The following is a 55,713-nucleotide window of genomic DNA, read 5'->3' on the forward strand; positions in this document are numbered from 1 at the left end:
TGGGGCTGGGTGGGCCTGCGGCGTCCGATGCCGGACCCTCGACCACGAGCACCGTGACGGCGGCCGCCGCCCCGACGAGGAGGGTCGCGCCCGCCGCGAGCACGAAGGCCAGCACCCATCGCGCCGCCCGCGGATGCCGGACGTGCTGCGCGGGGATCGGCGGGGCAGCGGTGGCGTCGGTGGTGGCGTCCGTCGTCCGGGCACTCCGGTTCGCCTCGTCGCGCCGTGCTCGATACGCGCGGCGAGACTCCGGGTGCCCGTGGGGCTCGGGGTCCGTCACGTTGCCCATTGTCTCTCCCGCGAGCGTGCCGGGTCGAATGCGTCGGCATCCGGTGTCTGGATGGTTTCGAATGCCACCCTTTCACGGTTGACACTAAATCGAATCTATGTTCCCCTGGTGACATGAGATGGCAAGGTCAGGAGCTGGGCGTCCCCGACGCTGCGGCGCTCCCCGGCCTCGAGCAGCTCAACGGCCTCGTGCAGTCGGTGACGACGCCCGACTTCGCGGGGGTCACGTTCCACGAGGTGCTCGCGAAGACCGCGCTCAACCGTGTGCCGGGGGCATCGGCGATGCCGTTCGACTGGACGGTCAACCCCTATCGGGGATGCAGTCATGCATGCGTCTACTGCCTACACCCCGACACGCTCGTGCTGACAGGGGATGGACGGCAGCAGGCGATCGGCTCGCTGATGATGGGCGACGACATCATCGGGACCGAGGTTCGAGGCGACTACCGCCGGTATGTTCGCACGACGGTCCTGGCGAAGTGGACCACCCGCAAAGGCGCCTATCGCGTCACGCTCGCTGACGGCACCGTGCTCATTGCGAGTGGCGATCACCGATTCCTCAGCGATCGCGGGTGGAAGCACGTCGCAGGCTCCACCAGCGGCTCAGGCCGCCGCCCCCACCTGACGGCGAACAACAGGCTCATGGGATTCGGGCTCGGGCGCGCAGGCGAGGACAGCGTCGGCACGGCCGTCAAGACGGTCGCCGACCTTCGGGTCATCAGTGTCGAGGATCTCGGTGAGGACATCGAGCTGGTCGACATCACGACCGGGACGGGCGACTTCGTCGCCAACGGCGTCATCAGCCACAACTGCTTCGCCCGCGGAACGCACGAGTATCTCGAGCTCGACGCGGGGCGCGACTTCGACACCCAGGTGATCGTCAAGATCAACGTCGCCGAGGTGCTGCGGCGCGAGCTCGCCCGGGGGTCGTGGACGCGCGAGCCGGTCATGCTCGGCACCAACACCGACCCGTACCAGCGTGCCGAGGGGCGCTACCGGCTCATGCCCGGCATCGTCTCGGCGCTCACGGACTCGGGCACGCCGTTCTCGATCCTGACGAAGGGGACGCTGCTGCGGCGCGATCTGCCGATGCTGCAGGATGCCGCATCCACCGTGCCCGTCTCGATCGCGATGTCGATCGCGGTGTTCGACGACGCGCTCCAGCATCTGATCGAGCCGGGCACGCCGACCGCGTCGGCGCGACTCGAGACGGTGCGCGCGGCCGCCGAGGCCGGATTCCGGGTGACGGTGTTCCTCATGCCGATCCTCCCCCATCTCACCGACTCGATCGCCGCGATCGATCATGCGCTCACGCGGATCAAGGCGGCGGGCGCATCGCGGGTGGTCTACGGCGCGCTGCACCTGCGACCGGGAGCCAAGCAGTGGTTCATGCGGTGGCTCGAGGAGCAGCATCCCGAGCTCGTCTCGTCATACCTCGGGCTGTATCCCGGGGTGTCTGCCACCGCTCCCAAGGCGTATCGCTCATGGCTCGGCAAACGGGTGCGTCCGCTCATGCGGGTACATGGCCTCGACGGTCACGACGAGGACGACCACCCGCGCGGTACGCCGGTCGCCGGCCTCGCGGCACGGTCGGATCAGCGGGCGGCGAGCGTCGTGACGACCTCGCGCGGACGCGCGGTGGCCGGGGCTTTGGCGCGGGATGATCGCGTCGGCAGCGGGGAAGCGCCGGCGATGCTGTTCTGATCGAGGGTTCGGGCGCCGGGCTTGGCGACCGCGAGCATGTCGATCACGGCGTCGAGGACGGGGTCTGCCTCGAGCACGCGATTGTGGCCGAAGCTCCGCGTGACGAGGGTGTGCGCACCCGGGTTCGCGGATGCGATGCGCGAGACCTCGCCGAGCGGCACGAGCCGATCGCGCTCATCGTGCACGGCGAGCAGCGGGATGCCGGCCGGCAGCGGTCGCCGCACGGGTGAGAGCCGGGCGAACGGATCGGCCTCGCCGGCGAAGTAGCGTTCTGCGAACCGCGTGCGAAGTGCGGCCGCGGTGGCGTCTCCGTAGTCGAGCATGGCCTGGAACTGGATCAGCAGCGTGTCGGCGTCGGCGGGCGCGGCCACCGTGACGACCCGGTCGATCACGACCCCGTCGGCCGCCGCGATGAGCGTCGCGAGCCCGCCGAACGAGTGCCCGATCGCCGCGTGCAGACGGCCGTACCGGCGCTGCAGGGCTCCGAAGGCCTCGATCCAGTCGATGAGGTATGTGCCGTTCCCCGGAGTCTCGCCGTGGCCGGGCGCATCGAACGCGACGACGCGATGCCCTTCGGCGACGAGCTCGCGCACCAGGACCGCGAACTGACTCGCACGTCCGTTCCAGCCGTGTGCGAGTGCGACCACGGTGTCGCCGCGGCCCCACTCGTAGACGACGACATCCACGCCGGTTCGTGCGAGCCCTGGGATGTGGACGGTCGAGCGGCGCGCCTGCGCCATTGTCGGCTGCTCTCGCAGGCCGACGGGGCGCGGTGCGGCGACGCGGGCGAACAGCGGAAGCGCGATGGCGGCGCCCGCACGAGGCGACAGCGCGCCGACGTTCCGGACGACGGCGCCTACCGCCGAGAGTGCGAGGTTCACGGCTTCTCCGATCCATGGCATCCAGGTATACGAACGATCGTACGTATGAATACGAACGATCGTACGGTAACCTCGGGGCGTGGCACAAGCGCAGCAGGACGGACGCCGGATCCGCGGCGACGAGTCGCGGCGTGTGATCCTCGCGCACGCGATCGACACGGCATCCGTCGATGGGCTCGACGGGCTCACGATCGGACGCCTCGCCGATGCCGCCGGGCACAGCAAGAGCGGCGTCGCCACGCTTTTCGGGTCGAAGGAGCAGCTGCAGCTCGCGACGGTGGCCGCGGCCCGCGAGGTCTTCGTCGAGCGCGTCATCGCTCCGGCGCGGGCGTCATCCGACCGCGGGCTGGAGCGTGTGTGCGCGCTCATCTCGGCGTGGCTCGCGTACTCCGACGAGCGCGTCTTCCGCGGTGGCTGCTTCTTCGCCGCGGCATCCGTCGAGCTCGATGCCAAGCCGGGGCCGGTGCGCGATGCGGTCGTGGCCGCAACGCAGTCCTGGGAGGACTACCTGACGCTGTCGATCCAGCGCGCGATCGATGCGGGCGAGCTGCCGCTGCTCGATGACGCGGCCCAGCTCACGTTCGAGGTCGTCTCGTTCCTCGAGGCCGCCAACACCCGGTCGCTCCTGCACGCGAGCATCGAGCCGTACGCCCGCGCCGCGACGGCGCTGCGATCGCGGCTGCTCGCGCTCGGCGGCGACCCCGGCCGCGTGTCGGGCATCGTCGCAGTCGCGGCCGCCTGACCCCTCCGCCCAGCTCGACCGTCGGGGTTTCCCACCGCCTCGATAGCCGTCCGCCCCCGGCACCCACGCACCGGCATCCTGTTTCAAACCGACCGGCGACGCCACAATGAGTGGAGGAGGCCCTTCATGGCACGGTTCCTGATCTCGGCGATGCCGTTCTCGGGCCACGTCGCGCCCATGCGCGCGGTGGCGGCGGCGCTGGTCGGGCGCGGGCACGACGTGAGGTTCTACAGCGGAGCCGCTTTCCGCGACGCGATCGAGTCGACCGGTGCGCGGTTCGTGCCCTGGCAGGCGGCACCCGACTTCGACGAGAACGACCTGCAGCCGACCTTCCCACGGCTCGTCGGCAAGAAAGGGTTCGGCCAGCTCCTGATCAACGTGGAGGACGTGTTCATCAACACCTCCCCCGCCCAGGTCGAGGACCTCCGCGCCGAGGCCGAGCGCGAGACGTGGGATGCGATCGTCGGCGACGAGATGTCGATCGGCACGGCCCTTTTCGCCGAGCTCACGGCCTGCCCCTGGGCCACCGTCGCGATCGTGCCCCTCAACCTGGTGGGATCTCAAGGCCCGCCGAGCGGGATGGGGATCGTGCCCGGCCGCAATCCGCTCACAAAGGCGAGGGATGCTGCACTCCGCGCGGCCGTGCCGCTCATCTCACGGTCGTTGAGCGCTGCGATCGGCCGCGCGCGGCAGTCCGTGGAGCTGGCGCCGACCCGACTCACCATGGACAAGCTCGTATTCTCGCCGCAGCTGGTCGTCGCCAGCGGCGCCCCGGCGCTCGATTACGAGCGCACCGATCGGCCGGAATCGCTCCACTTCGTCGGCGAGCTTCGGACGCCGGGTGCATCCGCAGCGGAAGACCTGCCGTCGTGGTGGAGCGAGCTCGAGGGCAGGCGGGTCGTCCACGTCACCCAGGGCACGCAGAACATCGACCCCGAGGATCTCATCCGTCCGGCGCTCGAAGCCCTCGCCGACGAGGATGTGCTCGTCGTGGTCACAACGGGTGCGCGCGGGCACGACGAGCTGCCGTTCCCGGTGCCGCCGAATGCGCGGGTGGCCGGCTTCCTGCCGCACGCCGAGCTGCTGCCGCGCGTCGATGCGGTCATCACCAACGGAGGCTGGGGCGGCACCCTCGCGGCGCTCGCCCACGGCATCCCCCTCGTCATCGCCGGAGGCGACCTCGACAAGCCCGAGATCGCCGCGCGCGTCGCGTGGGCGGGAGCGGGCGTGAACCTGCGCACCGGAACGCCGTCGGTGACCGAGGTCGCGGACGGCTACCGTCACGTCGTCACCCACCCGGCGATTCGGGATGCCGCCGCCCGCGTCGGCGCGCAACTGCGATCGCTCGGCGGTGCCCCGCGCGCGGCTGAGCTGCTCGAGACGCTCACGTGAGTGGGGACCGGACCGCTCCGGTGCTCGCCTGATCGTTACGGCAGAGCGCTGCGGATCGCGGCTGCGTAGGCGACGTAACCCGCCGCGTTCGGGTGGAAGCTGTTGGTGCTGCTGAGCCACCGCCAGTCATTGATCCACGGACTCGAACTGCCGATGCCACGGCCCGCGAACGCGGGTTCGACATCGACGAACGTCGCGCCGTTCGCCGTGGCGACCTGCTCGATCACGTCGTTGAGGGCAGAGGTCTCCAGGTTCACCTCGTCGGCCCACGCGTACTTCGGGTTCACTCCCGACGCGTTGAGCCAGAACAGCCGCGGGTAGCCGGTCACCATCACGGTGGCATTCGGCGCCCGAAGCTTGACCGCGGTGATGACCCCGGCCAGGTTCGCCCGGAAGCCCTCGGACTGCGCGAGCGCCGCACCGGCGTCGATCTCGGACCGGCAGCTCGAGCTCGGAAGCACGAAGCAGTTCTGCATCACATCCGCGAAGCCCACATCGTTGCCGCCCACCGTCACCGTCACCGTCTTCAGGGTGGTCGAAAGCGACGCGGCCTGCGACGTCACGGCGGCGGTGTCTGCACCCGAGCAGGCCAGGAATGAAACGAGCTGCTTATCGGTGTCGGATCCCAGCAGGCTCGGATAGCTCTTCGAGCTGCGGTAGCACGTGTTGTCGAGGTAGCTGCCCGCGCCCACGCCCGAGGCGAAGGAGTCGCCGATCGCCCCCCAGGCCGCTTCGGTTGTCCCACCACCACCGCCACCGCCGCCGCCACCCTTGCCGCCGCCGTTGCCGCCCTTCCCAGCGAGCACGCTGATGCCGGCAGCCGAGGCCGGTGGTGCGGCGATGGTCGCCGCCACGACGATCCCGCCGGCGAGAAGAAGCCCCGCGACGGCGAGGGCGATCTGCCGGCGGCGGCGCGGCGAAGCACCTGCGGCCGACATGGCACCTGCGAATCCGGACATCGGAACCTCCCCGTTCCATCGATGACACGCTGCGCGAACGACGGTCTCCCCAGACATCCCTTCGCCGCGGCGGTCCCCACCGTCGCGTCGCGTTCTCCCCGGTTCGTGCGCTGGTGTCAGGTATAGCACCGGCATCCCGCCGCGGATAGACGGTGCGCGAAAAAGCGCGGGCTCCGCCGGGCCGAAGCCCGAAGCGGAGCCCGCGATCGACTGACCGGGTCAGCTCACCGGGTTGACCTGACGGCCCGTGATCTCCTCGAGGACGTCGTCGCCGATGCGCGCCTCTTCGAAGGGCGCGTCGATCTCGGCACGGTCGAGCATCTCGGTCATGCGGCGGCGGCGCTGACGCGTGATCAGCGTGACGACGGTTCCCGATCGGCCAGCGCGGCCGGTGCGGCCGGAGCGGTGCAGGTACGTCTTGTACTCATCGGGCGCATCGGCCTGGACCACGAGATCGATGTCGTCGACGTGGATGCCGCGCGCGGCGACATCGGTCGCCACGAGCACCTGCACCCGGCCCGACGTCAGCTTCTCGAGGTTGCGCGTGCGCTTGGCCTGGTTGAGGTCGCCGTGGAGTGCGACCGCGTGGATGCCGGCATCGTCGAACTGCTCGGCGAGCATCTCGGCGTAGGCGCGCGTGCGGGCGAACACGAGGGTCTTGCCGTCACGGTCGACGAGCGTGTTGAGGATCTCGGCCTTGTCACGGTGCTCGATCACGAGCACGCGGTGCTCGATGGTGCCCGAATCCTGGTCTTCGCCGGCGACCTCGTAAACGGCCGGCTCGACGAGGAACTCGTCGACGAGGGCTGCGACCTCACGGTCGAGCGTCGCCGAGAACAGCAGCTTCTGCGAGCCGTCGGCGGTGTGGCGGAGGATGCGCTGCACGGGCTCGAGGAATCCGAGCTCGCACATGTGATCGGCCTCGTCGAGCACGGCGATGCGCACGTTCGAGAGGTCGAGCTTGCCCTGGTTCACGAGGTCCTCGATGCGACCCGGGGTGCCGATGATGATGTCGACGCCCTTGCGGAGCGCGCCGACCTGGCGGCCCTGCGGCACGCCGCCGTAGATCTGCGTGGTGAAGAGGCCGACGCTGCGCGCGATCGGCTGGATCGTGCGGTCGATCTGCAGGGCCAGCTCGCGCGTCGGCGCGAGGATGAGCGCCTGCGGGGCACGAGCGAACTCACGGCGCTTGCCGGCCTGTCCACGCAGGGTGCTCTCGACGAGCGGTGCGCCGAAGGCGATGGTCTTGCCCGAACCGGTGCGGCCGCGCGCGAGCACGTCCTTGCCCTCGAGGATCGGACCGATGGTCGCCGCCTGGATCGCGAACGGGCTCTGAGCACCCAGGTCGGCGAGCACGCGCACGATGTTGTCGCCGAGACCCAGGTCACCGAACGAGACCTCGGTGACATCCTCGGCCTGGATGGCTTCGGCCTGCAGGCGCTCGTGGACGACGTCGACGTGCTGTTCGTACGCCTTGTCGCGCGCCGGAGCGGTCTTCGTGCCGTTCCAGTCGGAACGGCCCCCGCCCTCGGTGCGACGCGGGCGGTCATCGTACGAGCGCGCCGGACGGTCGTCGCGGCGGGGACGGTCGTCGTACGAACGAGCCGGACGGTCGTCGCGGCGCGGACGGTCATCGTACGAACGAGCCGGACGCTCGTTCGGGCGATACGAGGGACGCGCGTCGCCGAACGAACGGCGGTCGTCGCGGTTCACGCGGTCGAGGCGCTCGGTGCGGGGGCGCTGAGCGTCATCGCGACGGGGACGGTCGTCGTACGAGCGGGGCTGGCGGTCACCGGTCGGACGAGCGGGACGGTCACCGTAGGAACGGGCCTGACGGTCATCGTACGAGCGAGCCGGACGATCGCCGGTCGGACGAGCGGGACGATCCCCGTACGAGCGCGCCCGGCGGGCGTCATACGAACGGGCCGGGCGGTCGTCGCGACGCGGCCGGTCATCGTTCGACCGAGCGGGGCGATCGCCGTACGAACGGGCCGGACGGTCATCGTACGAACGAGCCGGACGATCCCCACCCGAACGCGCGGGACGATCGCCGTACGAACGAGCCGGACGGTCATCGTACGAGCGAGCCGGGCGGTCATCGTACGAGCGAGCCGGGCGGTCATCGTACGAGCGAGCCGGGCGGTCATCGCGACGAGGGCGGTCATCGCGCGCGTGGGTGCGGATGCCGCGAGCCTCGTCGCGGCCGGCCTTCTCCTGCGCGTTCCAGCGGCGCTTGGGGGCGGCGGCCTCGGTGGCCTGCTCGGCACGGTATCCGCGGTGGCCGGCGCTCTTCGAGCCGGCCTTGCCGGCCGACGACTCGCCGGGACGGCGCTTGCGGTCCTGGTAGCTCGTCTGGGCAGCGTAGCGGGGTTCGAAGTTCTTGGCGGGACGACCGCCTGCGGGCTTCTTGCTCTTGGGCATGGGTGTTGTCCTTCTGGGTTGTTCTCGTGAGAACAGCGCTCCACACATCGCACACAGGCGACAGCCGCAACCGCGGCACGGAGGGACCCGGACTCTCGTCGGCCGGGGGCCATTCAACTGATGGTCGTCGAGACGGAAAGCGTCTCCACCATCGGCCCCTTGGACTCACAAACCCAACCGCGCGACGCGCGGTGTCCAGAGCCGACCTTCCCACCCTAGCGAATCGACCTGTGAGCCGCCCGGACGGCCTGCGGCCCGAGAATGGAGGCATGGCAGAACCCGAGGCCCACCCCATCACCGTCGCGATCGAACGCCGCATCGACCCGTCCCGCACCGCCGAGGCCACGAGTTGGATGCAGGCCGGCACCGACCTGGCGACCGGATTCGCTGGATTCCTCGGCTCGGGGTGGGTCCGCGCGGGCGAGGCGAGCGACCTCTGGTACATGCTGTACCGCTTCCGCGACATCCCGACCCTCGAGGCGTGGGAGCAGTCCGGGCAGCGTGAGTGGTGGCTCGACTCGGGTCGCGCATTCGCAAGCGAGGTGCGCGTCGAGCGACGCACGGGCATCGAGGGATGGTTCGACGCGGCGTTCGCCACGCACGTCGAGTCTCGAGCGGGGACGGATGCCGCGACACCCACGGGTCCGATCCAGCAGCCGATTCCAGCCGCTCCGCCGCGGTGGAAGCAGGCCGTCACGATCTGGCTCGGCTTCTTCCCCACCAATCTGCTGGCCTCGTGGCTGCTGGGCTTCGTGCCCGGCTTCACCGAGTGGCCGCTCGTGCTGCGGGTTCTGCTGGCCACCCTCGCGCTCACCCCCGTCATGACGTATCTCGTGCTGCCCTGGGTGACACGGATGCTGCGCCCCTGGCTTCAGCGGCGCGCCTGACGCGCGGCATCTGTCCCGCGGGTTGGCGCGGATCTACACTGACGCCATGACCTCGCAGGCCCCATCCTCGAACCCGCAGCCCTCGGACTTCCCGACCGAGCGGCGAACCGAGTCCGAGGCGGTGTACGCGGCCCTCGGCGCGGGCGTCGTCGGCGCCGTCTACGGCTTCTTCGTGGCCCTGCTCGCCACGAGACTGACCATCGGCGGCGACGACCCGTTCGCCGTGTGGGCGGCGATCGGTTCTGCGGTGGTCGCCGCCGTCGCCTCGACGTTCGAATACTGGCGCGCACGCAACCGCCCCGGGCAGGAATGGCGTCGCGAACTGGCCTCGTGGAAGTTCACGGTCAACACGATCTCGGTCGTGGTCGTCCACACCGCGCTGGCCTTCGTGTCGACCTACGCCCTCTACCGCGTGCTCGCGCTCGGCTTCATCGGGCTGCCGGTGATCACGTTCTGGGCTGTCGTGCTGATGGCGGTCACCCTGGGCCTCACGACGTGGGTCGTGTACCTGTCGGTCTCGCGGATGACGACGCAGCGCATGTCGTCGCTGCTCATGGCGTTCATCGTGATCGGCACGCTGACGGCCATGGTCACGACCCCCGACCCCGAGTGGTGGAAGGTGCACTTCAGCTGGCTGGGAACGTTCGACGAGCTGTCGAGCTGGGTCTTCAACGGCACCCTGATCGCCGCCGGCCTGCTGGTGACGACGTTCGCGGTCTACATCGCGAATGATCTGCGCGAACTCACCGCGGCCGGCGTGCTGACGAATCCGCGCGGCCCGCGGATCGTGTCGGTGCTCTTCGCGGTGATGGGCATCATGCTCGCGTGCGTCGGGATCTTCCCGGTCGATGTCAGCATGCCGCTGCACAACCTGTCGGCATCGGGCATGGCCGTGATGTTCCTGGTGCTGTTGATCGGAGGGCCGAAATTCCTCGCCGGGATGCCGCGCACCTACTTCGTATCGTCGTGGGCGTTCCTCGGCGCGACGATCGCGTCGCTCGTGCTGTTCGTGGTGCAGTACTTCTCGCTGACGGCGTTCGAGATCCTCGTCTTCGCGCTGATCTTCGGCTGGATCGCGGTGTTCATCCGCTTCCTCGGAGTGGCCGGCGCCGCGCGCGAGTGACCTCCGCTCAGGAGCGGGTCGCCATCAGAGTCTCCCCGAGCGCGACGACGAACCGATCGGCATCCGCGTCCGAGAACGGCAGCGGCGGCCGCACCTTGAGGGTGTGATTGCGGGGGCCCGATGCCGCGATCAGCACACGCCGATCCCGCATGCCGTTGACGATGTCGAGCGCCCGGGCCTCGTCGGGCCGGCCCGCGTCGTCGACGATGTCGATGCCCCAGTAGAGTCCTGCGCCGCGCACGGCGCCGACCTCGGGTGCGTCGAGGGCGCGCACCGCAGCACCGAGTCTCGACCCGATACCGGCGGCGTTCGCGACCAGCTCTTCGTCCGCGATCACATCGAGCACGGCCTGCGCCGCGGCGACTGAGACGGGGGTCCCGCCGAAGGTGTTGAAGTAGCGCTGGCGTGCGCCGAAGCCGTCGATGACGGCATCCCGCGCCGCGAATCCGGCGATCGGCATGCCGTTGCCTGCCGGCTTGCCGAAGGTGATCGCGTCGGGGACGATGCCATGGCGCTCGAAGCCCCACATGCCGTGGCCGAGGCGTCCGAAGCCGGCCTGCACCTCGTCGGCGACGAAGAGGCCGCCCGCCGCGCGCACGAGGCCTGCGACCGGCTGCAAGAACGACCCCTCCGACTGCACGCCGTCGCTCGAGAAGACGGTGTCGACGAAGAGTGCGGCGAGCCCGATGCCCGCCGCGTCGAGCGAAGCGATCGCGTCGCGCACGCCGTTGACGAAGGCGGCCGGGTCGTCCACCGGCGACGGGACCAGCCGCACCCACGGCTCGACGGCATCGGCGCCCACCAGCGAGGGCGAGAGTGACGCGGTCGCGATCGTGACGCCGTGATAGGCGTACGCGGTCACGATCGCGCCGGTATGGCCCGTCACATCGCGCGCGACACGCAGAGCGAGGTCGTTCGCCTCCGATCCGGTGCAGGTCAGCATGACGTGGCCGATCTCGGCCGGCAGCGTCGCAAGCAGCCGCTCGGAGTAGTCGACGACGGCGGGGTGCAGGTAACGGGTGTGCGTGTTGACGAGGCTCGCCTGCGCGGCGATCGCCGCCGAGACCCTCGGGTGTGCGTGGCCGACCGACGGGACGTTGTTGTACGCGTCGAGGAACTCCTCGCCGGCCGCGGTGTACAGCTTCGTCCCGGCGCCGCGGACGAACTCGACCGGCTCGCGATAGAAGAGCCGATACGCGCCACCCATCGCGCGGTCGCGGCGCGCGATGAGAGCACGCGTGCGCGCGTCGAGGCCCTCCGCGTGCTCGGGGCGGAAGTAGGTGCTCGGACCCACGGGACGATCGGTCATCGCCACTCCTTCGGTGCTTCGGCGGCCTGGCCGGGCGGTGCGCTCGCGACCGCGATCAGGTCGCGCAGCGTCGACGCGAACCATTCCTCGTCATCGCGCGTCGGCGTCGTCGCGGGCGCCGCGCGACGGGATGCCGCCACGAGCACGCGCTGTGCGAGTCGCGCACGCGCGACGGCAGGGACGAGCGCGATCTCGGCGCTCGTGAGGCCCGCCTCTTCGGCATACCCGGCGGTGACGGATACCGCGGCATCCCACCCCGCCATGGTCGACGCGGCAGCCGACTCGGCGGCGGCGTAAGCGGCGGCGATCCCGACGTCGAGCACGCGCGGGGCGTGCGCGGCGTCGCCGAAGTCGATGATCCCCGAGACGAAGCCGGGGTCGTCGGGAGAGACGAGGATGTTGCCGCCGTTGAGGTCGTTGTGCGAGAGCTGCTCGGGCAGCTCGGCCATCGATTCGACCAGGCCGGCGTGCGCGTCGAGCACGTGCTCGACGAGTGCGCGCGCGATCGGGTCGACGACGAGCCCTGCCGCGGGGGCGAGGGCTGCGAGATCGCGGAGGTCCCACGGCACGCGTCTCAGCGCGACGGGGTGGGTCACCCCCGCGAGCGCGCGGCTCAACCGACCCGCGGTTCGCCCGATTCTGCGGCGAGCTGCGGCATCGGGGCGAGCGTCGACGGCTGCGACCCCGGCGAGGTGCTGCATGAGGCGAGCCGTGCGCGGGCCGCCGGCGAAGTCGACGGTCGCGAGGGCGCGCCCGTCGGGGGTCCGGATGCCGCGCGCGAGCGGCAGTGCGGCATCCCGCTCGAGCGCCTGCTCGACGAGGTCTGCCTCGAACGCGAACCAGTCCGCGCCGCGGCCGGGCTCGGCGACCTTGAGCACGGCGCGCGTGCCGTCGCCGAAGGCCACGAGGAAGGTCTCCTCCACGTCGGACGACACCCGCCGCACCGCAGTCGGGCGCCGCGCCCACTCGAGGCCGACGACGTCAGCCGCGTCGGCCTCGAGTTCGGCGGTCATGGGCTACTCGGAGCGCTCGTTGTGCTCGTCGGAGTTGTGCTCCGGCTCGCCGGACGCGTCGCCATCGGACTCCGCCTCGGGGTCGGCCTCGGGCTCAGGCTCGGCGTCCGCTTCCGCGACCTCGGCGTCGACCGGCTCGGCCTCAGCCTCCGGCTCGTCGACGGTCTCGGCGTCCGTCGGCTCGGCCGGCTCGATCTCGGTCTCGGCCTCCGTCGGCTCGGCCGGCTCGATCTCGGTCTCGGCCTGCGGCTCGATCTCGGCGTCTTCCTCCGCCACCTCGGCGGCGATCGCCTCGTCGGCGACCGCATCCCCGGGCTGGGCGTCCGAGGGCACCTCGATGTCGGGGCCCTCCTCGATCGCGGGCACGTCGACCTCTGCGAGCTCGGCTGCCGACGCGACGCCACCGGCTTCACGCGCACGGCGCGCGCGACGCGATTCGAAGACCGCCCCACCGGCAGTCGTTCCCGCCGCGGCGCCGACGAGCGCAGGCTCGGCGTCGGTGTCGGCATCCGTCATCCGGCCCTCGCCTCGACGAGCCGCACGACGCTCCTTGGCACCCTCGACGAGGTTGTAGAGCGTGGGCAGCACGAGCAGCGTCAGCACGGTCGACGACACCAGGCCGCCGATCACGACGATCGCGAGCGGCTGCGAGATGAAGCCGCCCTGACCGGTGATGCCGAGGGCCATCGGCGTGAGCGCGAAGATCGTGGCGAGCGCCGTCATGAGGATCGGGCGCAGACGCCTCGAGCCGCCGGCGACCGTCGCATCGTGCGACGACAGCCCCTTCTCGCGGTACTGGTTCACGAGGTCGACGAGCACGATCGCGTTCGTGACGACGATGCCGATGAGCATCAGCACGCCGATGAGGGAGGCGACGCCGAGCGGCACCCCCGTGATGATCTGCAGCAGGATCGCCCCGGTCGCCGCGAACGGCACCGAGATGAGCAGCAGCAGCGGCTGGCGCAGTGACTTGAAGGTCGCGACCATCACGATGTAGACGATGAGGATCGCCGCGAGCATCGCGAGACCGAGCTGCGAGAACGCGTCCTGCTGCTGCGAGACGACACCCCCGAGCGACGCATCGGCCGACGAGGGCAGATCTGCGCCCTCGAGCGCCGTCGTCACCGAGGCGGACGCCGTCGCGAGGTCGTCGGTCGACGGGGTGACCGTGACCGTCGCGGTGCGCTGGCCGCCCTGCGTCGTGATCGAGGTGGGGCCTTCGCTCTGCTCGACGGTGGCGATGTCTTCGAGCGGGATGGGTCCGGCCGCGCTCGGCACCGTCAGCTGGCGCAGCTCGTCGAGCGACGCCGGCGTCTCGGACGCCGCGAGGTAGACCGTCAGCGCGGTGTCGTCGATCTCGACGGCGCCGATCGACTGCGGCTGCATCGTGCTCGAGACGAGCGCGCCGACGGCGACCTCGGACAGGCCCAGTTCCGCTGCGGCGTCGCGGTCGACGACCACGGCGATGTAGGGGAGGGATGCCGAGAGGTTGCTCGAGACCTGGCCGACGCCCTCTTCGCCCTCGACGGCGTCGACGACGGCATCCGTCGCCTGCTGCAGCGTCTCGGAGTCGGGAGCGGTGACGTCGATCTCGATGTCGCTCGATCCGAAGCCTCCGCCGGATCCGGCCACGGTGATCGTGCCCGCGTCGTCGAGATCGGCGACGGCTTCCTGAACCTCTTCGCGGAGTGCGACCTGATCGGCCGCCGGGTCGGTGGTGATGGAGTAGGTGATGCCGCTGCCGCCGCCGGAGAAGGCGTCGCGGAGAGCCGACCCGCTCGAGCCGATCGAGACCTGGACGGTCTCGATGCCGTCGATGCCGATGAGCACCTCTTCGACCTGCTCGGCTGCGGCGCTCTCGGCCGCGAGGCTCGGGGCCGCGCCGATCGACTGGGTCATCGTGAAGGTGTTCTGCCCCGAGTCGCCGAGGAAGTTCGTCTTCATGAACGGCGCGACCGCGATCGTGCCTGCGAGCACGAGGACGGCGAGGCCGAGCGTCACCCACGAGTGCTTGAGCGTCCAGCGCAGGATCGGCAGGTAGCTCTTCTGCAGGCGGCTGGGCGGTGCCGCCGGGTCCTCCGGATCGACCTGGGCGCCCTGCTCGTCGAGCAGCGGCTTTCCGGGGCGCAGGAACCAGTACGCCAGCACCGGCACGATCGTGAGCGCCACGAACAGCGACGCGGTCATCGCGATCGTGACGGTCATGGCGAACGGACGGAAGAGCTCGCCGGTCACATCACCGACGAACGCGATCGGAAGGAACACGGCGACGGTCGTGACGGTCGACGACGTGATCGCCGCGGCGACTTCGCGCACGCCGAGCAGGATCGAGGTCTTCTTGTCGGCATCCCCGACGTAGTGGCGCTTGATGTTCTCGATCACGACGATCGAGTCGTCAACGACGCGGCCGATCGCGATCGTGAGGGCGCCGAGGGTGAGGATGTTCAGCGAGTAGCCGAATGCCTGGATGCCGATGAAGGTGATCAGCACGCTCGTGGGGATCGAGATCGCCGTGACGAGGGTCGCCCGCACCGACAGCAGGAACACGAGGATCACCAGCACGGCGAAGAAGAGGCCGAGCAGGCCCTCCTTGGCGAGCGTGTCGATGGATTCCTGGATGTAGGGGGCCTGGTCGAAGACGACCGTGAACTCCGCGCCGTCGAGGGAGTCCTCGAGGTCGGGGAGCACGGCGAGCACGCCGCGCGAGACCTCCACCGTGTTGGCCGAGGGGAGCTTGGTGACCGCGATCGTGAGGGCGGGCTCGCCGTTCACCCGCGAGACCGTGGTGACCGGGTCGGCCTCCTGCGCGACGGCGGCGACATCGGCGATCGTGACCGCGCCCGCCGCCAGCTGCTCGGCGCTCGACGGCACGAGCGGGAGCGAAGCGATCTCGTCGACCGAGGTGACCTTCGACCCCGTCTGAACCGTGAGCGTCTCGTCGTTCTCGGTGATCTCGCCGCCGGGGAAGAGGACGCCGTTCTGGTCGAGCGCATCGCGGATCGCCTGCTGCGTGTAGCCTGCGGCGGCGAGGTCGCCCTGATCGGGCGTGATCGTGACGCGCTGGCCGACGCCGCCGACGATCTGGGCGGCGTTGACGCCGGGCACGTCTTCCAGCTCGGGGACGACCGACGCTTCGAGCTGCGCCTGGATCGCGGCCTCGTCGTCATAGCCGGTCACGGCGAGCTGGATCACCGGGAAGTCGTCGATGCTGGCGGAGATCACCGTCGGCTCCACGCCCTCGGGCAGCTGGCCCTGGATGCGGTTGATCGCCTGCGTCATCTTCTGCTCGGCGGTCGCGAGATCGGTGCCGTAGGTGAACGAGGCCTGCACGATCGAGGCGTTCGTGGTGCTCGTGGCGGTGCTCGACTCGAGACCGGGCACCCCCTGGATCGCGGTCTCGATCGGGGTCGAGACGTCGTTGTTGACGACCTCGGGCGACGCGCCCGGGTAGGTCGAGACGACGATGAGGGTGGGGAACTCGATCGAGGGGATGAGCTCCTGCTTGAGGTTCACGAGCGCGAGGCTGCCGAAGAGGGCGGCGACGATCGTGACGAGCGCGATGAGCGCGCGGTTCTTGAGACTCAGGACGGCGAGGTTCGACACGGATGCCTTCGCGGGAATGGTGCTGATGGGGTGCGCGCCGATCGGCGCACGGATACGGGAATGTATCCGAACAAGTATCGCACCCGGTTCACATGCCGCCGCCGGGTACGGCGATCCAGAGACCGAGCGCGAGTCCGACTCCCGCGGCGAGCACCGCGAGCCCCAGCGTGCCGAAGAGATTGGCCGCGGCATCCCGCCACCGCCGGCGCTCGGCGAGGAGCACCGTCTCGACCGACACCGTGCTGAAGGTCGTGTACCCGCCGAGGAGTCCGGTGCCGAGCACCACCGCGACCTCGGGCGCGACCGCCGCACCGAGCCCGGTGAGCAGTCCGAGCGCGAGCGAACCGGTCACGTTGATCACCAGAATCCCCCGCGGGAACCGTCCGGGGCGTGATGTCATCACGCGATCGAGCACGTAGCGAAGGCCCGCGCCCACTCCTCCGGCGAGCGCGACGAGCACGAGCAGTCCGGGGTTCACTCGGCCTCCTCCACGGGCTCGACTTCTCCGGGCACATCGGCGATGCGCCGCCCGATGACGAGCCCGACGAAGGCTCCGACGACACCCGCGGCGAGGGATGCCGCGGCGAGCGCGGCCGCCGACCACGGCGCAGCCGCCCATTGCGCGGTCTCGACGGCGAAGGCGCTGTACGTCGTGAAGCCGCCGAGCACGCCCGTGCCGAGGAAGGCCCGGAGTCGCGGCTGCCGGTCGTCGAGCCACCCGACGACGATCCCGAGAAGAAGCGAACCGACGGCGTTGACTGCGAAGGTCGCCCACGGCACGAGGCCCGGGTCGGTCACCGGGGCGATGATCGCCGCGCGGGCGAAGACCCCGACGGCTCCGCCGGCCACGACGAGCCCGAGCACGCGCGGGTCGACGGGCTGCGGCATCCCCTCACGCTAGCGGGTGGGCGTTCCGCACTTCGTCTCGCTTCGCTCGCTCAGTGACCGGATCCTCAGGGCTGATTCGCTCACTCAGTGACCCGCGATCCTCAGGGCTGATTCGCTCGCTCAGTGACCGGATCCTGAGGGCTGATTCGCTCACTCAGTGACCCGCGATCCTCCCGGTCGCTGAGCGAGCGCCAGCGAGACGAAGCGGCGCTCATCGACCCGACAGCAGCGCTCGGATCGCCGACTCGGGCGACACCGTGAGGTCCAGCAGCTGCCCGTCGCGGTACCGCGTGAACACGCGGGGGTCGATGTACGACCCGCGCGCCACGGCGGGCGTGTTCCCCAGTGCTTCGGCGGTCGACTTCACCGCCAGCACCTCGGCTCGCTTGCGGTCGGACTTCGTGTCGACCGTGCCGATCCGCGCGAGCGCCTCGGCGGCGAGGATCGTGCCGCGGAGGGTCCGGAAGTCCTTCGCCGTGAACTTCCCACCCGTGAGCGAGCGCACGTAGGCGTTGACCTCTGCGGGGGTGAGCGGCACGCGACGCCGCCCCCGGTCCCACGCGAGCAGCGCCGAGCGCGGACGCCCGGCGGCGAGGAGTTCGACGACCGCGGCGAGGTCGGCGTCCTCGATCTCGAGCAGCTGCCGCTTGCCGCTCTTGCCGGGGAACGAGAGCGAGATGACGGATGCCGCGACCGACGCGTCGCGCCGCTGCAGCGTCGTGAGCCCCCTGCTGCCGTGCGCGGCGAGATACCGCTCTGAGCCGATGCGGGGCGCAGCCATATCGAGGAGGCGGAACGACACCGCCAGCACCCGCTCGCGGTCGAGGTCGGGGCGGCGGAGCGACGTCGTCACACGCCCGCGCGCACGCGGCAGCGCCTCGGCGAGCGCGAGGGCCCGTGCGAACTTGCCGCGGTCGCGACCGCTGCTCCACTGCTGGTGGTAGACGTACTGCCGGCGCCCGGCGTCGTCGGTGCCAACGGCTTGGATGTGGCCGTCAGGACGCACGCTGATCCAGACGTCCTCCCAGGCCGGCGGGATCACGAGGTCGCGGATGCGGGTGACGTGGCGCTCGGCGACCGCCCCACCCTTGCCGTCGACGTAGCGGAACCCCGATCCCGCCCGCACGCGCCGGAAGCCCGGATCGTCGAACGGGCGCACGCGCGCGAGTTTCGGCATCCGTCGCTCAATGGTTTCGAGTGATCGAGGTCATGCCGAGACCGTATGCCGGGCAGTCGAAACTCTCACGGGGCTTGACAGTGCCCGTGCAGCACGTCTATCCGACGGTACGGCGAACCGATATCACCGGGTCCCGAGCGGCGTCAACCCCCTCCCCGCGGATTGCCAGGGGTGCCAATGTGAGTCTGTGCCCACGAGGCATCCGATGCGTCACCCCCACGCATCGACTAAGGAGAAGGAGAACCTCCATGAACCTCGCCCTCATCATCATCATCATCATCGCGGTCATCCTCGCCATCACCGGTGGCCTGGTCGAAGGACTGCAGTTCCTGCTGTGGGTCGCCCTGATCGTGGGTGTGATCGCGCTGATCGTGTTCTTGTTCCGCGCCATCAGCGGCAGCCGCCGCACCTGATGACGGCTCCCGGGCCTCCCCCCGGTGAGCACGGATGCCGCGGCCTATCAGGCCGCGGCATCCGTCTTTCTGTCTCCGAGCAGCCTCAGGCGGGCTCGACCCATACGGTCGTCGCGCCCGGCACCGATCCCGCCGGAGCGGGTCCGCTCGTGAGCACGACCGACGCCGCGGGCAGCTCGTAGGATTCCGCGCCGAAGTTGGCGATGATCCCCCAGCCGTTCGGCCGCACGATGTGCAGCACATCCTCGCGGCCGGTGTTGATCCACTCGAGCCCCTCGTCGGTCTGCAGCCGCTGCCGCAGCGCCAGCGCCTCGCGGTACAGCGAGAGGGTCGACGACTCGTCTCCCACCTGCAGTTCGACGGCGAACGCCGCGAACCACGCCGGCTGCGGCAGGTGCGGCGTGCCCCCGCCGAACCCCAGCGCCGTGCCGCCCGCGGTCCAGGGCAGCGGGACGCGGCATCCGTCTCTCCCGAGATCCGCACCGGGACTCCGGAAGAACGTCGGATCCTGGCGCTCGGAGTCGGGGATCTCGGCCACTTCGTGCAGGCCCAGCTCTTCGCCCTGGTAGAGGTACGCCGAGCCGGGAAGACCCAGCACGAAGAGGATGGCGGCCCGTGCCCGGCGGAGGCCCGCCGCGCGATCCAGAGCCGGCTGCGTGCCCCCCGACAGCAGCCATTCGTTGCCGTGCTTGCGCACGGGCCGCCCGTCAGGAGTGCGCTCGGCCGGAGGCAGCCCGTAGCGCGTGGCGTGGCGCACCACGTCGTGGTTCGACAGCACCCAGGTCGTAGACGAGCCCGACTCGGCGGCGAGCGCGAGGTTGCTCGTCACGATGCGGCGGAACTGCGCCGCATCGAAGTCGGCTTCGAGCAGGTCGAAGTTGAAGGCCTGGCCGAGGCTCTCGGCGCTGGCGTACAGCGGGATGCGGGCGGGGTCCACCCAGGCTTCGGCCACCGCCGTGCGCGGCGGGTCGTACGAGTCGAACACCGCGCGCCACTCCGCGTAGACCTCGTGCACGTCGTCGCGGTCGATCAGCGGGTGCTTCCCGTCGCGCGGCAGGGCATCGAGCTCGGCGCGCGAGGGCAGCGGCTCGGTCAGATCCTTCGTGAGCATGTGGGCGACGTCGATCCGGAAGCCGTCGACACCGCGGTCCGACCAGAACCGCAGCGTCTTGACGAAGTCCGCGCGCACCTCGTCGTTCGACCAGTTGAGATCGGGCTGCTCGACGGCGAAGTTGTGCAGATACCACTGGCCGTCGGCGACACGCTCCCACGCGGATCCGCCGAACACGGAGTCCCAGTCGGTCGGGGGCTCGGTGCCGTCGGGCCCCGTGCCCTCGCGGAAGATGTACCGGTCGCGGGCTGCCGAGCCGCGCCCTGCGGCGAGCGCCTCCTGGAACCAAGCGTGCTGGTCGGACGTGTGGTTCGGCACGATGTCGACGACGATGCGGATGCCGGCGGCATGCAGCGCGGCGAGCATCTCGTCGAAGTCGTCGAGCGTGCCGAGCCGCGGGTCGACGTCGCGGTAGTCGGCGACGTCGTAGCCGCCGTCGGCGAGCGCCGAGGGGTAGAACGGGCTCAGCCACACGGCGTCGATCCCGAGGTCGGCGAGATAGGGCACGCGCGACGTGATGCCCGGGATGTCGCCGATCCCGTCGCCGTCGAGGTCGGCGAAGCTGCGCGGGTACACCTGGTACACGACGGCCTGGCGCCACCACTCGGGGACGAGGATGTCGTGCTCTGCGGACGGGGAGACGGCGGAGTTCATGGCGGTGGTCACGGGGACCGGGTTCCTTTCGTTGGGAGACGGATGCCGCGGGCCTCAGCCCTTGACGGCACCCTGGGTCACGCCTTCCATGACCCATCGCTGGGTGAACAGATAGACGATGATGGCCGGCGCCATCGCCATGAGGTACGAGGCGAAGGCGACGTTGTAGTTGTTGCTGAACTGCGACTGGAAGAGCGAGTTCAGCACCGGGAGGGTCTGCAGCGCCGGGTCGGCGATGATCAGCGACGGCATCATGAAGTCGTTCCACGCGTACAGGAACGCGAAGATGCCGATCGTCGCGCTCATCGGTGCGAGCAGAGGAAAGATCATGTGCCAGAACGTCTGCCATGTGCTCGCACCGTCGATGCGCGCGCTCTCCTCGAGCTCGAACGGGATCGAGCGGAGGAATGCCGTGAACAGGAGCACGCTGAAGCTCAACTGGAACATGGTCGCGAGGATCACGACGCCGAAAGGATTGGCGAGCCCGAGCAGTCCCGTCATCTGCACCTGCGGCAGGGCGACGACCGGGAACGGGATGAACATCGCGGCGAGCAGGTAGAAGAACGAGTAGCGGAAGAACTTCCGATCCCAGTTGCGCACGATCGCGAACGACGCGAACGCGGCGAGGAAGATCGTCGCGACGACCGTGCCGGCGGTGACCAGCAGCGACATCGCCGCGCCCACCGGGAAGTTGGTGAGGTTCCACGCGGCGACGAAGCCCTCGACGCTGAAGGGCGCCGGCAGCGAGAACGCGTTGCCGTCGACTGCCTGCGCGCTCGTCTTGAACGCCATCATCACGGTGACGTAGAGCGGAAGCAGGACGGTGACCGCGCAGAGGATCAGGATGATCGTGCCGGACCAGTTGACCCGCTCCATCGTGAAGCGGCCCTTCGACGGCTTCGGGGCGACGCCCCGCAGAGATTCCGTGGCCTCGACCGATTCGAGGACCAGAGCTGGCTGAACAGACATCAGAGGGCGTTCCTTCCGCGCGTGATCGAGAGCTGGACGACGGCGATGACGACCGTGACGACGAAGAACACGGTCGCGTTGGCCATCTGGTAGGCGTAGTCGCCGGTGGTGAGACCCGAGACGACCGTCATCGCGATGCTGTAGGTCGAGGTTCCCGGCCCACCGCCGGTGAGGCCCTTGATGACGTCGTAAGCGCTCAGGAAGCCCTTGAAGCCGATGAGCACGTTGATCATGATGTAGCCGAACATGAGCGGGACGGTGATGCGGAGCAGCTGCTGCGCCTTGCTCGCCCCGTCGATGTCGGCCGCTTCGTAGACCTCGCCCGGGATCGACAGGATGCCGGCGATGTAGATCAGCAGCGCGCTCGGGATCGCCTGCCACGCCGTGACGATGACGATCGCCAGCCACGCCCAGTCGGGATTGGCCAGGATGCTCTCCTGGAGCCACGCGATGCCCGAGATGTTGCCGAGGACCGGGAGCGAGTTGGAGAACAGGAACTTGAAGACGAACGAGATGACGATGGCCGAGATCACCATCGGGATCACGAAGATCGCGCGCAGCGGCGTCTTCAGTCGGATCCGCGAGGTCAGCGCGACCGCGAGGAGCAGCGCGATGATGTTCACCGCGAGGACGGTGACGAGCGAGAAGCCGAACGTGAACAGGTAGCTCTGCACGACCAACGGGTCGCTGAAGAGGGCGACGTAGTTCCTGAACCCGACGAAGTCCCACTCGCCGAGCCCGATCGAGTTGGTGAAGCTGAAGAAGATGCCGATCACCGCCGGGACCGTGATGGCCAGCGTGAACAGGATCAGGGTGGGAACGAGGAACCAGTAGTAGATGGGCTCGACGCGTGTCCGAGGTCGCGCTTGACCGGGGCGTCGCTTGCCCTGCGTGACGATGTTCGTCGTGGTTGTCATGAGGGACTCCTTCGTGCCCTGATCACTGCTGACGGAAAGCGAGCCGCGCGTAGTCGGCGTCGATGGTGGCGAGGATGCGCTGCGCGTTGCTGCCGAGCATCATGGCCTGGGCGTAGTTCATGATCGGGATCGCCCGTGGGACGAGCTGCGTCGACCCCTGGTACATGTCGCCCGCATCGATGTACTTCTCGAGGCCCTTGATGCGCTCGTCCGACACCGGCGGGGCATCCTCGGTGGGGAGGAACCCGAGCTGGGCCTCGTTGTACTCCTGGATGATCTCCGGCCGGTACAGGTAGTCGAGGAAGTCGCGGGCCGCCTCCTGGTGGCTCGAGGCCTCGGGGATCCAGGCGGCGAGGTCCATGTTGATACGGGCCTTGAGGTCGTCGGGGTCGTCGGTGACCGGGAGCGGGAACATCCCGAGTTCGAGGTCGGGGGACGTCTTGGCGATCTCGCCGAGGGCCCACGGCCCCTGCATGTACATCGCGGCCCGGCCCTCGGCCATCGCCGTGTTGCCGTCACCGTACGTGCGGCTCGACGCATCGTCGTTGACGTACGCCGACAGCTCTATCATCTTCTCGACGGGCTCTGCCTGATCCTTCTGGAACGACACCGACGAGTTCGGCCCGACGTTCACGCCCTCCTCGGCGAGGGCTTCGAAGAACGCGAGGGTGTCGAGCGAGCCGCCCACCGTGTAGTCGTACCAGCCCTGCCCGATCGTCCAGTTGTCGGCGAAGGTCGCATAGAACGGGGTGATGCCCGCCTCCTCGAGCGTCTCGCACACGGCGATGAGCTCGTCCCACGTGGTCGGGACCTCGAGGTCGTTCTGCTCGAAGATCTCGGTGTTGTAGATGACCGCGGCGCCCATGATCGAATACGGGATGGCGCTCGTGCGGCCCTCGCAGACGCCGAACTGCTCCATGAACGGCGTCAGGTCTTCGCGCACGCTCTGCGCCGCCGCGGTGTCGGACAGGTCCGACATGGCGCAGCGCTGGATGAAGCGCGCCGTCTCCTGGTTGTAGTTGTTCAGCCCGATGTCGGGCGGGTCGCCGCGAACGAAGCCCGCCGAGAACGCGTCGACGCCAGAGGTGTCGAGCACCACCGTCACCTCGTCCTGCGAGCTGTTGTACTCCTGCACGAGCTCCCTCATGTAGGGGATCGCCTCGGGCTTGGCGAAGGCGAACTGGATGGTCTCCCGGCCGTCGCCGGCGCACGCGGCGAGGGACGAGCCGACCAGCCCCAGCAGCACTCCGGCCGCCAGCGCCTTCTTCCATCGGGGGGACGTCACAGCCACGTCGCTGTCCTCTCGTCGATCCATCGTCGGTGATGCCTATTTTGGTTCGATGAGTAGATTTACTCGCCGAATCAACTAGTTGTGCACCATAATGCAGGGTGGAGCCGGAAAGGTCAAGACCCGTGTCGAACGCGATCACCCCTGTCACGTCGACCCGTCGCGCGAGCCTCGACGCGGTCCTCGGATACGCTTGGGATGCCGAGGCGTTCACGGCCAGCGATGCGATGGCCGCCGTCGGCCTCACTCGCTCGACGACGATCGACGTGATCGACGAGCTCACGGGCCTCGGCATCCTCCACGAGCTCGAAAATGCTCGAGCGGTCGGCGAGTACAGCAAGGGCAGGCCCGCCCGCAGGTTCGCACTGCGCGCCGATGCCGGCGCCGTCGTCGGCATCGACGTCGGTCCCGACCAGATCGTCACGGCGGTCGCCGACCTCCGCGGCACGATCCTCGCGCGCGAGCGAATGGTCACCGATCTCTCCCACGACTCCCCCGACGAGCGTCGCGCGGCAGCCGAGGCGGCCGTTGCGAGCACCCTCGCGGCGGCGGGCAGAACGCGCTCCGACGTGCTGGCCCTCTGCGCGGGCGTGCCCGCGCCGGTCGATGCGTCCGGCCAGTCACCGTCGCACCGCAACGGGTTCTGGCGGCGGATGAATCCGAACCTCGTCGAGCTTTTCAGCCGGTGGGTGCCGATCGTGCGGATCGAGAACGACGCCTCGCTCGCCGCCGTCGCCGAGGGTTCGGTGGGTGCCGCCATCGGCATCCGCGACTTCGTGACCGTGCTCAGCGGCGAGTTCCTCGGTGCCGGCGCCGTCGTCGACGGCAACCTGCTGCGCGGCGCCCACGGCGGAGTCGCCGAGATGGTCGCGTTCGATCACGTGATCGGGGTCGAGGATGCCGGCGGTCTCACGGTCAGGATCGGCCGGTGGGCACGCGAGGCCCTCGTCGCCGGCGAGCTGTCGGCCGCGATCACCGCGGATGCGCAGCAAGACGCCGACGCCGAGCGTGGTCGCGCCGTCCTCGCCCGCGCTCGAGCGGGCGACGCCGACGCGCAGCAGATCGTAGCCCGCGCGGGCGCCGCCCTCAGCATCATCGCGGGCGTCTTCGGCAGCCTGTTCGACCCGCGGCGCGTGATCGTCTCGGGCATGCCCGCGGAAGACGCCGACGCGATCGTCGACGCCGCACGCGCTTCGCTGTCACTCGAGCTCGACCTGCCCGCGCCCGAACTCGTCGCCTCCGACCTCGGCCGTGACGTCATCTGCATCGGCGCGGTGTCGGCCGCTGTCCGCGAGGCGCGTGCGCGCGTGCTCGATCTCGGCGATCGATGGACGGCGTCGCCCTCGCGGGCGGACTCGGGTGCGCAGAAAGGGGATGCCGCGACCTGATCCAGGCCGCGGCATCCACTCCTTCGCGCTAGAGGTTCGCGTCCGCGTAGACGCGGAGCGCATCGCGCACGAACTCGGCGCCTGCTGTGCCACCCGCGCTCGTCGCGTAATTCGCGCCGAAGCGCTCGTCGGCGACGTACATCTCGCCGAGGCCGATGACGTAGCCCTTCACGTCGCCGCCGGAGACGGCCGCGGGAGTTCCGGGCACGCCGGTCAGCCACTCGACGTGGCGCTGCGCGAGCGCCTGCGCCTCGTCGCTGTCGGGTGCGATGCCGCTCTCGGCCGTCGCGACCCAGTCGCGCGCGAGGTCGGATACGCGCCGCTGCCACGCCGACTTGTCGTCGGCGCTCATGCTGCGCCACCAGCGGTCGCTGTCGGCGTACGCCTGCTCTCCCCAGCGCTGCTGGACCTCATCCTTGTACGTCGTGTGGTCGAAGCCGTCGAACATGTTCTCTGCCATGAGTCGTTCACCTCCTCTCAATGCCTGGATGGTCGTCTCGACCGACGTGATCTGCCGCGTCAGGCGGCCCTGCTCCTGCCGCAGCCACGCGAGGTGGGTCTCGAGCGCATGCGCTTCGGACGCCTCGCGATCGAGGACCTCGGCGATCTGCGGCAGCCCGAGGCCCAGCTCGCGCAGCAGCAGAATCCGCTGCAGCCGCACGAGCGCGGCCTGGTCGTAGTGGCGGTAGCCGTTGTGGCCGATGCTCGACGGCGCGAGCAGTCCGATGTCGTCGTAGTGACGCAGGGTTCTGCTCGTCGTGCCGGCGATCCTCGCGATCTGCTGGATCGACCACTCGGTGTCGTCGTTCATACGGACCACGTTAAAGGTTGACGTATCGTCAATGTCAAGACGGCATTCTTGCTCACTCGCGATATATCGTGTTACGGTGGTTGTACGCGATATATCGCGATCACCCCATCACCCCTGGAGGGACAATGACCCTGGAGAAGTGGATCATCCACCCGGGCGAGACGCGCGTCATCGACATCGAGACCGTCCGCTCACTCAAAGTCGGCCTCGTCGGCGGCCAGATCGACGTCGTCGCCCACGACGAGCCGGGCGCCCGCATCGAAGTGCATGGCGTCACCGTGAAGGACCTCCGCATCGAGGTCACCGGCGACACCGTCGAGATCGACCACCCGCAGCTGCGGTGGGACAACTTCCTCGAGGTGTTCCGCAACTTCGGCTCGGGCGGGCCCCGCGCCGAGATCAGCGTGGCAGTCCCCCGCTCGGTCGCCCTCAACCTCGGCGTCGTCTCGGCGAGCGCCCTCGTCTCGGGCATCCGCAACGACGCCCGACTCAACACCGTCTCGGGTGACATCATCGTCGACGGCCTCACCGGCGACCTCACCGTCAACGCCGTCTCGGGCGACGTGCAGATCCGCGAGCTCGTCGGCGCCCTCAGCGCCAACAGCGTCTCGGGCGATGTGGCCACGACCGGCGAGGTGCGCAAGGCTACGATCGACACCGTCTCGGGCGCCACGCTCGTCGATTCGACCGGGCCGATCAGCTCGATCGGCATCAACACCGTGAGCGGCAGCGCGACCGTCCGGCTCGACCAGGGCCTTCCCGCGAACTACGTCTTCCGCAGCGTCAGCGGGCGCGTCCAGGTCGACGGCGTCGTGCATTCGGGCAAGGGCCCCGGCCCCACGACGAACTTCTCCGGTTCGACGGGCGAGCTGTCGGGCATGTTCGTCGACGTCCGTGCGAACACCGTCTCAGGCGACGTCACGGTGCTGCGGCGCGCAGTCGCCGCGACCCCGGACGCAGCAGCCACCGCCGACGCCGACGGCGAGGAGTGGTGATGAGCCCCGTGTTCTCGCACGGCGACCTGCGCCTCTACCTGCTGAACCTTCTCGATGAGGGTCCGCGCCATGGGTACGACATCATGCAGGCGCTGTCGGATCGCACCGGCGGCACCTACACGCCGAGCGCCGGCACGATCTACCCCCGCCTCGCAAAGCTCGAAGAGGAGGGGCTCGTGTCGAAGTCGGTCGACGGCCGCAAGACCGTCTATGCGATCACCGAGACGGGCCACGCCGAGGTGATCGCCCGCGCCGGCGACCTCGAGGGGATCGAAGCAGGCCTCACCGACAGCGTCCGCCTCATCGCCGACGAGGTGCGTGGGAGCGTCCGCGAAGCGATGAAGAGCCTGCGCGCCGACCTCGCCGCCGCCGGCCGCGAAGAGCGTCAGTCCCCGCCGGCAACGCCGGCCGGCGACGATCCGCGTGGACAGAGTCGCGAGCAGCTGCATCGCGCCGATGCGGCGGTGAGCGAGTTCCGCGCACGTGTTCGCAGCGACATCCGCTCGCACGTCGCCCGCGGCGGCGAGCTCACCGTCTCCTCGGTCGACCGCCTCGTCGACGACCTCGAACGCGTCGCGAAGGACGTCACTCGAGCACTGCGCGGCTGACCTGACTCAGGAGGGCCAGATCTCCTCGTCGTCCGGCACCGGCTCACCGAGCGGGACGACGAGGATCGACCGATGCTGCCGGTGCGCGAGGCGCGCGGCGACCGAGCCGGTGAAGAACTCGCGGATCGACTCGCCGATCCCGCGCTTGCGGGTGCCGACGACGATCAGTCGGGCATCCACCTGGTCGGCGAGGTGCTTGATGGCCATCGCCGGGTCGCCGACGAGCTGACGCACGCTCCACGGAACGCTCGATCCCTCGAGCAGTTCGGCGGCCGCCGCCTTCACGCGAGCGAGTTCACCCTCGCCGGCAGCGATGTTGATGTCGATCGGAGCGGAGTGCACGTAGCCGTCGGGATCCTCGTAGGTGACGAACCGCGTGACGTCGACGTGGACCACGAGAAGGTGCGCCCCGAAGACCTTCGCGTACCGCGCGGCCTCCTTCACGACGCGCGAAGCCTGGTCGGGGATCGCCCCGACGATCACCGCGCCGTGCACGGCTTCGTCGGTCACTCCGGGTGCAGCCTCGGGTGCCTCGTCGGTCATGTGTCCTCGCCCCTCTCTGCGCCGGTGCGGCGGGTGCCCTGCGCCGCCGAAGGGCGGGGCCGCCGTGTTATTCTGAATGCTACTCTTACCGGCTTCGAGCCGAATCAGCGGCGGACTCACGTGAAAGTCCGCGACTCAGAAATGAGGGGGTCTCGCATGGGGCGTGGCCGTCAAAAGGCGAAGAACACCAAGATCGCCCGCGAACTCAAGTCGTTCAGCCCGAGCGTGAACTACTCCGCTCTCGAGCGCGAGCTGGGTCACCCGGCCGACGAGAACGCGTATGTCGACAAGTGGGCGGATCAGTACGCCGACGAGTACGAGGACGAGAAGGCCTAGCCGCTACGCGGCGACCTTCCGGTCGGCTTTCGCCGCTGCATTGCGCGCCCGTCGCGCTCGCCACCAGGTCCAGAACCGATCGAGCATGCGCTTGAGCCATGCCGAGATGCGGCGAGCCCAGTGGAACTCGGTGCCCAGCACTGCGAGACCGAGGAAGACGACGAGCCATCCCGGCCCCGGCAGCGGCACGAGCACGAGGCCACCGACGGTGAGGACTCCACCGACGACGGCGACCGCGATGCGGTACGCGAGTTCGAGCCTCGGATGCCGTGACACCCACGCACGGGCTCGGCGCAGCATCCGTCTGATCGGTCGATCTGGCTTCTCGGCCGCCGCGATCTCGGTGCGGACGGCGAGTTCGAGGGAACCGGGCTCAGTCGTCATTGCGCGACCGTAACACGATATATCGCGAAATTCCTGGGAGTATCGTGACGGCTCACCAGGTGCCGTGGCGGCGTTCCCAGTCGTCCTCGACGGTGTGGGGGCGAGCAGCGATCACACCCGCGGGGACGGCGGCGGCGACAACGCACGCGAGCACGATGAGCGGCGCCGTCCACGAGTCGGTCGCGTCGTGAAGCAGGCCGATGCCGAGCGGGAAGAGCGCCGCGATCGCGTACCCGACGCTCTGCACGAAGCCGCTGAGGGCGACGGCACCCTCGTGCGTGCGCGAGCGGACGCCGAGCAGTACGAGGATCAGGGGGAACAGCAGCGGCGTGATCCCCAGCAGCACGACCCACAGCCACGGCGCGGCGGACGGCGCGAAGAGCAGCCCCGCGATGCCGGCGAAGCCGCTCACGACGGCGACGCCGAAGAGCACCCGCGTCGCGTGGAAGCGCGTCACCAACAGCGGCACGAGCAGCGAGCACGGAAGCCCCATCGCGGCGAAGAGCGACAGCAGCACGCCGGCGGTCACGGGCGTCACGCCCGCGATGTCGACGAGCAGCTTCGGCATCCATGCGAACGAGGTGTACGCGATCGAGCTCGACACCGCGAAGCCGACCATGAGCGCCCACGCGATCGGCAGTCGCCACATCCTGCCGAACACCCGCGGGTTCGCGCCCTCGATGTCGACGTCGACCGCATCGGCGCGCCGCCGGGCGGCGAGTCCGATCCACGGGATCAGCGCGACGACGGCGAACACCGCCCAGAGCCCGAGCGACGACCGCCACCCCACCGTGTCCGCCACCGGCACGGCCACGAGGGGCGGCACGAACGTCGCGACGGCCATCGTCGTCGAGAACACCGTCGTCATGAGCCCGATGCGGTCGGGGAAGTAGCGCTTCACGAGCGGCGGCAGGAGGATGTTGCCCACGCCCACCGCCGCGAAGATGAGCGCAGTGCCGGCCAGCAGCAGGCCCGAGTTCGGCGCGAACCCGCGAGCGATGAGCCCGATCGAGACGACGATCATCGCGGTGACCGCGAGCGGCTCGAGGCCGAACCGGCGCTCGAGCGCGGGCGTGAGCAGGCCGAACACTGCGTAGCAGAACGGAGGCGCCGTGCCGATCAGACCGATGACGACCGCGGGCAGTTCGAAGTCGGCGGAGATGTGGTCGAACAGCGGCGACAGCGACGCCACCGCCGATCGCAGCGAGAAGGCGAACAGCACGATGCCGACGAGGGCGAGAGCCCTCCCCTGCCAGAGCGGTCGGGGAGGGGAGGTCGTCACTCATCCAGCGTAGGCCTCCCCGGAGAGGCCCTTCGATGCCAGGATGAGCGCATGGAAGAGTACCTCTGGGTCTTGAAGCGGTCGGAACTCGATCTCATGCGCGAGATCGAACCCGAGCGGATGCACGCGCTCGACGAGGACGCGCTCCTCGCCCTTCACCGGCGGATCCGCCGTGCGCGGAACAAGCACGTCACGAACTACCGCCGCAAGGCCGCCCGCACCGTCGAGGATGCCGGAAGTCGCGGGGAAGCCCACCCGAAGGGCGCGAAGGAGCGCCTGCGCGCCGAGGCGTTCGAAGAGGCGCTGTCACGCGTCTCGGACCGCCTCGCCGCTGTCGCACACGAGGAGGCGGAGCGCCTGAAGGCTGAGCGGCTCGCGCGCGCACAGGAGGGCAGGTGGGCGGGCCCCGGCACGGAGTCACCGGGTGGCGGAAAGGTGGCGGATGCCGGCCGGATGCGCAGCCACGAGAAGTCGACGGGCGGCGTCAAGAGAGACGCCTCAAGCCAGGCCCAGGGCGCCCGCCGCCAGGCCAAGAGCGACTCGCGCTGAGGCGTCCCGACGCGCGTCAACTCTCCTGCGAGCCTTCGACCCACGCGAGGTACTCCTCCGACACCGTGCCGGTGACGTACCGTCCGTCGAAGCAGCTCATGTCGAGGTCGTCGACGTCGGAGCCCTCGAGGATCGCGGCCTTGAGGTCTTCGACCTCCTGGTAGACCATGTAGTCGGCGCCGAGCTCCTCGGCGATCTCGGGGATCGTGCGGCCGTGGGCGACGAGCTCGTGCCGAGAGGGCATGTTGATGCCGTACACGTGCGGGTAGCGCACGGGCGGGGCGGCCGAGGCGAACGTGACGCTCTTGGCACCGGCGTCCCGTGCCATCTGGATGATCTCCTTCGACGTCGTGCCGCGCACGATCGAGTCGTCGATGAGGAGCACGTTCTTGCCCTTGAACTCGCTCGACATGGCGTTGAGCTTCTGCCGCACGCTCTTCTTGCGAATGGCGTGGCCGGGCATGATGAACGTGCGGCCGACGTAGCGGTTCTTGTAAAAGCCCTCGCGGTACTCGATGCCGAGCTTGCGGGCCACCTGCATGGCCGCGGGGCGCGATGAGTCGGGGATCGGCATGACGACGTCGATCGAGCCCTGGGGCGTGTACTTCGCGATCGTGTCGGCGAGGCGCTCACCGAGCCGCAGCCGCGCCTCGTACACCGAGATGCCGTTCATGATCGAGTCGGGGCGGGCGAGGTAGACGTACTCGAACGAGCACGGCACGAGCTTCGGATCGGCGGCGCACTGCTTGGTGTGAAGGTGCCCGTCGAGGTCGATGAAGACGGCCTCGCCGGGGTCGACGTCGCGGACGACCTCGAACTCGCCGTTCTCGAGCACGAGCGACTCGCTCGTGACGACCCACTCGTAGCTGCCGTCGTCGTTGCGACGCGTGCCGAGGATGAGGGGACGGATGCCGAAGGGATCGCGGAACGCGAGCAGGCCGTAGCCGGCGATGAGGGCGATCGCCGCGTACGAGCCCTCGACGCGCTCGTGGACGCGGCTGACGGCCTGGAACACCTGGTCGGGCTCGAGTTCGACCCCCGAGATCGAAGCCTGCAGCTCGTTGGCGAGGACGTTCACGAGCAGCTCGGTGTCGGAGGACGTGTTGAGGTGTCGGCGGTCCTTGTGGAACAGCTCGTCGGTGAGCTCGCGCGTGTTGGTGAGGTTGCCGTTGTGGACGAGCACGATGCCGTACGGCGCGTTCACGTAGAACGGCTGCGCCTCTTCTTCGCTCGATGCGGTGCCCTTCGTGGCGTACCGCACATGGCCGAGGCCGAGATTGCCGAGGAGCGCCCGCATGTCACGGGTGCGGAAGGCCTCGCGCACCTGCCCGCGCTCCTTGTGCACGTGGAAGACGCCGTTGGGCTCGGCGGTCGCGATGCCGGTCGAGTCCTGACCGCGGTGCTGCAGGAGAAGCAGCGAGTCGTAGATCTCCTGATTGACCGAGCCGCGGCCCACCATCCCGACGATTCCGCACATGGGGTGTTACTTCGCTCCGTTGTCTGAGGATTCCGCGTACGCGCCGACGAGTCGGACGGCACCGCCGTCGACGCCCTTGGCGCCCTGCTCGAAGTGGCCGTCGGGACGATTGTCGGAATGGACGACGCCGACCTGCCAGGTCGCGATGCCCTCGCTCGCGAGAGCGGATGCCGCGGCATCCGCCTTCTCGGGAGAGACGATCGCAAGGAAGCCGATGCCGAGATTCCAGGTGCCCTCGGTGGTCTCGAGGTCGAGGTCGCCGAGGTCTGCGAGGACCCGGAACACCGGGGGCGGCGACCAGGTCGCCCGATCCACTTCGACCCACGTGCCGATCGGGAGGACCCGCGCGAGGTTGGCGGCAATGCCGCCGCCGGTGACGTGGCTGAGCGCGTGGACGGCGCCGCCGCACTCGGTGATCACGCGCAGGAGCGGCTGCGTGTACAGGCGCGTCGGCTCGAGGAGCGTCTCGCCCCACGTCGTGCCGAACTCGGTCGCGTGGGCGCCGTATTGGATGCCGGCGCCGGCGACGATGTGCCGCACGAGCGAGTAGCCGTTGGAGTGCAGGCCGCTCGAGGCGAGCGCCAGCACCACATCGCCGCCCTGCACGCGGTCGGCGCCCAGCACGCGGTCGGCCTCGACGACGCCGGTCGCGGCTCCCGCGACGTCGTAGTCGTTGAGTCCGAGCAGGCCCGGGTGCTCGGCCGTCTCGCCGCCGACGAGGGCGGTGCCGGTCGCGGCGCACCCCTGCGCGATGCCGCGGACGATGTCGGCGATCCGCTCGGGGAAGACCTTGCCGCACGCGATGTAGTCGGTCATGAAGAGGGGCTTCGCACCCACGACGACGATGTCGTCGACGACCATGCCGACCAGGTCGAGCCCGATCGTGTCGTGCTTGTCGATGGCCTGCGCGATCGCGACCTTCGTGCCGACGCCGTCGGTGCTCGTCGCGAGCAGGGGCTTGGCGTATGCGCGCAGCGCGCTGGCGTCGAAGAGGCCGGCGAACCCGCCCACGCCGCCGAGGACTTCGGGACCGTGCGTCTGGCGGACGGCGGACTTCATGAGTTCGACGGCCAGATCGCCGGCGGCGGTATCGACGCCGGCTGCGGTGTAGGGGTTCACGGGGGCGTCGCGAGAGGGAGAGGCCACGGCCCCAGCCTACCGGGGCGGCGGCCGTGCGGCTGCCGGGGCGGTCCTAGACTGATCGCATGGGCGGCGCCGGCACTCCGGAGTGGCTGATCCGCGAAGACGCCGGTCAGCCGGTTCTGCTCGCCCTCTACCTGCGACAGGTGCTCGGCATCCGCTCTCCTGATGAGCTGCCGCATCTGCGCGGGATCCCGCCGCGCGAGAACTCTCGCACCGAAGACGCCCAGGCTCTTCTCGAGCGGCAGTGGCGCGAGTTCTGGGCCATGACGGTCGAGCCGCAGGCTCATCCGTCGCCCGTTCCACTCGATCTCGTCGACGGCTTCCAGACGCTGCTGGCACTGCCTGCGGAGGGCGCCGACGAGTTGCGCGCCGCCGTGACACCGCACGCGGCCGAGGCGCTGGCGTTCACGCAATCCGCCCACGCGCGGTATCGCCGCGACGCGAGCCCCGGCAGCGGAACCGCCTACCGCGCCTATGCGAGCGCGATCGCCGAGTACGAGCGGCAGGTCGGACGCCGCGCGCACTCGTTCGAGCTGAACGTGCAGGTGCTGCCGCTGAGTCAGCGCGGCGTGTGGTGGATCGGTTCACTCACGATCGCCGTCACCGACGGTCTGCGGGGGGATGTCGCGGCCTTCGACGCCGCGATCCACCCGATCATCGCCGAGCTGGCCTGAAGCGGCTTCAGGCCCGCGCGTCGGGCTCGTCGAAATCGTTGCGGGCTTCTTCGGTGCCAGGCGCCGGTTCGACGTGGACCGACTCGTGGTCGACCGTCACCTCGCGGATGTGCCGCGACGACGAGCGATCGAAGATCAGCGCGACGATCGCTGCGAGCGCGACGCCGACAGTGACGCACACGAGCGTGAGGAACCCGAACACCTGACCCGACGAGTACACGACGCCGGTGTTGGGGCTGACCGCGTCGCTGCCGTCGAAGGCGAACGTGAGGATCAGGGCGACGAGGATGCCGAGGCCCGCGCCGACGACCAGGAAGACCGAGAACTTCGGGGCGCGGCGCACGCGCACCGTCTCGATGTGGTCTTCGACGCGATCAGGCATAGGTCCATTGTCCCACCGCCTCGGCGCGTGCGGGTGCCCGGCGGTGGTCAGGGGCGCAGCGGCAGCAGGTCGGAGAGGTCGGCGCGGACGCCCGAGGCCGCGATCCGACCGGCGGTCGCGGCATCCGTCCATGAGATCGCGCCGGTCGCGAGCGCGATCCAGGTCACAGCGTCGGTCTCGACGACGTTGGGCGGCGTGCCGCGGGTGTGCCGCGGCCCCTGCACGACCTGAACGGCGCCGAACGGCGGCACACGCACCTCGACCGAGTTGCCCGGCGCCTTCTCGGCCAGCAGCTGCAGCAGGTACCGCACGGCCGTCGCCTGGTCGGTGCGGGCGGGGGCTGCCGAAGCCGCGGCGGCCGTCGCGACCGCGTCGAGGGCGGTGCGTCCGACGGCGGTCTCGATCTTGCGGGGCACATGGCCAGGCTACGCCGTTCATAATTCCGGATGGTTGGACGCCGCTTCCCTTCGCACCCGCGGAAATCCGCAGGCTGCACGCGAGCCGCGCAGCAACCATCCGGAGTTATGAACACGACGCGCCCGCCACCGCGGCTGCGCGTCACCTCACAGCGTCGCGGGGTCGACGCCGCGCGCCGTGAACGGCGGCATCGTGAGATCGCCCGCGCCCGTCACCCAGTACACGAGCCGGTAGCGGGTCGCCCAGCCGAAGTCGTGCCACGATCGCACGCGCACTTCGAGCGCGGCCGTGCCGAGCGTGCGCGCCACGATGTAGGCGCCGAAGCCGCCTGAGACGGCGCCCGGCTCGCCCAACCGGGTGCGTCCGACGACGACGTTGCCCCAGTCGAGCAGCTCGAGCACGACGTCGGCGACCGTGAAGCCCGCAGGCAGCGAACTGTTCTCGTACACGATGTCGCCGTAGCGGCGCCCCGCGAAGAAGGGGTTGTCCCACCAGTGCGCGACGCGCGGCGACGTGGCTGCGACCGTCGGTGGAGCCGGCGGCGTGCCCGGCACCTGGACGACGCGCATGTCGCTCGCGACCGCCAGCTCGGTCATGTTGGTGGTGCTCGTCGTCGCCCGCACCTCGGCGTCGCGCGAGCCGATGCCGTGCTGGGTGATGGATGCCGTCACCGTGCCGTTCTGGAACGAGCTGCTCGCGCCGCCTGCGGGCAGGTCGATGATCCCGAGGAACGCCGTCGCGCCGGCGTGCTGACGCCAGCTCGACACACGCAGCGTCACTCCGCTGACGCGCTGGTCGGCGCCCACCTCGACGCCCCCGCGGAACACGTGGTCGGTCGACGCGGATCCCGCCACGTGGAACCACCCGCTCTGCAGAGCCAGGTCGAGTTCCACCTCGCGGAACGCCCAGAGGACGTGCGCCGGGTCTGCAGCGGTGAACGGCGGGGCCGTGGTGCCGGCACCCGGCGGGCGACGCCGCTGCGCCGGCCGGCGACGAGTTCGCTCGTCACCTGCCAGGCGTTCGCAGCGAGATCGGCGTACGTCGACCAGGGTCCGAGCCGGGTGGCGAGGGTGTCCCACCAGATGCGCGTGAGCCGCTCACGGCCGAGTCCGGGGCGCAGGCCATCGCCGTCGGCGATGAGCACCGCGGCGCGATTGCCGATGCCCGAGTTCGTGTGCACGCCGCCGAAGTCGCCCGCCGCATCGATCGTGCTTGCCGCGTAGGCGCTGTAGCGATCGATTCCCGGACTGACGAGGTTCCGGTTGACCCCGGCTGCGATGCCCATGATCCACGGGCGCGGGGTCGGGACGATGAGCTTGCCGAACACATCCGAGAACGACTCGTTGAGCGCACCCGGCTCGGCGGCGTAGACGAGGCCCGCCGTGCTCTGGGTCAGCGCGTGCGTGAACTCGTGTGCGACCACGTCGGGCTCGGCGAAGCCGCGGGACGCGCTGACCTCGAGTTCGGCCGGCGACCACCAGGCGTTCATCTCGACCGCGGGTGTCGTGGGGTCGTCGAGGTTCATATCCAGCCGCAGCACGCTGTTGTCGGCACGGTCGTTCCAGCCGTCGCGCCCGAAGAGCGCCCACAGCGCCTCGGTCGCGGCGATCGCGGCATCCGCGGGCAACGACTCGGGATCAAGGGTCGCCGAGCGCTGCACGCCGTCTTCGAGATCGAGGGTCCCGCCGCTGCGCGCACGGTTCGCGTCGTACACGAATCGCGTCGTATGCCGATTGCTCACGCGCCCGACGAGCGCTCCGGTGTGCGCCGAGACGAAGCGGTCCTGGTCGGGGAAGCGGAACCACCACGCGAGGTGGTTCTCGGCATCCCGATCGGCGAGCCGCCAGGGAAGGATCACGAGTCCTCTCGACTCGGGCACCGTTCGCGCGGACCCCTTGTCATCGCCGCGACCCTCGGCGAACGCGTTGAAGGCATGCGTGAAGGCGGCCTGCTCGGAGACGGTCGGCGTCACGTCGACCTCGGGCTCGCGCATCCACCGACCCGAGATCGAGGTGATCGCGAGCGCCGGTGTCAGGTGCACGCCCAGCCGGCAGCCCCACACCGACAGCCCCGCGTGCCGCTGATCGAATTGCACGTGGATGCCGCCGTCGAGATCCTTCTCCACCCGCTGGACGACGAGCTGCGCCGATGGGTCGGCCGTGCCGAAGACGCGAGGAAAGCTGCGGAAGAACTGCAGGGCGACCGCGATGGGATCGCCGCCGGCCGCGATCGGAAACAGCAGATGAGGGTGGAAGGAGATGAAGCGGGGGACGCCGGTCACATCGTCGAGGAGGTACCGCGGCGTGATCGCGGCGAACAACGGGTTGTCGCCGCCGGGATCGATCGTCACCACGGCCAGCGCGTTCTTGCCGTCGAGGTCGACGACGACGTCAGCGGCGCGATCTCCGGTGAACGAGAATCTCCAGGCCCACTGCGGCTTGCCCTCACGGTCGAACAGCTGCGGATCGAACCAGACGAGCGTCGGCTTCGGCGCGTCGGGTTTGTCGAGGTCGCCCTCCAGCACGCGCGCCGCGCGCACGAACTCGATCGCCGCCTCGGGTGAGGCGCCGCGCGGGGGCTTGCGGGCCGACTTCGCCTCGGGCCGCACGATCGTGGCTGCGCGCACGGTCGCACCGCCGATCGTCAGCATGCCCGCGCGGTAGACCGGAGCACCCGTCGCCGTCACGAGCGGGCGCCACGCGCCGCCTTCGAACTGCTGCGTCTCGCCGAACGCGGCGTCGGAGACCAGCGCGGCCATCGACCGCCCGCCGACAGCGGATGCGATCGCGAGTGGATCGTCCTTCGTCACGAAAGCACCGGCGATCGACATCGCGATCGGCGACCTCGTCGCGGCGACCGGGCGCGACGACGCGCGCTCGGCGTGGGCGATCAGTCGTCCTGTGATTCGATCTGTCATGGCAGCCTCCTCAGTGGCGCCTCCCCACCGCCAAGAGTGCCAGAGCGGACGCTCCGGCACACCTGGTGTCTTCGCACCCGCCGGTAGGCTGGCCGGGTGAGAATCCTGGTCCTCGGTTCGGGCGCGCGCGAGCACGCCATCATCCTGGCGCTGCGTGCAGAGGAGTCGTCGCACGAGATCTTCGCGGCTCCCGGCAATGCCGGCATCGCGCAGGACGCGACCGTCGTCGACCTCGACCAGAACGATCCGGCCGCCGTCACCACGTTCGCGAACGAGCGCGGCGTCGACCTCGTCGTGATCGGGCCCGAGGCTCCGCTCGTCGCCGGTGTCGCCGATGCGCTGCGCGAGCGCGGCATCCCGGTGTTCGGCCCGGGCAAGGCCGCGGCCCAGCTCGAGGGCTCGAAGGCCTTCGCGAAGCGGATCATGGATGCCGCAGGCGTCCCCACCGGACGCGCGCTGCGCGCGACGACCCTCGCCGAGGTCGAGGCCGCGATCGACGACCTCGGCGCTCCGTACGTGGTCAAGGCCGACGGGCTCGCCGCGGGCAAGGGGGTCATCGTGACCTCCGACCGCGCCGACGCTCTCGCACACGCCGCGACCTACCTGCCGATCGGCCCGGTGCTGATCGAGGAGTTCCTCGACGGTCCCGAGGTGTCGCTGTTCTTCGTCAGCGACGGCGACCGCGTGCTGCCGCTCAGTCCCGCTCAGGACTACAAGCGCCTCGGCGACGGCGATGCCGGCCCCAACACCGGGGGCATGGGCGCGTACTCGCCGCTGCCGTGGCTCGCCGACCTCTTCGGCGACGAAGACACGTTCGTGCACCACGTCACGGTCGAGGTCGCCGAGCCCGTGATCCGCCAGCTCGACGCCGAGGGCACTCCGTTCATCGGGCTCCTCTACGCCGGCCTCATCCTCACCCATCAGGGCATCAAGGTGATCGAGTTCAACGCCCGATTCGGCGACCCCGAGACGCAGGTCGTGCTGCCGCGCCTGGTCGATCCGCTGTCGGGGCTGCTGCTGGCGGCGGCATCCGGCACGCTTGAAACCCACCCACGCCCGTCGTTCTCGGACGAGGTCGCGGTGACGGTCGTGCTCGCGAGCGAGGGCTACCCCGAGGCGCCGGTCACGGGGCGTGCGCTCTCGGGGCTGGATGCCGCGGCATCCGTCCCCGATGTGCACATCGCCCACGCCGCCACGGCTGTCGGCGCCGACGGACTCGTCGCGACAGGCGGCCGCGTACTCAACGTCGTCGCCGTGGGCTCGTCGTTCGGCGAAGCCCGAGACCGCGTGTACCGCGCCATCGACGAGATCGTGCTCGACGGCTCGCAGCACCGCACCGACATCGCCGCGCGCGTCGTCGAGGGCTGAACCGCTCCGCACGCTCGCGACCGGCGCCTCGTTGCGAACGCGGCACGACCGGCAACCTAGGCTTGCGCGTTCGGGCATTGTCGAGGCCGGCGACCCCGGGCGAAGCTGGAGCACGTGCCGCGCCGTCGCGCGGGCGCGGGAGCTTCAGGAGGCCGACGATGACGACGAGCACGCTGCCGAACCTGATCGGGGGTGAGTTCGTCGATGCCGACCCCGGCCACGTGATCGAGGTCACCAACCCGGCGGACGGATCCCGCGTCGGCGCTGTCGCCGCGCTCACGGCGGCCGAGGTGACCGCCGTCTTCGACGCCGCCGAAGCGGGCGCGAAGACCTGGCGGACGGCCGGCCCGCTGGCACGCGGCCGGGTGCTGCTGGATGCCGCATCGCTCATCCGCGCCGAGGCGACCTCGCTGGTCGAGCTCATCGTCGCCGAAATGGGGAAGACCCGCGCCGAGGCCACCGGCGAGGTCGGCAAAGCGGCGGAGTTCTTCGAGTACTACGGCGGGCTCGGGCGCGCGCCGTTCGGCGAGCTCATCCCCGACGCACGCCCCGGCACGTTCGCGATGCAGACGCGCGAACCGATCGGGATCGTGGTGCTCATCACACCCTGGAACGATCCGCTGCTCACCCCCGCACGAAAGATGGCGCCGGCGCTCATCGCGGGGAACGCGGTCGTGATCAAGCCGGCGACCGAGACGCCGCTGATCACCCTGCGCCTGGCCGAGATCCTGCACCGCGCCGGGCTCCCCGCGGGCGCGCTCGGCACGGTCACCGGCCGGGGCTCCGAGATCGGGGACGCACTCGTCGCTGACCCCCGCATCGCCGCGGTGTCGTTCACGGGATCGACCGCGGTCGGACTCGGCCTGCAGCGCACGCTCGCCGGCCGCGGCATCCGCGTGCAGACCGAGATGGGCGGCAAGAACGCCGCCGTCGTGCTCGCCGACGCCGACCTCGACCTCGTCGTGCCCACTCTCATCGCCGGCGCTTTCGGACAGGCCGGGCAGCGCTGCACCGCGACCAGCCGCCTCATCGTCGAGCGCGCCATCGCCGGCGAGCTGCAGTCGCGGGTCGCGGCGGCGGTCGCCGGGCTGCGCGTGGGCGCGGGGGCGGATGCCGGCACCGACGTCGGCCCGGTCGTCAGCCGGGCCGCGCAGCGGGACATCACCGAGCGTGTCGAGGCCGGGCTCGCCGAGGGCGCCACCGTGCTCGGCCGGGCCCCGCTGGCCGACGGTCTCGTCGCGCAGGGATCGTTCGTCGAGCCGCTCTTCGTCGCGGTCGGGGTCGAGAACAGCCTGTGGCGCGAAGAGGTGTTCGGGCCGGTGCTCGGCATGGTCGTCGTCGACTCGCTCGATGAGGCGATCGCCGCCGTCAACGACTCCTCGTACGGCCTCTCGAGCGCCGTCTTCACGCAGCGCCTCGATGCCGCGTTCCGTTTCGTCGACGAGGTCGACACCGGTCAGGTGTCGGTGAACCAGCCCACGAGCGGGTGGGACATCCACCAGCCGTTCGGCGGCTTCAAGGAGTCGGGTTCTCCCTTCAAGGAGCAGGGGCTGGAGGCGCTCCGCTTCTACACGCGCGTGAAGACCGCCGCTGTGAGGACCCGCTGATGGCGGCGGCATCCGGCTCGACCGCGATCATCGGCGGAGGGATCGTCGGCGTCGCACTCGCTCGGGCGCTCACCGCCCGTGGCGACCGGGTCACCGTGTTCGAGAAGGAGGCGCGGCTGGCCGAGCACCAGACAGGCCACAACTCCGGAGTCGTCCATGCGGGCCTGTACTACAAGCCGGGTTCGCTCAAGGCGACGCTGTGCGCGGCGGGCCGCGCGTCGATCCGCGAGTTCTGCGAAGAGAAGGGGCTCCCCTTCCGCGCTGTCGGCAAGCTCGTCGTCGCAGTCGACGAGTCCGAGCTCGAGGCCCTCGCCGAGATCGAGCGCCGGTCGATCGAGAACGGCGTCCCCGACCTCGCCCGCATCGACGACGTCGAGCGGCTGCGTGAGATCGAGCCGCACGTCGCCGGGGTCGCAGCGGTCCACTCGCCGCAGACCGCCGTCGTCGACTACGCCTCGATCACGGAGGCGCTCGCGCAGGACGTGCGCTCGGGCGGAGGCGAGATCCGTCTCGGTCACGAGGTGACCGGCATCCGTCTCGAAGCGGGACGCGTGCGGGTGACGACGCCGATCTCGGACGACGTGTTCGACCGGATGATCGTGTGCGCGGGGCTGCAGTCCGACGTCGTCGCGCGCCTCGTCGGCGCCGACCCGTCGCCGAAGATCCTGCCGTTCCGCGGCGAGTACTGGGAGCTCGCCCCCGAACGCACCGACCTCGTCCAGGGCATGATCTACCCGGTTCCGGACCCGCGGTTCCCCTTCCTCGGGGTGCACTTCACCCGCGGCGTGTACGACAACGTGCACGTCGGCCCGAACGCGGTGCCCGCGCTCGCCCGCGAGGGGTACAGCTGGCTGCAGTGGTCGGTGAAGGACACGTGGGAGTCGCTGCGGTGGCCCGGAGCCTGGCCGCTCGCACAGCAGCACTGGCGCATGGGCGTGGATGAGATCTCGGGGTCGCTCATCAAGCCGCTGTACTTCCGGAAGGCCCAGCGGTTCATCCCCGAGCTGCGTTCCTCCGACCTCGCGCACAAGCACGGCGCGGGCGTGCGGGCACAGGCGTGGGGACGCGCGGGCGAACTGCTCGACGACTTCGCGGTCGATCAGGTGGGTCCCGTGACCCTGCTGCGCAACGCTCCCTCGCCCGCGGCGACCTCGTCGATCGCGATCGCCGAGTACGTCATCGAGCACTACCTCGCGAAGGCCGCCGCGTAGGGTTTCGAAAATGCCCACCAGCACGGCCGACGACACGCGACGGATGCTGTGGCGCTTCGCTCCGATGATCTACGGGCCGACGCTGCTGTTCGGCCTCGCCGAAGGCGCGTTGCTGCCGCTGCTGCCCGTGATCGCGGCGGCGCTCGGCGCCGATGTGGCGCAGGCTGCGCTGATCGTCTCGGTGATCGTCGTGGCGCGGCTCCTCGGAAACCTCCCCGCGGGTTGGCTCGTCGCCCGCATCGGCGAGCGCCGCACGATGGCCATCGCCGGGTGCCTCGCGATCGCCGGCGGAGTCGGCGTACTCCTCGCCCCGAACCTCGGCTCACTCGCGGTCGCGGCGTTCCTGATCGGGCTGTGCGCCTCCGCGTTCGGCCTCGCCCGCCATGCGTTCATGACGACGCGCGTGCCGGTGCGCTACCGCGCGCGGGCGCTGTCGGTGCTCGGCGGGTCGTTCCGCCTCGGGATGTTCGCGGGCCCGTTCGTCGCCGCGGCTCTCCTGGCGATGACGGGCGCGACGGATGCTGCGGTCTGGTTCTTCCTCGCGATGCTGGTCGCCCTCGTGGTGCTCGTGCTGGTGGGTCGCGACCCCGAGGAGCAGCTCGCGGCCGAGGGCCAACTGCCCGCAAACGGGTCGCTGAGCGAGCGCAGCACCGCAAACGGGTCGCTGAGCGAGCGCAGCACCGCAAACGGGTCGCTGAGCGAGCGCAGCGAGACGAAGCGCACCCCCGGCGTCTTCCGCACGATGTGGCACCACCGGGATGTTCTCGCGCGGCTCGGCCTGCCCGCGGCATCCCTTTCGGGTCTTCGCCAGGCGCGCGTCTACCTGCTCCCTCTGTGGGGTGTGTCGCTCGCGCTCGACGCCGAGGCGATCGCGCTGATCGTCGGCCTCACCGGCGCACTCGAGTTCGCACTGTTCTACTCGAGCGGGCAGATCATGGACCGGTGGGGGCGCCTGTGGGCGTGCCTGCCCGCCATGGTGCTGATGGGCGGCGCGTTCGTCGGCCTCGCCTTCACGCACGACCTCGACCACGCGACCGCGTGGTTCGTCGCGGCGGCGGTCGTCGTGGGCATCGGCAACGGGCTGTCGAGCGGCATCCTGATGACGCTCGGCGCCGACGTCGCGCCTCCGGCCGATCCGGCGCCCTTCCTCGGCTCGTGGCGGACGCTGACGGATGCCGGTGCCGCCGCGACCCCGCTCGCCATCGCCGCGATCGCCGCTGTGGCGAGCCTGCCGGTCGCGACGGCCGTGATCGGGCTCGCGGGCCTGGTCGGCGCCGTCGGGTTCGCGGTCTTCGTGCCGCGGTACGTGCCGCGCCCGCGCTTCTCGCCGCCGGGTTTGGACTAGACCGCGACGGCGACCGTCACCTCGGGTGGCGCGGTCATGAGCCCCGCGACCCCGTCGCGCAGCACCTGCACGGCCGCGCCGGTGCTGTGCGCCGCGAGCGCTTCGCGCGACGTCCACCGCTCGACGATGAGGATCGTGCCGTCGTCGGCGAGGTGCGGGTCGTACTGCTCGCACCCCTCCTCGGCGCGGATGCCGTCGACGGCGGCGAGCACCGCGGCGACCGCGGCGTCGACGTGCGCAGGGTCGGGACGGAGGCGGGCGACGACGGTGACGGGGTGCGCTTCGTCTCGCTGGCGCTCGCTCAGCGACCCGGTATCCGTCATGCCTCGTTCCCCCAGATCATCGTGGCGAAGGTCTCGACGAGTTCGAGCTTACGGCGCTGGTCCTCGGCCGTGAGGTTGACCGGCTGGTAGTGCACCGGCTGGAACGGGCGGTGCGGCAGCAGCGCGATCCGATCGTAGTCGTGCACGTCGACGACGCCGTCGATGCGCGCGAGCACCGTGTCGATGTCTTCGAGGTCGGGCACCGTCGCGTCGACGATGCCGATGCCGATCTGCTTCTCGTCGGGCACCAGGCGCGGCAGGTCCTGCGCGACAGCGGCATCGGAGTGGTACGGGAACGTGAACTTGTCGTAGTCCAGCGCGAACAGGCGCTCGGCGCGTGCGACGTCGGGTGCGGCATCCAGGTGCTCGCCCCAGCCGATCGTGAGGGCGACCTTCTGGTCCTCGTCCTTGTCGATCCCCGCGACCACGGCGTCGTCGATCTCGAGCGCCTCCTCGAACGACAGCTCGCCGGCCTCGCGCCCGGCGAGGTGGGCGGCGTAGTCGGGGTTGTCGAGCTGGACGAACTTCACGCCGATCTCGAACAGGTGCTCGATCTCGTCGCGCAGCAGCTCGGCGATGGCGTCGCCGAGGGCCGCGGCCCCCGGGTACGCGCGCACGGCGTCGTCGGAGTAGGTCTGCGCCGCGATGTGCGCCGCGGACGGCAGGTTCACCTTCACCGGAAACCCGGTGTTGTCGAGGAGGAAGGCGGCGGCATCCGCGGCGATGGGCTTGCGCAGCTTCAGCGGACCCTCGACGGTCCACCGCCCGAGGCCCGATGGGGTCATCTGGTCGGGAACACGCACGAAGCCCGCGACGGACTGCAGGATCGGGGCGCGGTAGTCGCCGTTGCGGTACCCGCCGTCGGTCAGCGCCGACAGCGTGAGGTGGCGCTGCTGCGTGATCCACTCGAGGATCGCGGCGTCTTCGATCTCGCGCAGCTCGGCTGCCGACAGCTCGCCGGCGCGCACGGCCGCGCGGCCCCGCTGGATGGTCTCGGGACGGATGCTGTCGCCGTGGTTGTCGATGCGGTACGAGTACAGGTTGGCCATCAGCGGCCCCTTCCGTGCGTGTCGGAGTCGGGAGCTGCAGCGCCCGCCCACTCGGAGAAGTCGGTCTCGTAGCCGAGCTCGGCGATGACCTGCTCGGCGACCAGCTGGTCTTCGCCCGGGGTTCCGCCCGAGACGCCGATGCCGCCGACGAAGTCGCCGGCGACCTTGAGAGTCATGCCGCCGCCGGTGGCGACGATCGGGAAGTTGCCCATGGTGGCGACCTGGCTGAAGAACACCGGATCGGCGTTCGACCAGGGCTTGAGCATGCCGCTCGGCCGCTGCATGACGGCGGAGGTGTACGCCTTCGACAGCGCGATGAGCGGGGTCATCGGTCGCGCGCCGTCGAAGCGGCGGATGCTGACGATGAAGCCGCCCGAGTCGACGACCGCGATCGAGAGACCTTTGCCGATGCGGAGGGCTTCGCGCTCGGCGATCGCCATGATCCTCTCGGCGTCACCCTGCAGGACGTTGGGCATCAGGCCACCGCCTTCTCGCGAGCCAGCGCATCGGTGAGCTTCGCCACCGCGGCGTTGAACAGGTCGGGCCGCTCCCAGTACATCGAGTGCGGTGCGTCGGGGACGATCTCCAGCAGCGACCCGTCGACGAGCTCGTGGGCGCGCGTCACGGTCGCGGGGCGGATGACGGCATCCTTCTCGCCCGCGAGGAACGCGACCCGCACGCCGGAAGCCGCGACGTCGGCAATGGTGGGGCCGTCGGTCGTGAGGTTTCGGAGGTCTTGCATCCGCGCGGTGTTGAAGGTGCCCATCTGCGTGAACAGGAACGTCTTCGCCTCCTCCTCCTCACGGAACCGCGTCGTGAGGAGCCGGTCGATCACGGGCAGCTTCTCTGCCTCGGCGCGATCGGCGCGCACCAGCGGCGTCACCTCGGGGGCATCGATGCCGCCGAGGGAGTGCGCCAGGATCACGCCGCGCACCCGCTCGGGTACGCGCAGCGCGGCTTTCAGCGCGGCAGCCGCACCGATCGACTGACCGACGAGCACGGCATCGGTCAGGTCTGCGTCCTCAAGCACCGCGACGATGTCGCCCGGGAAACTGAGGCTGTCGTACGTGTCGTCGGGATCGGACTTGCCGAAGCCGCGGAGGTCGAGCGTCACGACGGCGTGGGAGCCGCGGAGCGCCACGACCTGCTGCCACCACGCGGCGTGGTGGCCGCCCGAGCCGTGGACGAAGACGATCGGCGATCCGGCGCCGTGCACCTCGTAATAGATGCGCGTGCCGGCGTTGTCGACGACGGGCATCAGGCGGGACGCTTTCCGTGGAAGACGAGCTCGATCATGGTGTGGTCGGGGTCGTGGATGTAGCAGAACTTCGACTGGTTCTCGGGCCGCTCGACCGTGCGCGTATGACGGATGCCGAGGCTGTCGAGGTGACCGAGGAAGCCGTCCCAGTCCTCGACCTCCATGGCGAAGTGGTACGGCGCCATTCGGTCCATCTCCTCCACCGGCGTGAAGTGCAGGTCGAAGCGGCCCTTGGTCATGAGCACGACGCGCGTGTTGCTCTTGGGCATGACGCGCTTGAGCCCGAAGACCTTCGTGTACCACTCGACGGTGCGGTCGATGTTGGTCGTCGGGAAGTTGACGTGATGGATGTACTTCGGCTCGATGCTGCGGCCTTCGGCGTCGACCTTCGGCTCGGGCAGGCTGAAGCCTCCGCCCGCGGGCGCGGCACCCGGAGTGGTTTCGGTGATGCTCATCGCATCGTCCTTTCGTCGTGGTCGTCGGCGGCCTCGCCGACGACGCGATTGGTGAGTGTTCCGATTCCGGAGATTTCGATGTCGATGACATCGCCCACTGCCATGGGGGTATTGCCGTCCGCGCCCATCCACAGCACGTCGCCGGGGTGGACGGTGATGTACTTCGTCATCTCGACGAGGAAGTCGTACGGGTCGAAGATCATGTCGCCGGTGGCGAAGGTGGCGTCGACGGCACCGTTGCGACGCACCGTCGTCGTCGCGGCGAGGGGGTCGGCATCCGTCTCGATCCACGGCCCCATCGGCTTGAACGTGTCGGCGTTCTTCGCGCGGTAGAAGGTGCGGTCGGCTTGCTGCCACTCGCGTGCGCTCACGTCGTTGCCGATCGTCCAGCCGAAGACCGCCGCCTTCGCCTCGTCGCGCGTCGCGCGTCGGAGCGTGCGGCCGATCACGGCGACCACCTCGGCCTCGGTCTCGAAACGGCCCTCGACACCTGTGGGCTTGACGATGTCGGCGCCATGCCCGACGAGCGCGCTCTGCGCGCGATAGCCCACCTCGGGGCGCGGGCCGACCTTCACCGGGTCGTAGCCGAGGGCTGCGTGGTGGCGGTTGTGCGCCTTGTAGTTGAAGCCCGCGGCGTAGAAGGTGCCCGGCATGACGGGCGGCAGGAGGGTGACGGAGGAGAGGGGATGCCGCGCCCCCCGCTCGTGCGGAGCCCACGGCGCGGCCGAGATCTCGACGACCTCGTCGCCGTCGACGGCCGCGAAGAACTCGCGCGCTTCGTCTCGTCGCTGCGCTCCTCGCTCAGCGACCGGGTTCAGCCGCGCCCGCACGTACCGCATCCGTCTCTTCCGGCTCAGCGCAGCTTGTGGCTGACGCGCTTGGTGATGAGGTAGGCCTGCACGCCCTCGGGACCCGACTCGCGACCGAGCCCGCTCTCCTTCACGCCGCCCGACGGGGCCTCGGTGACCGAGCCGCCGCAGTGGTTGATCGAGAGGATGCCGGCCTCGAACCCGCGGGCGAGGATGTCGGCGGTGGACGCCGACTCGGTGAAGCCGTAGGCGGCGAGGCCGAACGGCAGTGCATTGGCGACCGCGATCGCCTCGTCGAGGTCGTTGAAGGTCGTGATCGGTGCGATCGGGCCGAAGGGCTCTTCGTGCATGACCTCGGCGTCCAGCGGAACGTTCGTCAGGATCGTCGGCGCGTAGAAGGTGCCCTTCTCGCCGATCCGGTGGCCGCCGAACGCGAGGGTCGCGCCGTGTGCCACGGCATCGGCCACCAGGTGCTCGGTGGCCTCGACACGCTTCTCGTTGATGAGCGGGCCGAGGGTCACCGTGTCGTCGAGCGGATCGCCGACGACGAGGGCCTCGGCGCACCGCACCATCTCGGCGGTGAACTCCGCCGCGATCGACTCGTGCACGAAGAAGCGGCTGGGCGACGTGCAGACCTGCCCGGCATTGGCCCACTTCGCAGCCGAAGCGCGGCGCGCGGCCTGGACGGGATCGGCATCGGCCGCGACGATGACGGGAGCGTGACCGCCGAGCTCCATGATCGTGGGCTTCATGAGGGCGCCGGCGCGGGCGTTGAGCTCTTTGCCGACCGGCACCGAGCCCGTGAACGCGATGAGGCGCGTGATCGGCGAGTCGATGAGGTGCTCGGCCGTCTCGGCGCCGCGCCCGAAGACCAGGTTGAGGACGCCCTTCGGGAGGCCTGCGTCGTGGAAGACCTCGGCGAGCGCGCAGACCGTGGCCGGCACCTCTTGCGACGCCTTGATCACGAGCGTGCAGCCCGCGGCGATCGCGGCCGACATCTTGCGCATGGGGGATCCGGCGGGGAAGTTCCACGGCACGATCGCGCCGACGACGCCGACCGGCTCGTAGCGGACGGTGAGCGACGTGTCGACATCGGTCGGGATGATCCGGCCGTACAGTCGCCGCGTCTCCTGGGCGCACCACTCGAGCGTTCCCGAGACGCGCATCACCTCGGTCGTGGCGTCCTTCAGGGGCTTCCCCTGCTCGACCGCCATGAGCCGGCCGATCTCAGGTGCCCGCTCGCGCAGCAGCGTGACGGCCTTCATGAGGATGCGGCTCTTCTCGAAGGCAGAGGTGTCGCGCCAGAGCGGGAAGGCGCGGGCGGCCGCGGCGAGCGCATCGTCGAGATCGGCCGCCTCGGCCCGCGCGACCTGGCCGATCACCTCGCCGGTCGCGGGGTTCCGCACGTCGAACGATCGGCCTGCGGCGCCCTCGCGCCATGCGCCGTCGATGTAGAGGCCGAGCCGCGCGCCGGCGTAGATCTCGGCAGCGCGCGACGGAGATTCGGTGATGATCGTCATGCCAGTGCCGTTCCTTCGGAAGTGTTCGGGGCGGGGGTGTCGCGGTTGGTCTCGAGCACCCAGATGTGGTGCGGCGGGGTCTCGTCGTGAACGCGCGTCGGGTACGAGTCGTCGACGCGGTCCATGTCGGCGGCGTATTCGACGCGGCCGCCGGCGGGATTGTGGATGAAGCGGAAGACGTTCGAGCCGACCGTGTGACGGCCGAGGCGGCGCGCTTCGCGCCAGCCCTTCTGGATCATGTGGTTGCCGCCCTCGATGACATCGTCGAACCCCGACACCTCGTAGGAGGTGTGGTTCGTGCCGGCGCGATCGGGGCGGTGGCACAGCAGGAAGTTGTGCTGGTCGTCGTCGCCCTCGATCTGCATGAAGACGCCCATGGGCTTGACGATGTCGATCGCCCGGAAGTTCAGGCGATCGGCGTAGAAGCGCATCGCCGCTTCCCATCCTTCTTTGGGGATGTTGAGCGCGACGTGGCAGATGCGGATCGGACGGATGTCGGCGATCGGCGCGTGGGGGCTGTTCCATCGCTCGATGCGGCCCCGGCTGTTGTACCGGCGGGGGTCGTAGTCGAGGTGCTCGGGCGCGGTCACGGCGAGCCCGAGCCCGAAGCCGGTCTCGTCGTAGGTGTGGACGATCCCGTCGCCGTCGACGGTCACCGCGCGGTCGGTCGCAAGGCGCTGGACCAGAGCATCGAGGGCCCCCTGCGAGTCGACGCCCCAGACGACCTCGCGGATGCCGGGGGTCTCCTCGACGGATGCCGGGAGCGAGGGGTCGTCGATGTGCTTGAGCACGAGGGTCTGGCCGACCTGGGTCGTGAAGACGACGCGACCCGCCTCTTCGCTGCGGAGCGTCAGGCCGAAGTCGGCGAAGAACCGCGTGCACTCATCGAGATCGGCGACCCCGTAGGTGACGGACTCGATGCGTTCGATGGACATGGACGACGGCCTCTCAGATCTGACCCGACGAGTCTTCGCCGTCGTCCGCATCGGAAGGAGTAGCCGACAGGAAGCCTTTCGTTGCGCGATCTGCACTGCGGTCCGCGCTCAGCCGGTCACGCAGGCCCTCGAGCGCGTCAGCGACGACGGCCAGGGTCGACGCATCGCCGACGGCCGGTTGCACGGTCCACGCGCTTTCGAGGAGTCCTGCCCACGAGTCGGTGAGCTTGCTGATCGTGTCGTCCGAGAGTCGCGTCGCCGAGATGCGGATGGCGCGGCCGTCCTGCTCGTCGCGCAGCGACGTGAGGTAGCCCCGCGCGCGGAGCTCTCGCAGCGCGGTCGAGACGTTGGTGCGCTGGAGCCCCGCGCCGTCGGCGATGTCGGAGGCGGAACAGCCGGGGTGACGGTGCACGTAGCGCATCACCTGGCCCTGCGTCGGCGTCAGCGGGACGACCGGCGTGTGCTCCGCGGCGCGGAGCTGGATCTCGCGGGCGATGTCGATGATCACCTCGGCGAGCGCGGTGAACGCGGGGTCCGTTCGGTCGGCGGCATCCATGGGGCCTCCTCGCCTCATTTTGATTATTGAATCATAATTATTTTGTCGTACAGTTGCATGCACGTCCTGCAACATGCACGACCAGTTCTGCAAGGAGGATCATCGTGGATCGCCTCATCGTCATGAAGACGTTCGTCACCGTCGCGAAGTCGTCGAGCTTCAGCGCGGCCGCGCGCGAACTCGCCATCTCGGGCTCGCTCGTCTCGCGTCATGTCGCCGACCTCGAGCGCCAGGTCGGCGTCCGGCTCGTCAATCGCACGGCGCGGTCGGTGAGCCTCACCGACGCCGGCACCCGCTACGCGGAGTTCGCGCAGCGCATCCTGTCGGAGATCGAGGACGAGGACGGCGCCCTGTCGGAGTCGCGCGACCGACCCGAGGGCACCCTGTCGGTCATCTGCCCGAAGTGGATCGGCACCCTCGATCTCGGCGACGCCATCGCCGCCTTCGTGCGCAAGCACCCCCGCATCACGATGCGGTTCGAGCTCGGCGGGATGTCCGACCGCAACTACGACTTCCTCGACCGCGGGTACGACGTCGCCTTCCACACGAGAGACCTGCGCGACTCGAACGTCCTCGTGCGGCGGGTATCGGAGCTCCCCTTCGCCCTGGTCGCCTCGGCAGACTACGTCCGGCGCCACGGTTCGCCGGCGACGGCCGCAGACCTCGCCGAGCATCAGTGCATCCTGCATCCGAACGATCCCGTCTGGCGGCTGGGGGCCGGCGCCGAGACGATCCACTACAAGGTGCAGAACCCGGCCGTGGTGGCGAACTCGTACCTCGTCATCGAGAAGCTCGTCGAGCAGAGCACCGGCATCGCGCTCATCCCGCGGCGACCGGCCGAGGCGAGGCTCGCCGCGGGCGACCTGGTCGAGGTGCTGCCGCAGCACCAGCCGCCCGCGCGGGCGCTGTACGCGGTGCACGGACCCGGCGGGCGCACCCCCGAGCGCGTGCGGATCTTCCTCGATTTCATGACCGCATGGTTCCGCGCGCGCACGGCTGCTCAGGCCGCGTGAGGATCCCGCTCATCGTGCACGGTTATGTTGCGTCTCGGGGCACTGTGCCCGATCGATCACGCGGGTAGCTTCATGCAGACACAGCCGCCCCGACCCGCGGGGCACACCGGCACCACCCACTCGGCTGTCCGCGCAAGGAGGCGCTCCCCATGAAGTCAGCGATGAAGAAGGCCGCCATTCCCTTGGCGGTCGCCGCCCTGGTGCTCACCGGATGCACCCCGAGCGGAGAGGAAGCCCCGTCGGAATCGGCGGCACCCGAAGCGTCCGGGACACTGCGCCTGAACTTCGGCGCGTTCCCCGAGACCTGGGCCCCCGGCTACGAGTTCGAAGGCGGGCCGATGCGCATCGTCTACGAGACCCTCGTCAGCCGCGACGACGCCGGCGAGCTCGCGCCCGGCCTCGCCGAGTCGTGGGAGCTGAGCGAGGACTCGACCTCGCTCACCCTCGCGCTCCGCGAAGGCGTCACCTTCCACGACGGCACCGACTTCAACGCCGAAGCCGTCAAGGTGAACCTCGAGACGGTCAAGGGCACGCCCGGACCTTTCGCCGGCTCGCTGCAGGCGATCGAGTCGATCGAGACGCCCGATGACTACACCGTCGTGCTCAACTTCTCCGAGCCGACGCCCTCGATGCCGACGACGCTCTCGACCCGCGTCGCCCCGATCGCCAGCCCCGCAGCCATCGAAGACGGCTCGATCGCGACGAGCCCGATCGGCACGTCGCCGTGGGCCTATGACGAGGCGGGCTCGACGACCGGAACGGTCATGAGCTTCACCGAGTACGAGGACTACTGGGGCGATGCCCCGGGCTTCGCCAACGTCGAGCTGTACGCGATCCCCGAGGACGAGGCTGCCGCTGCGGCACTCGTCAACGGCGAGATCGACATCACCGACACCGAAGAGACCGTGCTCGCCCGCTTCGACGGCACGACGGTCGAGTCGTTCGACTACCCCGCGATCCGCAACAACGTGATCTTCTTCGACCGGGGCCCCGGCGGTCTGTTCGAAGACGTGAAGGTGCGCCAGGCGGTCTGCTTGGCGATCAACGTGCCCGAGATGGTCTCGGTCGAAGGCGGCGAGGCAGCCACGCAGCACTTCCTCGAGGGGACGCTCGGCTACAACGCCGACATCGACGGCTACCCGACCGATCTCGATGCGGCGAACGAGCTGTGGGCCGAGGCGGGAAGCCCTGAGATCGCGGGCGAGATGATCGCCGCGCCGTTCACCGCGACGCAGTCGACGATCTACATGGACCAGGCCTCGCAGCTGCCGGGCTTCGCGATCGCGGTGACCACGGTTCCGCCGCCGGAGTGGTTCCAGGGCTGGAACAGCGGCCGGTACCCGATCGGCCTCGGCTCGAACGATGAGCTGACCCCCTTCGAGTGGTACAAGGCGTGGTTCGCCGCCGGCGCCGGCGGCAACGCCTCGGGTGTCGAGAGCGACGAGCTGAAGGAGGCCGCCGACGCGGCGATCGCCGCCGGTGACTCGGACGAGGCCACTGAACTGTGGGCAGAGGTGACGAAGATCATCGCCGACGAGGCGCTGACCTGTGCACACGCCCGCGGCGTGGAGATCATCGCGTACAACACCGACACCGTGCAGAACGTCGAAGCGCCGAACTACCCGTTCGAGGCGAACAACATCGACCTGCGCGAGATCCAGCCCGCAGGATAGTAGTGACGACATTGCGGTACACGGCGAGGCGGGAGGACTGATGGCCAAGCTCATCGCCTTCCGCCTCGCCCTCGCCATCCCCCAGCTTCTCCTGGTCGCGCTGCTGGTCTTCTCGATGACGTACCTCGTCCCGGGAAGCCCGGCGGCCGCGATCCTCGGATCGGCCGCGAATCCCGAGCGCATCGCCGAGCTCGAGGCCCAGCTGGGTCTCGATCAGCCGTTCTTCGAGCGACTCGTGGCCTGGTTCGCCGCCGCCTTCCAGGGCGACCTCGGCACGTCGTACGCGACGGGCCGCTCGGTCACCGAACTCCTCATGGAGCGGCTTCCCGCCACCCTGTCACTCGTCGCCGGCGGGCTCGTCGTCGCGATCATCCTCGGGCTCGTGCTCGGCCTCCTCGGCGGCACCCGCCCCGGATCCACCACCGACCGCGTCAGCACCACCATCACCGCGATAACCGTGGCCGTTCCCGAGTTCTGGCTCGGCATCGTGCTGCTGCTCGTCTTCTCGGTGCAGCTCGGATGGGTGCCGGTGATCGCCTACGTGCCGTTCTCGGTCGATCCGGCCCGCTGGCTGCAGGGCCTCATCCTGCCGGCGATCGCGCTGGGTGTGGGCTCGGCCGCTCTCATCGCGCGGTCGATGCGCACGTCGATGGCCGAGACGCTGTCTGCCCGCTGGGTCGACACCCTCACGGCGACCGGCATGCCTCGCAGTCGCGTCATCTTCGGCTACGGGATGAAGAACGCGCTCGTGCCGGTGCTCGCCTCGACAGGCCTCACCGTCAGCATCCTGATCGGCGCCAGCTTCGTCGTCGGCCAGGTCTTCGCGTTCCCCGATATCGGCGGCATCCTCATCCGCGCGACGATCGGAAAGGACTTCCCGATCGTTCAGGGAGGCGTGCTCATCATCGCGACCATCGTGATCATCGTGAACCTCGTCGTCGACATCGGCTACGGCCTGCTCAACCCGAAAGCGCGCCCCGAATGACCGACACCTACACCATCAACATCACCAAGACCCGGCGGCGCCAGGGCGAGAAGAGCCCCTCGGGACTGCAGCGCATCGTGGGGCGTGTGCGGCGTCAGCCGATGACACTCATCGCCCTCGGATTCATCCTGGTCCTGGCCGTCCTCGCGATCTTCGCGCCGATCATCGCGCCGTACGACCCGAACGAGGCGCACTACGCGAACCTGCTCGAGGGCCCGTCGCCGCAGTTCTGGCTCGGCACCGACGACATCGGCCAGGACTACCTGAGCCGCCTGATCTACGGCGCGCGCGTCGCGCTCGTGGTCGCCCTCGGCTCGGTCCTCATCGCCATGGTGCTCGGCGTGCCGATCGGCCTGCTCCTGGGCTTCCGCGGCGGCTGGACCGACCGCATCGGCTCGCGCCTGGTCGACGTGGCCCAGGCACTCCCGGGGCTGCTCGTCGCGATCGCGGTGATCGCGATCCTGGGCAGGAACCTGTGGACGCTGATGTTCGCGATCGGCCTCATCTTCACGATGGCATTCGCCCGTCTCACGCGGGCCGTCACGCTCACCGAGCGTCACAAGCTCTACGTCGAGTCCGCGCAGGTCTCGGGCCTGCGCGGCTCGCAGATCGTGTTCACACAGGTGCTGCCCAATCTCATCGGACCCGTGATCATCCAGGCCGCCGTGTTCTTCGGCTCGGCGATCATGATCGAGTCCGGGCTCAGCTTCCTCGGGCTCGGCCTCGATCGCGACACCCCGACATGGGGCGGGATGCTGAGCATGGCCGTCGCGCATCAGGCGCAGCAGCCGTTCCTGGTGTGGCCTCCCGGCATCGCGATCATGCTCACGGTGCTCGCGTTCAACATCTTCGGCGACGGCCTCAACGACGCGCTCACCGGTGGCATCCGCCGGTCGCCGCGGAAGCGCCTGACCTCGAGCGCCCTCCCGTCGATGAGCAACGCGCCCACCGCTTCGGCAGCGGTGCTGCCGGGCAGCGACACCGCCCTCGGCGCGATGAGCGCCGATGACTCGGCCCCCGATGCGCCGAGCCCGTTCCCCGCCGAGACCGGGACCCGCATCCCGGTGGTCGTCGCCGCAGACGAGCCGGCAGCACCGGTGAAGGACGCGATCCTCGCGGTTCGCGAGCTCACCGTCGAACTCGAGCGCCCCGAGGGCGACATCGTGCCCCTTGTCGCGAACGTTCAGCTGTCGATCGCGCGCGGCGAGATCGTCGGCCTGCTCGGCGAGTCCGGCTCGGGCAAGTCGATGTTCGCGAAGGCGGTCATGGGTCTCCTGCCGCCGCGCACGCGCCTCGCGTCGGGATCGATCGTCTTCGACGGCACGCAGCTCGCCTTCGAGTCGCAGCACGTGCTTCGGACCGTCCGGGGCGCCGGCATCGGCGTCGTCTTCCAGGATCCGCTCTCGGCCCTCTCGCCGGTGCATACGGTCGGCAAGCAGCTCATCGAGCCGCTGCAGCAGCACAAGGGCATGTCGAAGTCGCAGGCCCGCAATCGTGCGGTCGAACTCCTCGATCGCGTCGGCGTGAACGACCCGCGCCGGCGCCTCGACGACTACCCGCACCAGTTCTCGGGCGGCATGGCTCAGCGCGTGGCGATCGCGATGGCGCTGGCCGCCGACCCGAAGCTGCTGATCGCGGACGAGGCGACCTCGGCGCTCGACGTCACGACGCAGAGCCAGGTGCTCGATCTCATCCTCGACCTGCGCGAAGAGTACGACATGGCCGTGCTCATGATCACGCACGACCTCGGCGTCGTCGCCGAGACCTGCGACCGGGCGGCGGTCATGTACGCGGGGCAGATCGTCGAGGTGGGCGAGGTGGCGACGATCTTCGATGCGCCGCGGCATCCGTACACCTCGGCCCTTCTCCGGGCGAACCCCTCGGGCGACGCGCACGTGGACCGTCTTCCGACGATCGCCGGCCGCGTCCCGCTCGCCGGCGAGTGGCCCGGGGGCTGTCAC

53 protein-coding genes (1 of these 53 only partly in view) are annotated in these 55,713 nt (G+C 69.8%); 20 read left to right on the forward strand and 33 right to left on the reverse strand.

Features of this window, described 5'->3' with window-relative positions; genetic code table 11:
- On the reverse strand, positions 1 to 280 hold a 280-nt coding region (locus FFS15_RS11965; protein ID WP_212743155.1), incomplete at its 3' end, for a hypothetical protein.
- Between the two features lie 122 nt (positions 281 to 402).
- Here FFS15_RS11965 and FFS15_RS11970 point away from each other — a divergent pair.
- Positions 403 to 1,992, forward strand: a complete 1,590-nt coding sequence (locus tag FFS15_RS11970) for an Rv2578c family radical SAM protein (RefSeq protein WP_137845265.1) — start codon at positions 403 to 405, stop codon at positions 1,990 to 1,992.
- On the opposite strand, the gene FFS15_RS11975 is transcribed toward FFS15_RS11970, so the two are convergent.
- Entirely contained in the window at positions 1,884 to 2,894 is a 1,011-nt protein-coding gene (locus tag FFS15_RS11975) for an alpha/beta fold hydrolase (RefSeq protein ID WP_137845266.1), read from the reverse strand. The two genes, FFS15_RS11970 and FFS15_RS11975, sit on opposite strands and share 109 nt — an antisense overlap.
- Before the next feature lie 58 nt (positions 2,895 to 2,952).
- Between FFS15_RS11975 and FFS15_RS11980 the strand changes: the two genes are divergently transcribed.
- Together FFS15_RS11980 and FFS15_RS11985 are read left to right on the forward strand one after the other, a co-directional pair.
- Positions 2,953 to 3,615, forward strand: a complete 663-nt coding sequence (locus FFS15_RS11980) for a TetR/AcrR family transcriptional regulator (RefSeq protein ID WP_137845267.1) — start codon at positions 2,953 to 2,955, stop codon at positions 3,613 to 3,615.
- Positions 3,616 to 3,741: 126 nt separating this feature from the next.
- A complete protein-coding gene (locus FFS15_RS11985) occupies positions 3,742 to 5,007 on the forward strand; it encodes a nucleotide disphospho-sugar-binding domain-containing protein (protein ID WP_137845268.1) in 1,266 nt (421 codons plus the stop codon).
- A 35-nt stretch (positions 5,008 to 5,042) separates the two neighbouring features.
- Here FFS15_RS11985 and FFS15_RS11990 read toward each other — a convergent pair whose 3' ends face one another.
- Together FFS15_RS11990 and FFS15_RS11995 are read right to left on the reverse strand one after the other, a co-directional pair.
- Positions 5,043 to 5,966, reverse strand: a complete 924-nt coding sequence (locus FFS15_RS11990) for an SGNH/GDSL hydrolase family protein (RefSeq protein WP_171013178.1) — start codon at positions 5,964 to 5,966, stop codon at positions 5,043 to 5,045.
- A gap of 219 nt (positions 5,967 to 6,185) precedes the next feature.
- Entirely contained in the window at positions 6,186 to 8,387 is a 2,202-nt protein-coding gene (locus FFS15_RS11995) for a DEAD/DEAH box helicase (protein WP_137845270.1), read from the reverse strand.
- 269 nt (positions 8,388 to 8,656) lie between these two features.
- Between FFS15_RS11995 and FFS15_RS12000 the strand changes: the two genes are divergently transcribed.
- Entirely contained in the window at positions 8,657 to 9,274 is a 618-nt protein-coding gene (locus tag FFS15_RS12000) for an antibiotic biosynthesis monooxygenase (RefSeq protein WP_137845271.1), read from the forward strand.
- A gap of 46 nt (positions 9,275 to 9,320) precedes the next feature.
- Positions 9,321 to 10,397, forward strand: coding sequence for a DUF998 domain-containing protein (locus FFS15_RS12005; protein ID WP_137845272.1), 1,077 nt, complete (start codon positions 9,321 to 9,323; stop codon positions 10,395 to 10,397).
- Positions 10,398 to 10,404: 7 nt separating this feature from the next.
- Here the strand turns inward: FFS15_RS12005 and FFS15_RS12010 are convergent, their stop codons facing one another.
- The 6 genes from FFS15_RS12010 to FFS15_RS12035 all read right to left on the reverse strand — a co-directional run bounded on the left by FFS15_RS12010 (position 10,405) and on the right by FFS15_RS12035 (position 18,387).
- Entirely contained in the window at positions 10,405 to 11,706 is a 1,302-nt protein-coding gene (locus tag FFS15_RS12010; RefSeq protein ID WP_137845273.1) for an aminotransferase class III-fold pyridoxal phosphate-dependent enzyme, read from the reverse strand.
- On the reverse strand, positions 11,703 to 12,719 hold the full coding sequence (locus FFS15_RS12015) for a phosphotransferase (protein ID WP_137845274.1): 1,017 nt from the start codon (positions 12,717 to 12,719) through the stop codon (positions 11,703 to 11,705). Before FFS15_RS12015 ends, FFS15_RS12010 begins: the two co-directional genes overlap by 4 nt.
- A 3-nt stretch (positions 12,720 to 12,722) precedes the next feature.
- Entirely contained in the window at positions 12,723 to 16,322 is a 3,600-nt protein-coding gene (locus tag FFS15_RS12020; RefSeq protein WP_249354004.1) for an efflux RND transporter permease subunit, read from the reverse strand.
- Between the two features lie 88 nt (positions 16,323 to 16,410).
- Entirely contained in the window at positions 16,411 to 16,800 is a 390-nt protein-coding gene (locus tag FFS15_RS12025; protein ID WP_137845275.1) for a CrcB family protein, read from the reverse strand.
- Complete coding sequence (locus tag FFS15_RS12030) at positions 16,797 to 17,210, reverse strand: CrcB family protein (RefSeq protein ID WP_137845276.1); 414 nt, start codon at positions 17,208 to 17,210, stop codon at positions 16,797 to 16,799. Before FFS15_RS12030 ends, FFS15_RS12025 begins: the two co-directional genes overlap by 4 nt.
- A gap of 211 nt (positions 17,211 to 17,421) precedes the next feature.
- A complete protein-coding gene (locus FFS15_RS12035) occupies positions 17,422 to 18,387 on the reverse strand; it encodes a DNA topoisomerase IB (RefSeq protein ID WP_137845277.1) in 966 nt (321 codons plus the stop codon).
- A gap of 248 nt (positions 18,388 to 18,635) precedes the next feature.
- Here FFS15_RS12035 and FFS15_RS18640 point away from each other — a divergent pair, with 248 nt between their 5' ends.
- Positions 18,636 to 18,800: a hypothetical protein gene (locus FFS15_RS18640; RefSeq protein WP_171013179.1), complete on the forward strand. Its 165-nt coding sequence runs from the start codon at positions 18,636 to 18,638 to the stop codon at positions 18,798 to 18,800.
- Between the two features lie 85 nt (positions 18,801 to 18,885).
- Here the strand turns inward: FFS15_RS18640 and FFS15_RS12040 are convergent, their stop codons facing one another.
- Genes FFS15_RS12040 through FFS15_RS12055 form a run of 4 tightly spaced genes read right to left on the reverse strand, consistent with a single transcriptional unit; the run spans position 18,886 to position 23,742 of the window.
- Positions 18,886 to 20,565 carry a glycoside hydrolase family 13 protein gene (locus FFS15_RS12040; protein WP_137845347.1) on the reverse strand — a complete coding sequence of 560 codons (1,680 nt, stop codon included), beginning with the start codon at positions 20,563 to 20,565 and terminating at the stop codon, positions 18,886 to 18,888.
- Between the two features lie 54 nt (positions 20,566 to 20,619).
- Positions 20,620 to 21,534 carry a carbohydrate ABC transporter permease gene (locus tag FFS15_RS12045; protein ID WP_137845278.1) on the reverse strand — a complete coding sequence of 305 codons (915 nt, stop codon included), beginning with the start codon at positions 21,532 to 21,534 and terminating at the stop codon, positions 20,620 to 20,622.
- Entirely contained in the window at positions 21,534 to 22,451 is a 918-nt protein-coding gene (locus FFS15_RS12050) for a sugar ABC transporter permease (RefSeq protein ID WP_137845279.1), read from the reverse strand. Before FFS15_RS12050 ends, FFS15_RS12045 begins: the two co-directional genes overlap by 1 nt.
- Before the next feature lie 22 nt (positions 22,452 to 22,473).
- The gene (locus tag FFS15_RS12055; protein ID WP_249354007.1) at positions 22,474 to 23,742 is read right to left on the reverse strand and encodes an ABC transporter substrate-binding protein; all 1,269 of its coding nucleotides are present in this window, start codon (positions 23,740 to 23,742) and stop codon (positions 22,474 to 22,476) included.
- 122 nt (positions 23,743 to 23,864) lie between these two features.
- On the opposite strand from FFS15_RS12055, the gene FFS15_RS12060 reads away from it, so the two are divergent.
- The gene (locus FFS15_RS12060; protein ID WP_249354008.1) at positions 23,865 to 25,127 is read left to right on the forward strand and encodes an ROK family protein; all 1,263 of its coding nucleotides are present in this window, start codon (positions 23,865 to 23,867) and stop codon (positions 25,125 to 25,127) included.
- Between the two features lie 28 nt (positions 25,128 to 25,155).
- On the opposite strand, the gene FFS15_RS12065 is transcribed toward FFS15_RS12060, so the two are convergent.
- Positions 25,156 to 25,938: a MerR family transcriptional regulator gene (locus FFS15_RS12065; protein ID WP_137845281.1), complete on the reverse strand. Its 783-nt coding sequence runs from the start codon at positions 25,936 to 25,938 to the stop codon at positions 25,156 to 25,158.
- Positions 25,939 to 26,063: 125 nt separating this feature from the next.
- Between FFS15_RS12065 and FFS15_RS12070 the strand changes: the two genes are divergently transcribed.
- Together FFS15_RS12070 and FFS15_RS12075 are read left to right on the forward strand one after the other, a co-directional pair.
- Positions 26,064 to 26,933, forward strand: a complete 870-nt coding sequence (locus tag FFS15_RS12070) for a DUF4097 family beta strand repeat-containing protein (RefSeq protein WP_137845282.1) — start codon at positions 26,064 to 26,066, stop codon at positions 26,931 to 26,933.
- Positions 26,933 to 27,541, forward strand: coding sequence for a PadR family transcriptional regulator (locus FFS15_RS12075; RefSeq protein WP_137845283.1), 609 nt, complete (start codon positions 26,933 to 26,935; stop codon positions 27,539 to 27,541). Before FFS15_RS12070 ends, FFS15_RS12075 begins: the two co-directional genes overlap by 1 nt.
- Positions 27,542 to 27,547: 6 nt before the next feature.
- Here the strand turns inward: FFS15_RS12075 and FFS15_RS12080 are convergent, their stop codons facing one another.
- A complete protein-coding gene (locus FFS15_RS12080; protein WP_137845284.1) occupies positions 27,548 to 28,084 on the reverse strand; it encodes a universal stress protein in 537 nt (178 codons plus the stop codon).
- Positions 28,085 to 28,240: 156 nt separating this feature from the next.
- On the opposite strand from FFS15_RS12080, the gene FFS15_RS12085 reads away from it, so the two are divergent.
- Positions 28,241 to 28,420: a DUF3073 domain-containing protein gene (locus FFS15_RS12085; RefSeq protein ID WP_137845285.1), complete on the forward strand. Its 180-nt coding sequence runs from the start codon at positions 28,241 to 28,243 to the stop codon at positions 28,418 to 28,420.
- Between the two features lie 3 nt (positions 28,421 to 28,423).
- Here FFS15_RS12085 and FFS15_RS12090 read toward each other — a convergent pair whose 3' ends face one another.
- Positions 28,424 to 28,804, reverse strand: a complete 381-nt coding sequence (locus FFS15_RS12090; RefSeq protein WP_212743156.1) for a TIGR02611 family protein — start codon at positions 28,802 to 28,804, stop codon at positions 28,424 to 28,426.
- Positions 28,805 to 28,856: 52 nt separating this feature from the next.
- Complete coding sequence (locus tag FFS15_RS12095) at positions 28,857 to 30,086, reverse strand: MFS transporter (RefSeq protein WP_137845286.1); 1,230 nt, start codon at positions 30,084 to 30,086, stop codon at positions 28,857 to 28,859.
- Between the two features lie 51 nt (positions 30,087 to 30,137).
- Between FFS15_RS12095 and FFS15_RS12100 the strand changes: the two genes are divergently transcribed.
- Entirely contained in the window at positions 30,138 to 30,635 is a 498-nt protein-coding gene (locus tag FFS15_RS12100; RefSeq protein ID WP_137845287.1) for a hypothetical protein, read from the forward strand.
- A gap of 16 nt (positions 30,636 to 30,651) precedes the next feature.
- On the opposite strand, the gene purF is transcribed toward FFS15_RS12100, so the two are convergent.
- Positions 30,652 to 32,112 carry an amidophosphoribosyltransferase gene (purF, locus tag FFS15_RS12105; protein WP_137845288.1) on the reverse strand — a complete coding sequence of 487 codons (1,461 nt, stop codon included), beginning with the start codon at positions 32,110 to 32,112 and terminating at the stop codon, positions 30,652 to 30,654.
- A gap of 6 nt (positions 32,113 to 32,118) precedes the next feature.
- Entirely contained in the window at positions 32,119 to 33,258 is a 1,140-nt protein-coding gene (purM, locus tag FFS15_RS12110) for a phosphoribosylformylglycinamidine cyclo-ligase (protein ID WP_283205753.1), read from the reverse strand.
- A gap of 59 nt (positions 33,259 to 33,317) precedes the next feature.
- Between purM and FFS15_RS12115 the strand changes: the two genes are divergently transcribed.
- Positions 33,318 to 33,929, forward strand: a complete 612-nt coding sequence (locus tag FFS15_RS12115) for a zinc-binding alcohol dehydrogenase (RefSeq protein WP_137845289.1) — start codon at positions 33,318 to 33,320, stop codon at positions 33,927 to 33,929.
- Between the two features lie 7 nt (positions 33,930 to 33,936).
- Here FFS15_RS12115 and FFS15_RS12120 read toward each other — a convergent pair whose 3' ends face one another.
- The 4 genes from FFS15_RS12120 to FFS15_RS12135 form a co-directional block, all read right to left on the reverse strand.
- Entirely contained in the window at positions 33,937 to 34,311 is a 375-nt protein-coding gene (locus FFS15_RS12120) for a potassium transporter Trk (protein WP_137845290.1), read from the reverse strand.
- Positions 34,312 to 34,358: 47 nt separating this feature from the next.
- Complete coding sequence (locus FFS15_RS12125) at positions 34,359 to 34,727, reverse strand: sterol carrier family protein (protein WP_137845291.1); 369 nt, start codon at positions 34,725 to 34,727, stop codon at positions 34,359 to 34,361.
- 147 nt (positions 34,728 to 34,874) lie between these two features.
- Positions 34,875 to 35,582 carry a hypothetical protein gene (locus FFS15_RS12130; protein WP_137845292.1) on the reverse strand — a complete coding sequence of 236 codons (708 nt, stop codon included), beginning with the start codon at positions 35,580 to 35,582 and terminating at the stop codon, positions 34,875 to 34,877.
- Positions 35,504 to 37,645: a M4 family metallopeptidase gene (locus FFS15_RS12135; RefSeq protein ID WP_137845293.1), complete on the reverse strand. Its 2,142-nt coding sequence runs from the start codon at positions 37,643 to 37,645 to the stop codon at positions 35,504 to 35,506. Before FFS15_RS12135 ends, FFS15_RS12130 begins: the two co-directional genes overlap by 79 nt.
- Before the next feature lie 96 nt (positions 37,646 to 37,741).
- Between FFS15_RS12135 and purD the strand changes: the two genes are divergently transcribed.
- The 4 genes from purD to FFS15_RS12155 all read left to right on the forward strand — a co-directional run bounded on the left by purD (position 37,742) and on the right by FFS15_RS12155 (position 43,176).
- Positions 37,742 to 39,013: a phosphoribosylamine--glycine ligase gene (purD, locus tag FFS15_RS12140; RefSeq protein ID WP_137845294.1), complete on the forward strand. Its 1,272-nt coding sequence runs from the start codon at positions 37,742 to 37,744 to the stop codon at positions 39,011 to 39,013.
- Positions 39,014 to 39,171: 158 nt separating this feature from the next.
- Positions 39,172 to 40,620 (forward strand): aldehyde dehydrogenase family protein, encoded by a 1,449-nt coding sequence (locus tag FFS15_RS12145; protein ID WP_137845295.1) that lies wholly within the window; start codon positions 39,172 to 39,174, stop codon positions 40,618 to 40,620.
- A complete protein-coding gene (gene lhgO / locus FFS15_RS12150; protein ID WP_137845296.1) occupies positions 40,620 to 41,831 on the forward strand; it encodes an L-2-hydroxyglutarate oxidase in 1,212 nt (403 codons plus the stop codon). The genes FFS15_RS12145 and lhgO overlap by 1 nt, the downstream gene beginning before the upstream one ends.
- 10 nt (positions 41,832 to 41,841) lie before the next feature.
- The gene (locus FFS15_RS12155) at positions 41,842 to 43,176 is read left to right on the forward strand and encodes an MFS transporter (protein ID WP_249354013.1); all 1,335 of its coding nucleotides are present in this window, start codon (positions 41,842 to 41,844) and stop codon (positions 43,174 to 43,176) included.
- Here FFS15_RS12155 and FFS15_RS12160 read toward each other — a convergent pair.
- The 9 genes from FFS15_RS12160 to FFS15_RS12200 are packed head-to-tail and all read right to left on the reverse strand — an operon-like array spanning position 43,173 to position 50,081.
- Positions 43,173 to 43,499 carry a putative quinol monooxygenase gene (locus FFS15_RS12160; RefSeq protein WP_137845297.1) on the reverse strand — a complete coding sequence of 109 codons (327 nt, stop codon included), beginning with the start codon at positions 43,497 to 43,499 and terminating at the stop codon, positions 43,173 to 43,175. The genes FFS15_RS12155 and FFS15_RS12160 overlap by 4 nt on opposite strands.
- Positions 43,496 to 44,548, reverse strand: coding sequence for a hypothetical protein (locus FFS15_RS12165; protein ID WP_137845298.1), 1,053 nt, complete (start codon positions 44,546 to 44,548; stop codon positions 43,496 to 43,498). Before FFS15_RS12165 ends, FFS15_RS12160 begins: the two co-directional genes overlap by 4 nt.
- The gene (locus tag FFS15_RS12170) at positions 44,548 to 45,024 is read right to left on the reverse strand and encodes a heme-binding protein (protein ID WP_137845299.1); all 477 of its coding nucleotides are present in this window, start codon (positions 45,022 to 45,024) and stop codon (positions 44,548 to 44,550) included. Before FFS15_RS12170 ends, FFS15_RS12165 begins: the two co-directional genes overlap by 1 nt.
- A complete protein-coding gene (locus FFS15_RS12175) occupies positions 45,024 to 45,806 on the reverse strand; it encodes an alpha/beta hydrolase (RefSeq protein WP_137845300.1) in 783 nt (260 codons plus the stop codon). Before FFS15_RS12175 ends, FFS15_RS12170 begins: the two co-directional genes overlap by 1 nt.
- Entirely contained in the window at positions 45,806 to 46,261 is a 456-nt protein-coding gene (locus tag FFS15_RS12180) for a VOC family protein (protein ID WP_137845301.1), read from the reverse strand. Before FFS15_RS12180 ends, FFS15_RS12175 begins: the two co-directional genes overlap by 1 nt.
- On the reverse strand, positions 46,258 to 47,100 hold the full coding sequence (locus tag FFS15_RS12185; protein WP_137845302.1) for a fumarylacetoacetate hydrolase family protein: 843 nt from the start codon (positions 47,098 to 47,100) through the stop codon (positions 46,258 to 46,260). The genes FFS15_RS12180 and FFS15_RS12185 overlap by 4 nt, the downstream gene beginning before the upstream one ends.
- 14 nt (positions 47,101 to 47,114) lie before the next feature.
- Positions 47,115 to 48,590 carry an NAD-dependent succinate-semialdehyde dehydrogenase gene (locus FFS15_RS12190; protein ID WP_137845303.1) on the reverse strand — a complete coding sequence of 492 codons (1,476 nt, stop codon included), beginning with the start codon at positions 48,588 to 48,590 and terminating at the stop codon, positions 47,115 to 47,117.
- Positions 48,587 to 49,525, reverse strand: coding sequence for a VOC family protein (locus tag FFS15_RS12195; RefSeq protein ID WP_137845304.1), 939 nt, complete (start codon positions 49,523 to 49,525; stop codon positions 48,587 to 48,589). The genes FFS15_RS12190 and FFS15_RS12195 overlap by 4 nt, the downstream gene beginning before the upstream one ends.
- 13 nt (positions 49,526 to 49,538) lie before the next feature.
- Positions 49,539 to 50,081 (reverse strand): MarR family transcriptional regulator, encoded by a 543-nt coding sequence (locus tag FFS15_RS12200; RefSeq protein ID WP_171013180.1) that lies wholly within the window; start codon positions 50,079 to 50,081, stop codon positions 49,539 to 49,541.
- Positions 50,082 to 50,185: 104 nt separating this feature from the next.
- On the opposite strand from FFS15_RS12200, the gene FFS15_RS12205 reads away from it, so the two are divergent.
- From FFS15_RS12205 to FFS15_RS12220, 4 genes are all read left to right on the forward strand, one after another.
- Positions 50,186 to 51,094 (forward strand): LysR family transcriptional regulator, encoded by a 909-nt coding sequence (locus FFS15_RS12205; RefSeq protein ID WP_137845306.1) that lies wholly within the window; start codon positions 50,186 to 50,188, stop codon positions 51,092 to 51,094.
- Positions 51,095 to 51,243: 149 nt separating this feature from the next.
- Positions 51,244 to 52,767 carry an ABC transporter substrate-binding protein gene (locus FFS15_RS12210; protein ID WP_137845307.1) on the forward strand — a complete coding sequence of 508 codons (1,524 nt, stop codon included), beginning with the start codon at positions 51,244 to 51,246 and terminating at the stop codon, positions 52,765 to 52,767.
- Between the two features lie 40 nt (positions 52,768 to 52,807).
- Positions 52,808 to 53,752 (forward strand): ABC transporter permease, encoded by a 945-nt coding sequence (locus FFS15_RS12215; RefSeq protein ID WP_137845308.1) that lies wholly within the window; start codon positions 52,808 to 52,810, stop codon positions 53,750 to 53,752.
- Positions 53,749 to 55,713, forward strand: partial view of a dipeptide/oligopeptide/nickel ABC transporter permease/ATP-binding protein gene (locus FFS15_RS12220; protein ID WP_137845309.1) — the 5' portion only. Its footprint extends 117 nt past the window's final position; 1,965 of the gene's 2,082 nt are visible here — the first part of the coding sequence; it begins with the start codon at positions 53,749 to 53,751; its stop codon lies off the right edge, out of view. Before FFS15_RS12215 ends, FFS15_RS12220 begins: the two co-directional genes overlap by 4 nt.

Origin of the sequence: Microbacterium sp. 2FI, from assembly GCF_005502885.1 — a bacterium.
Lineage (GTDB): Bacteria > Actinomycetota > Actinomycetes > Actinomycetales > Microbacteriaceae > Microbacterium.

Bases quoted from the DNA above. Each gene is read 5' to 3' on its own strand.
- FFS15_RS11970 (WP_137845265.1), top strand. From the start codon at position 403: ATGAGATGGCAAGGTCAGGAGCTGGGCGTCCCCGACGCTGCGGCGCTC.
- FFS15_RS11975 (WP_137845266.1), bottom strand. From the start codon at position 2,894: ATGCCATGGATCGGAGAAGCCGTGAACCTCGCACTCTCGGCGGTAGGC.
- FFS15_RS11985 (WP_137845268.1), top strand. From the start codon at position 3,742: ATGGCACGGTTCCTGATCTCGGCGATGCCGTTCTCGGGCCACGTCGCG.
- FFS15_RS11990 (WP_171013178.1), bottom strand. From the start codon at position 5,966: ATGTCCGGATTCGCAGGTGCCATGTCGGCCGCAGGTGCTTCGCCGCGC.
- FFS15_RS11995 (WP_137845270.1), bottom strand. From the start codon at position 8,387: ATGCCCAAGAGCAAGAAGCCCGCAGGCGGTCGTCCCGCCAAGAACTTC.
- FFS15_RS12000 (WP_137845271.1), top strand. From the start codon at position 8,657: ATGGCAGAACCCGAGGCCCACCCCATCACCGTCGCGATCGAACGCCGC.
- FFS15_RS12005 (WP_137845272.1), top strand. From the start codon at position 9,321: ATGACCTCGCAGGCCCCATCCTCGAACCCGCAGCCCTCGGACTTCCCG.
- FFS15_RS12010 (WP_137845273.1), bottom strand. From the start codon at position 11,706: ATGACCGATCGTCCCGTGGGTCCGAGCACCTACTTCCGCCCCGAGCAC.
- FFS15_RS12015 (WP_137845274.1), bottom strand. From the start codon at position 12,719: ATGACCGCCGAACTCGAGGCCGACGCGGCTGACGTCGTCGGCCTCGAG.
- FFS15_RS12030 (WP_137845276.1), bottom strand. From the start codon at position 17,210: ATGCCGCAGCCCGTCGACCCGCGCGTGCTCGGGCTCGTCGTGGCCGGC.
- FFS15_RS12035 (WP_137845277.1), bottom strand. From the start codon at position 18,387: ATGCCGAAACTCGCGCGCGTGCGCCCGTTCGACGATCCGGGCTTCCGG.
- FFS15_RS18640 (WP_171013179.1), top strand. From the start codon at position 18,636: ATGAACCTCGCCCTCATCATCATCATCATCATCGCGGTCATCCTCGCC.
- FFS15_RS12040 (WP_137845347.1), bottom strand. From the start codon at position 20,565: ATGAACTCCGCCGTCTCCCCGTCCGCAGAGCACGACATCCTCGTCCCC.
- FFS15_RS12045 (WP_137845278.1), bottom strand. From the start codon at position 21,534: ATGTCTGTTCAGCCAGCTCTGGTCCTCGAATCGGTCGAGGCCACGGAA.
- FFS15_RS12050 (WP_137845279.1), bottom strand. From the start codon at position 22,451: ATGACAACCACGACGAACATCGTCACGCAGGGCAAGCGACGCCCCGGT.
- FFS15_RS12065 (WP_137845281.1), bottom strand. From the start codon at position 25,938: ATGAACGACGACACCGAGTGGTCGATCCAGCAGATCGCGAGGATCGCC.
- FFS15_RS12070 (WP_137845282.1), top strand. From the start codon at position 26,064: ATGACCCTGGAGAAGTGGATCATCCACCCGGGCGAGACGCGCGTCATC.
- FFS15_RS12075 (WP_137845283.1), top strand. From the start codon at position 26,933: ATGAGCCCCGTGTTCTCGCACGGCGACCTGCGCCTCTACCTGCTGAAC.
- FFS15_RS12080 (WP_137845284.1), bottom strand. From the start codon at position 28,084: ATGACCGACGAGGCACCCGAGGCTGCACCCGGAGTGACCGACGAAGCC.
- FFS15_RS12085 (WP_137845285.1), top strand. From the start codon at position 28,241: ATGGGGCGTGGCCGTCAAAAGGCGAAGAACACCAAGATCGCCCGCGAA.
- FFS15_RS12090 (WP_212743156.1), bottom strand. From the start codon at position 28,804: ATGACGACTGAGCCCGGTTCCCTCGAACTCGCCGTCCGCACCGAGATC.
- FFS15_RS12100 (WP_137845287.1), top strand. From the start codon at position 30,138: ATGGAAGAGTACCTCTGGGTCTTGAAGCGGTCGGAACTCGATCTCATG.
- purF (WP_137845288.1), bottom strand. From the start codon at position 32,112: ATGTGCGGAATCGTCGGGATGGTGGGCCGCGGCTCGGTCAATCAGGAG.
- FFS15_RS12115 (WP_137845289.1), top strand. From the start codon at position 33,318: ATGGGCGGCGCCGGCACTCCGGAGTGGCTGATCCGCGAAGACGCCGGT.
- FFS15_RS12120 (WP_137845290.1), bottom strand. From the start codon at position 34,311: ATGCCTGATCGCGTCGAAGACCACATCGAGACGGTGCGCGTGCGCCGC.
- FFS15_RS12135 (WP_137845293.1), bottom strand. From the start codon at position 37,645: ATGACAGATCGAATCACAGGACGACTGATCGCCCACGCCGAGCGCGCG.
- FFS15_RS12145 (WP_137845295.1), top strand. From the start codon at position 39,172: ATGACGACGAGCACGCTGCCGAACCTGATCGGGGGTGAGTTCGTCGAT.
- lhgO (WP_137845296.1), top strand. From the start codon at position 40,620: ATGGCGGCGGCATCCGGCTCGACCGCGATCATCGGCGGAGGGATCGTC.
- FFS15_RS12155 (WP_249354013.1), top strand. From the start codon at position 41,842: ATGCCCACCAGCACGGCCGACGACACGCGACGGATGCTGTGGCGCTTC.
- FFS15_RS12160 (WP_137845297.1), bottom strand. From the start codon at position 43,499: ATGACGGATACCGGGTCGCTGAGCGAGCGCCAGCGAGACGAAGCGCAC.
- FFS15_RS12165 (WP_137845298.1), bottom strand. From the start codon at position 44,548: ATGGCCAACCTGTACTCGTACCGCATCGACAACCACGGCGACAGCATC.
- FFS15_RS12170 (WP_137845299.1), bottom strand. From the start codon at position 45,024: ATGCCCAACGTCCTGCAGGGTGACGCCGAGAGGATCATGGCGATCGCC.
- FFS15_RS12175 (WP_137845300.1), bottom strand. From the start codon at position 45,806: ATGCCCGTCGTCGACAACGCCGGCACGCGCATCTATTACGAGGTGCAC.
- FFS15_RS12180 (WP_137845301.1), bottom strand. From the start codon at position 46,261: ATGAGCATCACCGAAACCACTCCGGGTGCCGCGCCCGCGGGCGGAGGC.
- FFS15_RS12185 (WP_137845302.1), bottom strand. From the start codon at position 47,100: ATGCGGTACGTGCGGGCGCGGCTGAACCCGGTCGCTGAGCGAGGAGCG.
- FFS15_RS12190 (WP_137845303.1), bottom strand. From the start codon at position 48,590: ATGACGATCATCACCGAATCTCCGTCGCGCGCTGCCGAGATCTACGCC.
- FFS15_RS12195 (WP_137845304.1), bottom strand. From the start codon at position 49,525: ATGTCCATCGAACGCATCGAGTCCGTCACCTACGGGGTCGCCGATCTC.
- FFS15_RS12200 (WP_171013180.1), bottom strand. From the start codon at position 50,081: ATGGATGCCGCCGACCGAACGGACCCCGCGTTCACCGCGCTCGCCGAG.
- FFS15_RS12210 (WP_137845307.1), top strand. From the start codon at position 51,244: ATGAAGTCAGCGATGAAGAAGGCCGCCATTCCCTTGGCGGTCGCCGCC.
- FFS15_RS12215 (WP_137845308.1), top strand. From the start codon at position 52,808: ATGGCCAAGCTCATCGCCTTCCGCCTCGCCCTCGCCATCCCCCAGCTT.